The organism is Cryobacterium sp. W22_MBD10_FK3 (assembly GCF_052113745.1).
GTDB lineage: Bacteria > Actinomycetota > Actinomycetes > Actinomycetales > Microbacteriaceae > Cryobacterium.
The window spans coordinates 56079-112336 of the sequence record NZ_JBGQOH010000008.1 but is presented as its reverse complement, the minus strand read 5'-3'; the positions used below and the strand labels follow the sequence as shown (position 1 = coordinate 112336).

Annotated in this window: 54 protein-coding genes, 1 tRNA gene, 1 other RNA gene and 1 pseudogene (2 of these 57 cut by a window edge); 26 read left to right on the top strand and 31 right to left on the bottom strand. The window is 68.9% G+C overall.

Features of this window, described 5'->3' with window-relative positions; genetic code table 11:
- Together ACEN2M_RS10385 and ACEN2M_RS10380 are read right to left on the bottom strand one after the other, a co-directional pair.
- A protein-coding gene (locus tag ACEN2M_RS10385; RefSeq protein ID WP_441648041.1) for a zinc-dependent alcohol dehydrogenase family protein crosses the window boundary here: on the bottom strand, positions 1-474 show its 5' portion. 582 nt of this gene lie to the left of the window's left edge; only the first 474 of its 1056 coding nucleotides appear in the window; it begins with the start codon at positions 472-474; the stop codon falls past the left edge of the window.
- A gap of 269 nt (positions 475-743) precedes the next feature.
- Positions 744-1418, bottom strand: coding sequence for a DUF998 domain-containing protein (locus ACEN2M_RS10380; protein ID WP_441648040.1), 675 nt, complete (start codon positions 1416-1418; stop codon positions 744-746).
- A 46-nt stretch (positions 1419-1464) separates the two neighbouring features.
- Between ACEN2M_RS10380 and ACEN2M_RS10375 the strand changes: the two genes are divergently transcribed.
- Positions 1465-2514: an alpha/beta fold hydrolase gene (locus ACEN2M_RS10375; protein ID WP_441648039.1), complete on the top strand. Its 1050-nt coding sequence runs from the start codon at positions 1465-1467 to the stop codon at positions 2512-2514.
- A gap of 212 nt (positions 2515-2726) precedes the next feature.
- Here the strand turns inward: ACEN2M_RS10375 and ilvC are convergent, their stop codons facing one another.
- The 5 genes from ilvC to ACEN2M_RS10350 form a co-directional block, all read right to left on the bottom strand.
- Positions 2727-3755, bottom strand: coding sequence for a ketol-acid reductoisomerase (ilvC, locus tag ACEN2M_RS10370; protein ID WP_130178984.1), 1029 nt, complete (start codon positions 3753-3755; stop codon positions 2727-2729).
- Between the two features lie 34 nt (positions 3756-3789).
- Positions 3790-4299 carry an acetolactate synthase small subunit gene (ilvN, locus tag ACEN2M_RS10365; RefSeq protein WP_441648038.1) on the bottom strand — a complete coding sequence of 170 codons (510 nt, stop codon included), beginning with the start codon at positions 4297-4299 and terminating at the stop codon, positions 3790-3792.
- A 2-nt stretch (positions 4300-4301) separates the two neighbouring features.
- Positions 4302-6152 carry an acetolactate synthase large subunit gene (locus ACEN2M_RS10360; RefSeq protein WP_441648037.1) on the bottom strand — a complete coding sequence of 617 codons (1851 nt, stop codon included), beginning with the start codon at positions 6150-6152 and terminating at the stop codon, positions 4302-4304.
- 37 nt (positions 6153-6189) lie between these two features.
- On the bottom strand, positions 6190-7884 hold the full coding sequence (ilvD, locus tag ACEN2M_RS10355; protein ID WP_441648036.1) for a dihydroxy-acid dehydratase: 1695 nt from the start codon (positions 7882-7884) through the stop codon (positions 6190-6192).
- A gap of 88 nt (positions 7885-7972) precedes the next feature.
- The gene (locus tag ACEN2M_RS10350; RefSeq protein ID WP_441648035.1) at positions 7973-10168 is read right to left on the bottom strand and encodes a bifunctional alpha,alpha-trehalose-phosphate synthase (UDP-forming)/trehalose-phosphatase; all 2196 of its coding nucleotides are present in this window, start codon (positions 10166-10168) and stop codon (positions 7973-7975) included.
- Positions 10169-10363: 195 nt separating this feature from the next.
- On the opposite strand from ACEN2M_RS10350, the gene ACEN2M_RS10345 reads away from it, so the two are divergent.
- The 4 genes and pseudogenes from ACEN2M_RS10345 to ACEN2M_RS10330 form a co-directional block, all read left to right on the top strand.
- On the top strand, positions 10364-11191 hold the full coding sequence (locus ACEN2M_RS10345; protein ID WP_441648034.1) for a sugar phosphate isomerase/epimerase family protein: 828 nt from the start codon (positions 10364-10366) through the stop codon (positions 11189-11191).
- A gap of 46 nt (positions 11192-11237) precedes the next feature.
- The gene (locus ACEN2M_RS10340) at positions 11238-11447 is read left to right on the top strand and encodes a hypothetical protein (RefSeq protein WP_441648033.1); all 210 of its coding nucleotides are present in this window, start codon (positions 11238-11240) and stop codon (positions 11445-11447) included.
- Between the two features lie 117 nt (positions 11448-11564).
- Positions 11565-12029 (top strand): hypothetical protein, encoded by a 465-nt coding sequence (locus ACEN2M_RS10335; RefSeq protein ID WP_441648032.1) that lies wholly within the window; start codon positions 11565-11567, stop codon positions 12027-12029.
- Positions 12030-12101: 72 nt separating this feature from the next.
- Positions 12102-13871, top strand: a pseudogene (locus ACEN2M_RS10330) (glycoside hydrolase family 15 protein); the annotation flags it as partial.
- A 15-nt stretch (positions 13872-13886) separates the two neighbouring features.
- Here the strand turns inward: ACEN2M_RS10330 and ACEN2M_RS10325 are convergent.
- A complete protein-coding gene (locus tag ACEN2M_RS10325) occupies positions 13887-14156 on the bottom strand; it encodes a GlsB/YeaQ/YmgE family stress response membrane protein (protein ID WP_441648031.1) in 270 nt (89 codons plus the stop codon).
- A gap of 234 nt (positions 14157-14390) precedes the next feature.
- Here ACEN2M_RS10325 and ACEN2M_RS10320 point away from each other — a divergent pair, with 234 nt between their 5' ends.
- From ACEN2M_RS10320 to ACEN2M_RS10300, 5 genes are all read left to right on the top strand, one after another.
- Entirely contained in the window at positions 14391-15071 is a 681-nt protein-coding gene (locus tag ACEN2M_RS10320; RefSeq protein WP_441648030.1) for a biotin transporter BioY, read from the top strand.
- Complete coding sequence (locus ACEN2M_RS10315; protein WP_441648029.1) at positions 15068-15760, top strand: energy-coupling factor ABC transporter ATP-binding protein; 693 nt, start codon at positions 15068-15070, stop codon at positions 15758-15760. Before ACEN2M_RS10320 ends, ACEN2M_RS10315 begins: the two co-directional genes overlap by 4 nt.
- Positions 15761-15770: 10 nt before the next feature.
- Positions 15771-16379 carry an energy-coupling factor transporter transmembrane component T family protein gene (locus tag ACEN2M_RS10310; RefSeq protein ID WP_441648028.1) on the top strand — a complete coding sequence of 203 codons (609 nt, stop codon included), beginning with the start codon at positions 15771-15773 and terminating at the stop codon, positions 16377-16379.
- Position 16380: 1 nt separating this feature from the next.
- Entirely contained in the window at positions 16381-17163 is a 783-nt protein-coding gene (locus ACEN2M_RS10305) for an alpha/beta hydrolase (RefSeq protein ID WP_441648027.1), read from the top strand.
- A 128-nt stretch (positions 17164-17291) separates the two neighbouring features.
- Positions 17292-17741, top strand: a complete 450-nt coding sequence (locus ACEN2M_RS10300) for a flavodoxin family protein (protein ID WP_441648026.1) — start codon at positions 17292-17294, stop codon at positions 17739-17741.
- A 93-nt stretch (positions 17742-17834) separates the two neighbouring features.
- On the opposite strand, the gene ACEN2M_RS10295 is transcribed toward ACEN2M_RS10300, so the two are convergent.
- The 4 genes from ACEN2M_RS10295 to ACEN2M_RS10280 form a co-directional block, all read right to left on the bottom strand.
- A complete protein-coding gene (locus ACEN2M_RS10295; protein WP_441648025.1) occupies positions 17835-18728 on the bottom strand; it encodes a glycine betaine ABC transporter substrate-binding protein in 894 nt (297 codons plus the stop codon).
- A gap of 77 nt (positions 18729-18805) precedes the next feature.
- Positions 18806-19792, bottom strand: a complete 987-nt coding sequence (locus ACEN2M_RS10290; protein ID WP_441648024.1) for an ABC transporter permease — start codon at positions 19790-19792, stop codon at positions 18806-18808.
- Positions 19789-21072 carry a quaternary amine ABC transporter ATP-binding protein gene (locus ACEN2M_RS10285; protein WP_441648086.1) on the bottom strand — a complete coding sequence of 428 codons (1284 nt, stop codon included), beginning with the start codon at positions 21070-21072 and terminating at the stop codon, positions 19789-19791. Before ACEN2M_RS10285 ends, ACEN2M_RS10290 begins: the two co-directional genes overlap by 4 nt.
- 444 nt (positions 21073-21516) lie before the next feature.
- Positions 21517-22251, bottom strand: a complete 735-nt coding sequence (locus ACEN2M_RS10280; protein WP_441648023.1) for a class I SAM-dependent methyltransferase — start codon at positions 22249-22251, stop codon at positions 21517-21519.
- Between the two features lie 112 nt (positions 22252-22363).
- On the opposite strand from ACEN2M_RS10280, the gene ACEN2M_RS10275 reads away from it, so the two are divergent.
- From ACEN2M_RS10275 to ACEN2M_RS10260, 4 genes are all read left to right on the top strand, one after another.
- A complete protein-coding gene (locus ACEN2M_RS10275) occupies positions 22364-23227 on the top strand; it encodes an IclR family transcriptional regulator (protein ID WP_441648022.1) in 864 nt (287 codons plus the stop codon).
- Between the two features lie 90 nt (positions 23228-23317).
- Positions 23318-24025: a YceI family protein gene (locus ACEN2M_RS10270; RefSeq protein WP_441648021.1), complete on the top strand. Its 708-nt coding sequence runs from the start codon at positions 23318-23320 to the stop codon at positions 24023-24025.
- A gap of 50 nt (positions 24026-24075) precedes the next feature.
- On the top strand, positions 24076-24582 hold the full coding sequence (locus ACEN2M_RS10265) for a sigma-70 family RNA polymerase sigma factor (protein ID WP_441648020.1): 507 nt from the start codon (positions 24076-24078) through the stop codon (positions 24580-24582).
- A complete protein-coding gene (locus ACEN2M_RS10260; protein ID WP_441648019.1) occupies positions 24579-25352 on the top strand; it encodes an anti-sigma factor family protein in 774 nt (257 codons plus the stop codon). Before ACEN2M_RS10265 ends, ACEN2M_RS10260 begins: the two co-directional genes overlap by 4 nt.
- Positions 25353-25378: 26 nt before the next feature.
- Here ACEN2M_RS10260 and ACEN2M_RS10255 read toward each other — a convergent pair whose 3' ends face one another.
- Complete coding sequence (locus ACEN2M_RS10255; RefSeq protein WP_441648018.1) at positions 25379-26302, bottom strand: LysR family transcriptional regulator ArgP; 924 nt, start codon at positions 26300-26302, stop codon at positions 25379-25381.
- Between the two features lie 68 nt (positions 26303-26370).
- Here ACEN2M_RS10255 and ACEN2M_RS10250 point away from each other — a divergent pair, with 68 nt between their 5' ends.
- Positions 26371-27000, top strand: a complete 630-nt coding sequence (locus ACEN2M_RS10250) for a LysE/ArgO family amino acid transporter (RefSeq protein WP_441648017.1) — start codon at positions 26371-26373, stop codon at positions 26998-27000.
- Positions 27001-27155: 155 nt separating this feature from the next.
- A complete protein-coding gene (locus tag ACEN2M_RS10245; protein ID WP_441648016.1) occupies positions 27156-27818 on the top strand; it encodes a DUF7002 family protein in 663 nt (220 codons plus the stop codon).
- A 95-nt stretch (positions 27819-27913) separates the two neighbouring features.
- Here the strand turns inward: ACEN2M_RS10245 and ACEN2M_RS10240 are convergent, their stop codons facing one another.
- From ACEN2M_RS10240 to ACEN2M_RS10185, 12 genes are all read right to left on the bottom strand, one after another.
- Positions 27914-29110, bottom strand: coding sequence for a glycoside hydrolase family 1 protein (locus tag ACEN2M_RS10240; protein ID WP_441648015.1), 1197 nt, complete (start codon positions 29108-29110; stop codon positions 27914-27916).
- A 61-nt stretch (positions 29111-29171) separates the two neighbouring features.
- Positions 29172-30020, bottom strand: a complete 849-nt coding sequence (locus ACEN2M_RS10235) for an alpha/beta fold hydrolase (protein ID WP_441648014.1) — start codon at positions 30018-30020, stop codon at positions 29172-29174.
- Positions 30017-31747 carry an ABC transporter ATP-binding protein gene (locus ACEN2M_RS10230; RefSeq protein WP_441648013.1) on the bottom strand — a complete coding sequence of 577 codons (1731 nt, stop codon included), beginning with the start codon at positions 31745-31747 and terminating at the stop codon, positions 30017-30019. The genes ACEN2M_RS10235 and ACEN2M_RS10230 overlap by 4 nt, the downstream gene beginning before the upstream one ends.
- Positions 31744-32676, bottom strand: coding sequence for an ABC transporter permease (locus ACEN2M_RS10225; RefSeq protein ID WP_441648012.1), 933 nt, complete (start codon positions 32674-32676; stop codon positions 31744-31746). The genes ACEN2M_RS10230 and ACEN2M_RS10225 overlap by 4 nt, the downstream gene beginning before the upstream one ends.
- On the bottom strand, positions 32673-33752 hold the full coding sequence (locus tag ACEN2M_RS10220) for an ABC transporter permease (RefSeq protein WP_441648011.1): 1080 nt from the start codon (positions 33750-33752) through the stop codon (positions 32673-32675). The genes ACEN2M_RS10225 and ACEN2M_RS10220 overlap by 4 nt, the downstream gene beginning before the upstream one ends.
- Positions 33745-35358, bottom strand: coding sequence for an ABC transporter substrate-binding protein (locus ACEN2M_RS10215; protein ID WP_441648085.1), 1614 nt, complete (start codon positions 35356-35358; stop codon positions 33745-33747). The genes ACEN2M_RS10220 and ACEN2M_RS10215 overlap by 8 nt, the downstream gene beginning before the upstream one ends.
- Positions 35359-35595: 237 nt before the next feature.
- Positions 35596-36681, bottom strand: coding sequence for a LacI family DNA-binding transcriptional regulator (locus ACEN2M_RS10210; protein WP_441648010.1), 1086 nt, complete (start codon positions 36679-36681; stop codon positions 35596-35598).
- Between the two features lie 158 nt (positions 36682-36839).
- Positions 36840-38264: a DUF2252 domain-containing protein gene (locus ACEN2M_RS10205; protein ID WP_441648009.1), complete on the bottom strand. Its 1425-nt coding sequence runs from the start codon at positions 38262-38264 to the stop codon at positions 36840-36842.
- A gap of 99 nt (positions 38265-38363) precedes the next feature.
- Positions 38364-39095 (bottom strand): M23 family metallopeptidase, encoded by a 732-nt coding sequence (locus ACEN2M_RS10200; RefSeq protein WP_441648008.1) that lies wholly within the window; start codon positions 39093-39095, stop codon positions 38364-38366.
- A gap of 65 nt (positions 39096-39160) precedes the next feature.
- On the bottom strand, positions 39161-39679 hold the full coding sequence (gene msrA / locus ACEN2M_RS10195) for a peptide-methionine (S)-S-oxide reductase MsrA (protein ID WP_441648007.1): 519 nt from the start codon (positions 39677-39679) through the stop codon (positions 39161-39163).
- Between the two features lie 149 nt (positions 39680-39828).
- Positions 39829-40251 carry a hypothetical protein gene (locus ACEN2M_RS10190; RefSeq protein ID WP_441648006.1) on the bottom strand — a complete coding sequence of 141 codons (423 nt, stop codon included), beginning with the start codon at positions 40249-40251 and terminating at the stop codon, positions 39829-39831.
- Positions 40252-40344: 93 nt separating this feature from the next.
- A tRNA-Lys gene (locus ACEN2M_RS10185) sits at positions 40345-40420 on the bottom strand.
- A 129-nt stretch (positions 40421-40549) separates the two neighbouring features.
- Here ACEN2M_RS10185 and ACEN2M_RS10180 point away from each other — a divergent pair.
- On the top strand, positions 40550-41365 hold the full coding sequence (locus tag ACEN2M_RS10180) for an inositol monophosphatase family protein (RefSeq protein ID WP_441648005.1): 816 nt from the start codon (positions 40550-40552) through the stop codon (positions 41363-41365).
- A gap of 9 nt (positions 41366-41374) precedes the next feature.
- Here the strand turns inward: ACEN2M_RS10180 and ACEN2M_RS10175 are convergent, their stop codons facing one another.
- Positions 41375-42658 (bottom strand): GAF domain-containing protein, encoded by a 1284-nt coding sequence (locus ACEN2M_RS10175; RefSeq protein ID WP_441648004.1) that lies wholly within the window; start codon positions 42656-42658, stop codon positions 41375-41377.
- Positions 42659-42761: 103 nt separating this feature from the next.
- On the opposite strand from ACEN2M_RS10175, the gene ACEN2M_RS10170 reads away from it, so the two are divergent.
- The 7 genes from ACEN2M_RS10170 (at position 42762) to ACEN2M_RS10140 (ending at position 49591) form a co-directional block, all read left to right on the top strand.
- Positions 42762-43982, top strand: a complete 1221-nt coding sequence (locus tag ACEN2M_RS10170; protein ID WP_441648003.1) for a glycosyltransferase — start codon at positions 42762-42764, stop codon at positions 43980-43982.
- A complete protein-coding gene (locus ACEN2M_RS10165; RefSeq protein ID WP_441648002.1) occupies positions 43979-44731 on the top strand; it encodes a PIG-L family deacetylase in 753 nt (250 codons plus the stop codon). The genes ACEN2M_RS10170 and ACEN2M_RS10165 overlap by 4 nt, the downstream gene beginning before the upstream one ends.
- The gene (locus tag ACEN2M_RS10160) at positions 44731-45573 is read left to right on the top strand and encodes a siderophore-interacting protein (protein WP_441648001.1); all 843 of its coding nucleotides are present in this window, start codon (positions 44731-44733) and stop codon (positions 45571-45573) included. The genes ACEN2M_RS10165 and ACEN2M_RS10160 overlap by 1 nt, the downstream gene beginning before the upstream one ends.
- A gap of 61 nt (positions 45574-45634) precedes the next feature.
- Positions 45635-46597, top strand: coding sequence for an ABC transporter substrate-binding protein (locus ACEN2M_RS10155; protein WP_441648000.1), 963 nt, complete (start codon positions 45635-45637; stop codon positions 46595-46597).
- A 2-nt stretch (positions 46598-46599) separates the two neighbouring features.
- Positions 46600-47631: a FecCD family ABC transporter permease gene (locus ACEN2M_RS10150; protein WP_441647999.1), complete on the top strand. Its 1032-nt coding sequence runs from the start codon at positions 46600-46602 to the stop codon at positions 47629-47631.
- Between the two features lie 11 nt (positions 47632-47642).
- Positions 47643-48749 carry a FecCD family ABC transporter permease gene (locus ACEN2M_RS10145; RefSeq protein ID WP_441647998.1) on the top strand — a complete coding sequence of 369 codons (1107 nt, stop codon included), beginning with the start codon at positions 47643-47645 and terminating at the stop codon, positions 48747-48749.
- On the top strand, positions 48746-49591 hold the full coding sequence (locus ACEN2M_RS10140) for an ABC transporter ATP-binding protein (RefSeq protein ID WP_441647997.1): 846 nt from the start codon (positions 48746-48748) through the stop codon (positions 49589-49591). The genes ACEN2M_RS10145 and ACEN2M_RS10140 overlap by 4 nt, the downstream gene beginning before the upstream one ends.
- A gap of 23 nt (positions 49592-49614) precedes the next feature.
- On the opposite strand, the gene ACEN2M_RS10135 is transcribed toward ACEN2M_RS10140, so the two are convergent.
- Complete coding sequence (locus tag ACEN2M_RS10135; protein ID WP_441647996.1) at positions 49615-50763, bottom strand: carboxylate-amine ligase; 1149 nt, start codon at positions 50761-50763, stop codon at positions 49615-49617.
- A gap of 197 nt (positions 50764-50960) precedes the next feature.
- On the opposite strand from ACEN2M_RS10135, the gene ACEN2M_RS10130 reads away from it, so the two are divergent.
- The gene (locus ACEN2M_RS10130; RefSeq protein ID WP_441647995.1) at positions 50961-51797 is read left to right on the top strand and encodes a class II glutamine amidotransferase; all 837 of its coding nucleotides are present in this window, start codon (positions 50961-50963) and stop codon (positions 51795-51797) included.
- Positions 51798-51886: 89 nt separating this feature from the next.
- Here the strand turns inward: ACEN2M_RS10130 and ssrA are convergent.
- Positions 51887-52272: a transfer-messenger RNA gene (gene ssrA / locus ACEN2M_RS10125) on the bottom strand.
- A 263-nt stretch (positions 52273-52535) separates the two neighbouring features.
- Between ssrA and ACEN2M_RS10120 the strand changes: the two genes are divergently transcribed.
- Entirely contained in the window at positions 52536-54419 is a 1884-nt protein-coding gene (locus tag ACEN2M_RS10120; RefSeq protein WP_441647994.1) for a DUF222 domain-containing protein, read from the top strand.
- Between the two features lie 89 nt (positions 54420-54508).
- Here ACEN2M_RS10120 and smpB read toward each other — a convergent pair whose 3' ends face one another.
- The 3 genes from smpB to ftsE all read right to left on the bottom strand — a co-directional run.
- Positions 54509-54985, bottom strand: a complete 477-nt coding sequence (gene smpB, locus ACEN2M_RS10115; RefSeq protein WP_066599783.1) for an SsrA-binding protein SmpB — start codon at positions 54983-54985, stop codon at positions 54509-54511.
- A gap of 100 nt (positions 54986-55085) precedes the next feature.
- The gene (gene ftsX / locus ACEN2M_RS10110) at positions 55086-56000 is read right to left on the bottom strand and encodes a permease-like cell division protein FtsX (protein ID WP_441647993.1); all 915 of its coding nucleotides are present in this window, start codon (positions 55998-56000) and stop codon (positions 55086-55088) included.
- A protein-coding gene (ftsE, locus tag ACEN2M_RS10105; RefSeq protein ID WP_441647992.1) for a cell division ATP-binding protein FtsE crosses the window boundary here: on the bottom strand, positions 55997-56258 show its 3' portion. Its footprint extends 956 nt past the window's final position; the window shows 262 of its 1218 coding nt (coding positions 957-1218); its start codon lies off the right edge, out of view; the stop codon is at positions 55997-55999. The genes ftsX and ftsE overlap by 4 nt, the downstream gene beginning before the upstream one ends.

Here is a 56258-nt window from a genome sequence, read left to right as displayed (position 1 = left end):
GGGCAGGATGTCCGAGAGCATCACGGCCTCACCGTTTGTGACCGATTCGGGCAGCGGGTAGAGCGAGTTGTCCGCGTAGGGAACTCGCACCAACTCAGCCTGGGTGCCGTCGATGAGGTGGCCGAAAACCCAGCCGATTCCCGAGCGGCCCTCGTCGCCGAGGCAGTGCGAGTAGAGCCCGGTCTTGCAGTTCGCGCAGTGCCCGCACGACTTGATGCAGGAGATCAGCACCCGCTGACCGACGCTGATCGACTCCACCGACTCCCCCACCGCCACGACGGTGCCGACGCCCTCGTGGCCCAGGATGCGCCCGGGAGTGACGGCGGGCACGTCGCCCTTGAGAATATGCAGGTCGGTGCCGCAGATGGTGGTGGTGTCGATCTGCACGATCGCATCGGTCGACCGCAGGATCTGTGGATCCGGCACGTCGGTCCAGGTCTTCACGCCCGGGCCGCCATAGACAAGTGCTTTCACGATGACGCTCCTTTGCATCGGTGTTGCGCACGCTGCCGGCCATAGTACGCGCGCGCCCGAATTTCTCGACCGACCCCGCTCCCCGATCATGACTGGCCCACTTTTGCTAGTCGGAGGCGCCTGGGGACTAGCAGAACCGGGCCAGTCCTGACCGGGACGGCCGGGTGCGGGCTGTGCGGGATGGATGCGGGGCGGGATGCGGGGTGCGGGGGAATGCGGGATGCGGGGCGGGATGCGGGGTGCGGGGGAAGGCGGGATGCGGGGGTGGGTCAGCGGCGGCGGATGACCGCGCAGACCGCGATCACCCAGCCGAGCACACCCGCCAGGCAGAGACGCTCGGCCAGGCCGATCACGCCGGGCAGCAGAGTGGCCGCCACGGCCAGCCAGAGGAGGCCGACGAGGCCCACGCCGGTGAGGATGGCAGCGGCCGGATACGCCGCCCGCAGCCGGTCGCTTCGGCGCAACCAGACCGTGAGGCAGGCGAAGGCGATCAGCGCAGCGATGAAGCCGACGGCCGCGACGAGCAGATGAGCGCTACCGAGCGCCGTCGTCGGCGCAAGGCCAGGCGCATCCGGGCCCGGGATGTCGGTGGGCAGAAACGCCAGCGCCGCCGAGCAGGCGCCGGCGAGCAGCATCACGGCCAGACCCGACTGCCGCAGCCGGGTCCTCGGCCCGAACGCGGCCAGCGCGGCGACGGCGCACACCGTGATCACTCCCCTGGCCAGGAAGTTCAGGTTCATGATCCAGCCGTATGGTCCCACCGCGAGGTTGCTCTCGGCCTCGGAGACCACGCTGTAGTGCGGCGGCAACACCTGCAGCACGATGTCGACCAGCACGTAGAGCACCGCGCCCACGAGTGCCACGGTCGCCAGCAGGCGGTGCCCCGGCCCACCGCCCGACCGGGAGGTCGCCCGGGTCTCTCCCCCGGCGTTCATAGAGTTCATCTGCGGCAGCCTATCGGGCGGGCGGGACCGCTCATAGAATTCAGCCATGGCTCGCGACGAGTCCCCCGGCAACCCCTTCGCGATTCCCGGCGCACCGGCTCCAACCGTGGGCTGGCACCACGTGAACGGATGCCGGCTGTACGCCGAGGTGCGCGGCGCCGGCCCGCCGCTGCTGATCATCGGCGCGGCCAGCGACGACGCCGAGATGTTCCGGCCGATCGCTGAGCGGCTCGCGGGGTTCACCTTCGCCGCCGGGTCCGCCGAATCCGTCGGCGTCTCAGGTTTCACGGTGGTTACCCTGGATCCCCGCGGCACCGGGCGGAGCAGCCGGGAGGGCTGGCCATGCGATTCACGCGCGCACGCCGACGACGCGGCCGGGTTGCTGAATGACCTCGGGCTCGCTCCCGCCGCGATTTTCGGCGCCAGCGCCGGCGGGATCGTGGCGGTACGGCTCGCCCTGCGGCATCCGGAGCTCGTGCGCCAGGTTCTCGTCTATGAGCCGGGCTTCTTCCGCGCCACTGATGCCGGTACCGCGCTGCTGACCCGCGCCACCGGCGCCGTGCGAGACCATCTGCGGAACCACCCGGACGACTGGACCGGCGCTCTGGCCGCGGTGGCCCGCGTGGCAGCTCGGGACCGCGACGTCGACCCGGACACCTCCGACGATGACGGAGGCCCGGGGCCGCTTGATGCCCCGCGCGGTCTCGAGTGGTACGCCGAACGCGGGGCGGCCCTGGCCGAGAACTTCATTCGGGATGACCTGCCGCGCACTCGCGAGAGCGTCGACTCGGTCGCACTGCGGGCATCCGGCACCGACATTCGGTTCGCGTTCGGCACCGGCTCAGCGCCGGTGTTCCGGGAGATCGCCGAGACGCTCACCCACGCCCGCCAACGTGCCGGCGCCTCCGCCACCGGCACCGTCGCGCCGGGCACGGCCGCGCCGGACACGGCCGCGCCTGGCCGTCCAGACTCCCCCGGCGCAGGCCCCGACCAGCCGGACGCGATCGTCGGAGCCGCCCATCTCCCTTATCTCACCCCGGTGCCGATCGCGGGATATATCCGCGCCCGCTGTCTGCCCAGGGCACCGGTCGGCTAGCTCGCGACTTGCCGCACAAGCCCCCTTGCGGCGCGCCGATGGGGTACTTACCGGCATGTCGACGCACCGTCCCTCCGCGACTCGCCGCAAAACCCCCTTGGGGCGCGCCGATGGGGCATTCTGCCGCACATCGATGCGTGGGTCCGGGCGCAGACGCACGCCGAAGGGGCCGGTCGAGTGACCGGCCCCTTCGGGTAAACAGAAGCTGCGAGCTAGCGGGCGGCTTCGCCGTCGACGTAGTCGTCGTCGTTCGAGGCGTTCCACGCGAAGAGCTTGCGCAGCTCGCGGCCGGTGGCCTCGATCGGGTGCTCTTCGCCCTTCTTGCGCAGGGCGAGGAACTCGGGTGCTCCGGCGTCCTGGTCGTTGATGAAACGCTCGGCGAATGCACCGTTCTGGATGTCGGCGAGAACGGCCTTCATGTTCTCCTTGACGCTCGGGTCGATGACGCGCGGGCCGGAGACGTAGTCGCCGTACTCGGCGGTGTCGGAGACGCTCCAGCGCTGCTTGGCGATGCCGCCCTCCCACATCAGGTCGACGATGAGCTTGAGCTCGTGCAGAACCTCGAAGTAGGCGACCTGCGGCTGGTAGCCGGCCTCGGTGAGAACCTCGAAGCCGTACTGGATCAGCTGCGACGCGCCACCGCAGAGAACGGCCTGCTCGCCGAACAGGTCGGTCTCGGTCTCTTCGGTGAAGGTGGTCTTGATGCCGGCGGCACGCAGGCCACCGATCGCCTTGGCGTAGCTGAGGGTCAGCGGCCAGGCGTTGCCCGAGGCATCCTTCTCGACGGCGACGATGACGGGAACGCCACGGCCGGCCTCGAATTCGCGGCGCACGGTGTGACCCGGGCCCTTGGGGGCGACCATGACCACGTCGACGCCCGCGGGCGCTTCGATGTAGCCGAAGCGGATGTTGAAGCCGTGGCCGAAGACCAGGGCCTTGCCCTCAGCGAGGTTCGGGAGGATGTCGTCCTTGTAGAGGTGACGCTGCACCTGGTCGGGAGCGAGGACCACGATCACGTCGGCCCAGGCGGATGCCTCGGCGGCGCTCTTGACGGTGAAGCCGACCTCTTCGGCCTTGGCGCGGGACTTCGAGCCCTCCTTGAGTCCGATGACGACCTCGACGCCGGAGTCGCGCAGGTTCTGCGCGTGGGCGTGGCCCTGCGAGCCATAGCCGATGACGGCGACCTTCTTGCCCTGGATCAGGGACAGGTCGGCGTCTTTGTCGTAGAAGATTTCAGACAATGTGGTGTTCTCCTTGGTTGTTGGACTGCAGAAATTAGTTTTTGAAGACGCGTTCGGTGATCGACTTGGATCCCCGACCGATGGCGAGAAGGCCCGACTGGGCGATTTCCTTGATGCCGTAGGGCTCGAGCACCCGCAGGAACGCCGAGACCTTGCCGGAGTCACCGGTCACCTCGATGACGACGGCATCCGTCGCCACGTCGACGACGCGAGCCCGGAACAGGGTGACGGCTTCGAGCACCTGGGAGCGGGTGGTGTTGTCCGCCCGCACCTTGACGAGCAGGTGTTCGCGCTGCACCGACTGGCTCGGGTCGAGCTCGACGATCTTGATGACGTTGATCAGCTTGTTGAGCTGCTTGGTCACCTGTTCCAGCGGGGCGTCTTCGACGTCGACCAGGATGGTGATGCGCGACAGGCCGGGGATCTCACTGTGGCCGACGGCGAGGCTCTCGATGTTGAACCCGCGCCGGGCGAACAGGCCGGCGACGCGGGTCAGGAGGCCCGGTTTGTCCTCAACGAGGAGGCTCAGAACGTGGGTGCTCATGGCTACTCCTCTTCCCAGGTGGGGGCGTGGTCCTTGGCGTACTGCACAAAACTGTTGCTGACACCCTGCGGCACCATCGGCCACACCATGGCGTCGCGGCTCACGATGAAGTCGATCACCACGGGCCTGTCGTTGGTGGCCAACGCGAGCTTGATCGCGTCGTCGACCTGGTCGGCGCTGGTGACCCGGATGCCCAGGGCGCCGTACGCGTCGGCCATCTTCACGAAGTCGGGCACCATCGCGGTGCCGTGGCCGGTGTTCAGGTCGGTGAAGGAGTGCCGGCCGTCGTAGAAGAGGGACTGCCACTGGCGCACCATGCCCAGCGACGAGTTGTTGATGATCGCCACCTTGATCGGGATGTTGTTGATCGTGCAGGTGGCGAGCTCCTGGTTGGTCATCTGGAAGCAGCCGTCGCCGTCGATGGACCAGACGACCCGGTCGGGTTCGGCGACCTTGGCGCCCATGGCAGCGGGCACCGAGTACCCCATGGTGCCGGCTCCGCCGGAGTTCAGCCAGGAGTTGGGCCGTTCGTACTTGATGAACTGCGCGGCCCACATCTGGTGCTGCCCCACGCCGGCGGCGTAGACGCCCTCGGGTCCGGTGAGCTCGCCGATGCGCTTGATCACGTACTGCGGGGCGAGCAGACCGTCGGCCGGTTCGCTGTAGCCCAGCGGGAACTTCTCGCGGAGGCCGTTGAGGTAGGTCCACCACTGGGTGATGTCGGGCGTCGTGGTGGCGATCGCTTCGCGGTACGCCACCGTGAGGTCGGCGATCACGTCTTTGGCGTCGCCCACGATGGGCACGTCGGCGGCGCGGATCTTGCCGATCTCGGCGGGGTCCACGTCCACGTGCACGATGGTCGCGTTCGGCGCGAACTCGCTCGCCTTGCCGGTGACCCGGTCGTCGAAGCGGGCGCCGAGCGCGATGATCAGGTCGGATTCCTGCAGCGCCAGCACGGCCGCGACGGTGCCGTGCATGCCGGGCATACCCAGGTGCTGCTGGTGCGAGTCGGGGAACGCGCCGCGGGCCATCAGGGTGGTGACGATGGGCACGCCGGTGAGTTCGGCGAGCTCGAGCAGCTCGGGTGAGGCCTGGGCGCGGATGACGCCGCCGCCCACGTAGAAGACGGGCTTTTCGGCGCCGGCCAGAAGCGCGGCCGCGGCCTGCACCTGCTTGCCGTGCGCCTTGGTGATCGGCCGGTAGCCGGGCAGGTCGAGCTTGGGCGGCCAGATGAATGGGGCGCTGAGCTGTTGGGCGTCCTTGGTGATGTCCACCAGCACCGGTCCGGGGCGTCCGGTGTTGCAGATCAGGAACGCGGAGGCGATGGCGGCGGGGATGTCTTCGGGCCGCTTCACCAGGAAGGAGTGCTTGGTGATCGGCATGGTGATGCCGACGATGTCGGCCTCCTGGAAGGCATCCGTGCCCATCAGGGTGGAGAATACCTGGCCGGTGATCGCCAGCAGCGGCACCGAGTCCATGTAGGCGTCGGCGATCGCCGTGACCAGGTTGGTCGCGCCGGGGCCCGAGGTGGCGATGGCCACCCCGACCCGGTTGCTCGAGGACGCGTAGCCCTCGGCGGCGTGGCCGGCGCCCTGTTCGTGGCGAACGAGGATGTGGCGGATGTCGTCCTGGTTCATCAGCTCGTCGTAGAGCGGGATGACCGCGCCGCCGGGCAGCCCGAAGACGTCGGTGACGCCGAGCAGCTTGAGGGTGCGGAGGATCGCGCCGGAGCCGGTGAGGATTTCCGGGGTGCCGGAGTCGGACCCGGCCGCCGAAGCGGACGCGGTGCCGGCAACGGGCACGGACGGCGTTGGAATGGACGGAGATGGCACGGGCGAGGGTTCCGTGGTCATGAGAGCAAATCCCTAAGTCGGTGACGGATGGTGACGATTATCCCGTGGTCGCACCCATGGCCGCGGATCGCACGAGCTTGGAGTACTTGGCGAGGACGCCACGGGTGTAACGGGGAGGAAGTGGAGCCCAGCCTTCTCGGCGGGCGGCCAGCTCAGCTGGGTCGACCAGTAGGTCAAGCGTGCGAGCTGCGATATCGACCCGTATCAGATCACCATCGCGCACGAAGGCGATGGGACCTGCGTCCACCGCTTCGGGTGCTATATGGCCGATACACAGTCCGGTTGTGCCGCCTGAGAATCGACCATCAGTCAATAGTAGTACATCGGCTCCGAGGCCGGCGCCCTTGATGGCCGCGGTGATCGAGAGCATCTCGCGCATGCCCGGGCCGCCCTTGGGGCCTTCGTAGCGGATGACGACGACGTCGCCCTTGAGAATCTCCCCGGCGGTGAGGGCGTCCATGGCCGCGCGTTCACGCTCGAACACCCGGGCGGGGCCCTCGAAGATGTCGCTGTCGAAGCCGGCGGTCTTCACGACGGCGCCCTCGGGGGCGATCGAGCCCTTGAGGATGGTGATGCCGCCGGAGGCGTGGATCGGGTTGTCCAGCGTGCGCAGCACCTTGCCGTCGAGTTCCGGCGGGTCGATCTCGGCGAGGTTCTCGGCAACGGTCTTGCCGGTCACGGTGAGCGCGTCACCGTGGATGAGGCCGGCCTCGAGCAGCGCGCGCATCACGGCGGGAACGCCGCCGTGGCGGTCGACGTCGTTCATGACGTACTTGCCGAACGGCTTGAGGTCGCCGATGTGCGGAACCTTGTCGCCGATGCGGTTGAAGTCGTCGAGGGTGAGCTCGACCTCGGCCTCCTGGGCGATGGCGAGCAGGTGCAGCACCACGTTGGTGGATCCGCCGAAGGCCATGGCGACGGCGATGGCGTTCTCGAAGGCCTTCTTGGTGAGGATGTCGCGGGCAGTGATTCCCAGGCGCAGCAGGTTGACGACGGCCTCGCCTGAGCGGTGCGCGTAGTAGTCGCGGCGACGGTCGGCGGAGGCGGGCGAGGCGGAGCCGGGCAGGCTCATGCCCAGGGCCTCGGCGACGCTGGCCATGGTGTTTGCGGTGTACATGCCACCGCAGGCACCTTCGCCGGGGGCGAAGGCGCACTCGATGCGCTTGGCGTCTTCGACGCTCATGCGGCCGGCCTTGACGGCGCCGACGGCTTCGAACGAGTCGATGATGGTGATGTCTTTTTCGGTGCCGTCGGAGAGCTTCACCCAGCCGGGCGCGATCGACCCGGCGTAGAGGAAGACACTGGCGAGGTCCAGGCGGGCGGCGGCCATGAGCATCCCGGGCAGCGACTTGTCGCAGCCGGCGAGCAGCACCGAGCCGTCGAGGCGTTCGGCCTGCATGACGACCTCGACGGAGTCGGCGATGACCTCACGCGAGACCAGGGAGAAGTGCATGCCCTCGTGGCCCATCGAGATGCCGTCGGAGACCGAGATGGTGCCGAACTGCAGCGGGTAGCCGCCACCGGAGTGCACGCCCTCCTTGGATGCCTGCGCGAGGCGGTCCAGCGAGAGGTTGCACGGGGTGATCTCGTTCCACGAGCTCGCGATACCGATCTGGGGCTTGTCCCAGTCGGCGTCGCCCATTCCGACCGCGCGGAGCATGCCGCGGGAGGTGGTGGCCTCGATGCCATCCGTGACGTCGCGGCTGCGTGGCTTGATATCGATCTCAGACATGCTCCGAGTCTAGAACGTCGCGGACGGCACGCCGGTCATGAGATCCGGTGGCACGTCCGCGACGCGCAGGACTCGGGTCGAAGACCGCTTACGGCTGCCCGGCGCCGCGGAAGTCGGCCAGGAGCGCCAGCACCTGGGTGACCTCCTTGGGGCCGCGCACCCTGTAGCCGGCCAGGGTCGCGCCCGGACCGATCTTCAGGCCCAGGTCGCCTTCGCCCAGCACGGTGAAGGCGTCTTCGTCGGTGACGTCGTCGCCGGCGTAGAGCACCCTGTCGGCGCCGGTGTGCACCCGCAGGCGCTCCAGGGCGTCGCCCTTGGTGCTGGAGCGCACCGAGAATTCGAGCACGTTCTTGCCCTCCCGCACGGTGAGAGCGGGCAGCAGCTCGGCCAGCTGGTCGCGGGCCTCGCGCTGCACGGCCTGGCCGTCCTGCGCGGTTGCCAGGCGGGTGTGCAGGGCCAGACCGGCCGGCTTCTGCTCGATCCAGGTGCCGAACACCGGCCCGGAGATGCGCTCGAGCACCCGGGTGAGGGTGTCCAGCTGTTCCAGTTCCGCAGGCACCAGGCCCAGTTCGATGCCGTTGTCGTCGAGCTGCACCTCGATGCCGTGCGACCCGGTGAGCAGAACCTCGGTCTGCGGCTCGGCCACGTGCTTGAGGCTCACCAGGGCCCGACCCGACACGAACGCGACGCGCACACCGGGCAGGTCGAGCAGGCGCTGAACCACGTCGTGGGTGCCGTCCACGGCCCGGGCGTCCTCCGGCTCGTCGACGTGCGGCGCCAGGGTGCCGTCGAAGTCGAGGGCAACCAGGATGGTCTCGGCCGAGCTGATGTCCTTGAGCGCAGCGACGAGGTTCTCCGGCACGCCGCTGGGCACGGCGGCCCCACCGGTGAGGGTCTGCAGGAACGAGGCGGACCAGGTGGCCACGTCGTTGTCGAAGACCTTGCGGCGGAGGGCCCGCATCCGCCTCGTGCGTTCGCGCTTGGGCATGGTGATGGCCTTCATGATCGAGGCCTTCATGCCGTCGATGTCATGGGGGTTGATCAGCACGGCCTGCTTGAGCTCGTCGGCGGCGCCGGCGAATTCGCTGAGCACGAGCACGCCGTCGCCGTCGTAGCGCACGGCCACGTATTCCTTGGCCACGAGGTTCATGCCGTCGCGGAGCGCCGTGACGAGCATCACGTCTGCGGCCAGGTAGAGCGCCACCATCTCTTCACGCGGGTACCCGTGGTGGTGGTAGCTGATGGCGGTGTGGCTGATGGTGGAGTAATCGCCGTTCACGCGGCCGACGGCGAGTTCGATCTCGTCGCGCAGCTGCATGTACGTGGCGACACGTTCGCGGGACGGGCTGGCGACCTGCACGAGCGTGACGTCCTCGACGCTGAGCGTGCCGTCGGCGAGCAACTCGCCGAACGCCTTGATCCGGTGGCCGATGCCCTTGGTGTAGTCCAGGCGGTCCACGCCGAGCATGATCGTCTTGGGGTTGCCGAGGTCCTCGCGGATCTGGCGGGCCCGTTCCTGGATCTCCGGCCGCTTGGCCATTTCCTCGTAGGATTCGGCGTCGATCGAGATCGGGAAGTGCTTGGCGATGACCCGGCGGTGCTGGCCGTTCTGGCTGGGCACGTCCACCGCGACACCGCGAGTGGAGTAACCGAACAGGCGGCGCACGGCGCGGGAGAAGTTGCCGGCGTCGGCCAGCCGCTGGAACCCGATCAGGTCGGCGCCGAGCAGGCCGTCGAGGATCTGCTTGCGCCAGGGCAGCTGCGCGAAGATGCCGTACGGCGGGAACGGGATGTGGTTGAAGAAGCCGATCACCAGGTCGGGCCTGGCGTCGCGGAGCATCCGCGGCACCAGCTGCAGCTGGTAGTCGTGCACCCAGACCGTGGCGCCCGGTGCTGCTGCCGCGGCTGCCGCGGTCGCGAAACGCCGGTTGACCTGCACATAGGCCTCCCACCATTCGCGGTGGTAGCTGGGCGAGGCGATCACATCGTGGTACAGCGGCCACAGGGTGTCATTGGAGAAGCCCTCGTAGTAAAGCTCGAGGTCGTCGGTGCTGAGCCGCACCGGAACGATGGAAATGCCGTCGTTCTCGAACGGTTCGAATTCGCGGTCGGCCACTCCGGGCCAGCCCACCCAGGCGCCGTCTGAGGCGCGCATCATCGGCTCGAGCGCGGTGACCAGGCCACCGGGCGAGGTGCGCCAGCTTTCGGTGCCGTCCTCGGCGAGTTCGTAGTCCACGGGAAGCCGGTTGGAGACCACGACCAGGTCGAAGTGACCGGGCGCCACGGAGTCGGGACCTGGCTCCGGTGCGGTGGCGGCGCTGGTCGCGCCCGCACTCGTGCCGGTTGCGGCGGTGTCGGTCTCGGCGGTGTCGGCGGCGGTAGTGTCGGCTGCGGTTTCGATGACTCATCCATTCCGGCACCCGCCTCTGCGGGCACCTGGCTGTACCTCGAGGTTACCAGCGAAGACTATGCTGACGCCGTGATTCGCATCGGCATGAGCTCCACCTGCGCCTATCCGCTGCCGCTGGAGGACTCCTTCCAGTTGGCGAAAGAAGCCGGCTACGACGGCGTCGAGATCATGGTCACCCGCGACGAGAACACCCAGGATGCGGCGGCGCTGACGGCCCTCTCCGAGCGGTACGACCTGCCGATCCTCTCGATCCACGCGCCGGTGCTGCTGCTCACCCATTTCGTCTGGGGCCGTGACCCCCGGGTGAAGCTGGACAAGTCCGCGGACCTCGCCGGGCAGGTCGGCGCATCCACTGTCGTCGTGCACCCGCCGTTTCGCTGGCAGGCCGGCTATGCCGAAGATTTTCTGCGGATAGTGCGGGACCTCGGGGCTCACTCCGGGTTGCAGATCGCGGTGGAGAACATGTTCCCGTGGAAGATCGGCGGCCGCGGCGTGAAGGCGTACTCCCCAGGCTGGGATCCCACCGTGATGGACTGCCCCGCGGTGACCCTCGATTTCTCGCACTGCGCCCTGAGCGGCCACGACAGCCTGAGCATGGCCACGGCCCTGGGCGAGCGGCTGCGGCACGTGCACCTCTGCGACGGGTCGGGCTCGCTCGACGAGGGCCGGGTCTTCGACGAACACCTGCTGCCCGGCCAGGGTTCCGAGCCTGTGGCAGAGGTGCTGCAGCTCCTCGCAGCATCCGCCTGGACGGGCTCGATCGTGGCCGAGGTGAACACCCGAACCGCCCGCTCGGAGTCGGAGCGCCTCGCGATGCTCACGGCCACCCTCACCTTCGCCAGGGAACACACCCGCGGCAGGGGGCGGGCCCTGACCGATCAGGAATCGTCCAGCTAGCCGCATCCGTCGAGGACCGGTAGCGTAGAAAACAGGAGGCCCACACATGCGAAAGTTCTTGTTCAGTACCGCCATGATCAGCGTCGTCGTCGGCGGTTGGCACATTCTGCAAGCCACCAGGAGTGGCCCTCGGGACTGGCGCCTCGTGCTCACCTGGATCGGCTGGGGACTCAGTGTCGCCGTGGCAGTCGGCAACGTCGTGAAGGACGCCGATGAGAAATCGGTGCCCAGCGTCGCGGCGAAAAAGGTCAAATAGCGGGCATCCTCCCGCCACTACCTGTTCTGCGGCGTGTCCCCCCTGAATTCGGGGCATTCACGGGGGAAACTGGACTTCTCGCGTTGTTAGCGCGTCGTTAGAAGGAAGGGGCTCACGATGTTCGGTCGTCGGCGTCGCATTGCACCCGTCATCCAGGCACCGGTTGTCCCGGCACCGGCGGAACTCAGCCGCGATCAGGTCTTCGAGCACCTGCATGCCGCACTGGCCGATCTCGTCGGTGCGGACGGCGCCTGGACCCTGGTTCCCCGCCAGGCTGACGACACCGATGTGATCTTCCACGGGCTCAAGGCCCACCAAATCGCCGACGCGCTCACCGAACTCCTGGCCGCTGAAACCATCCGCTTGCGCACCGACACCCCCGCGGCGCCGACCAACGTCGCCGAGCCCCGCACCGACACTCCCGTCGACGGCATCACCGCCGTCACCACCGGCGCCCTCCTCGTCTCCTCGGGCGCCGAGCCGACAGCGCTGCCGTGGAACCCGGCTCCCATCTCGGTATGGGCCGAACCGCAGTCCGCTCCGCGCGCCGGCGCTGCCAAGGTCAGCCGCCTCGTCGCCTAGCCTGCCCCGCTGCCGCTGCCGCGAAAGCCGCTGCTAAACCGGCTGCGTGAGCCGGTGTGTGAAGATGTCTGGATGGCTCTGCACATCGAGGACTACGCCCTGATCAGCGACTGTCATTCGGCTGCCCTGGTGGGCCGCGATGGCAGCATCGATTGGTTGTGCCTGCCGCGTTACGACTCCGCGTCCATGTTCGGTGCCCTTCTGGGCACCGAAGACCACGGCCGCTGGTTGCTCGCACCCGCCGACCCCGCCGCGACCTGCACCCGCTCGTACGTGGGCGAGAGCTTTGTGCTCTCGACGGTCTGGACCACGACGACCGGCACCGTGGAGGTGACCGATTTCATGCCGCACGGCGACGATCGTGCCGACGTGGTGCGCACGGTGCGTGGCCTCACCGGACATGTGGACATGATCCAGGACCTGCGGTTGCGCTTCGGTTACGCCACGACAGTGCCCTGGGTGCGCCAGCTGCGCCACGAGCACTCCCCCGGTCTCATCGCCGTCGCCGGCCCCGACGCCGTGGTCGTGCGCGGGCCGGCCCTGCACGCCGCGGACCACCGGCACGAGGCCCGCTTCACGGTCACCGCCACCGAATCCCTCACCGTGCAGTTGACCTGGTACCCCTCGCACCTGGCCCTCCCGCCGGCACTGGACGTTCCCCGGGTCTACAGCGACACGCTGGCCTGGTGGGCGGCCTGGGCGGACAGTTGCACCCACGACAGCCCCTTCCGGGCCGCGGTGGTGCGGTCGCTGCTGGTGTTGCGGGCCCTCACCCACGAGACCACAGGCGGGATCGTGGCCGCCGCCACGACATCGCTTCCCGAACGCTCCGGCGGCACCCGCAACTGGGACTACAGGTATGTGTGGTTGCGCGACGCTTCGCTCACCCTCGAGGTGCTGCTCTCGCACGGTTACGAAACCGAGGCGGAGGATTGGCGGGGCTGGCTGTTGCGGGCGATCGCCGGCGACCCGAACGACCTGCAGATCATGTACGGCTTGGCCGGCGAGCGTTACCTGCCCGAGCGTGAGCTGACCAGTCTGCCCGGCCATCACGGTTCGGCGCCCGTCCGGGTGGGCAACGGCGCCGTCAGCCAGTTCCAGTCCGACGCCGTCGGCGAGGTGATGATGGCGCTGCACGAGGCCCGCGGCGCTGGCGTGGAGGAGACCGAGTTCTCCTGGCCCCTGCAGCTGTCGTTGATGACCTACCTCGAGGCAAACTGGCACCGGCCCGACCAGGGAATCTGGGAGGTGCGTGGCCCCGCCCGGGAGTTCACCCACTCCAGGGTGATGGTCTGGGCCGCCTTCGACCGGGCGGTGCGCGGCGTGACCGAGTACGGTCTGCCCGGACCCGTCGACCGTTGGCGGCGCATCCGCGATGAGGTGCGAAGCGACATCGAGGAGCGCGGCTTCAACGTGGCCCGTGGCTGCTACACCCAGTATTTCGGCAGCGAAGAGGTCGACGCGTCACTGCTGCTGCTGTCCCAGGTGGGTTTCCACGAGGCAACGGATGCCCGCATGCTCGGCACCGTGCGCGCCATCGAGACCGATCTGCTGCGTGGCGGCCTCGTTCTGCGCTACACAGCACACCCGGCCCTGGACGGCCTCGACGACGGCGAGCACCCCTTCCTGGCATGCTCGTTCTGGCTCGTGGAACAGTACGCGGCGTCCGGTCGCGTCGACGATGCCCTCACGCTGATGCAGAGGCTGGTCGGCCTGGCCAACGACGTCGGACTACTCTCCGAGGAGTACGACGTGACTGGGGGCCATCACGCCGGAAACACGCCCCAGGCCCTCACCCACCTGGCCCTGGTGCGCGCGGCCGACGCCATTGTGGCGGCGACCGACCGACGCGCCGGCTCAGGTGGAGCTACTTCGATTGCGCGTGACCGCGCCGTAGATCAGCAGCACCACGACCGAGCCGAGGATAGCGATCACCCAGGTGCGCAGGTCGAAGAACCCGCCCATGTCGACCCCGAAGATCAGCCCCGCCACCCACCCGCCCAGGAGCGCACCGACCACACCGAGCAACAGAGTCACCAACCAGCCACCACCCTGGGTGCCGGGAACGATCAGCTTGGCCAGGGCGCCGGCCAGCAGGCCAAGTAGCAGAAAACCCAAGAATCCCATGATGAACTGCCTTTCGTTGCCCCGGCATCGGTTCAGTCCCCGGCCGGCTGCGTCGATCATAATTCCGCACCGCTTCGAGGGATAGGCGTGCCGGGCGGCGTTGCCGGGCGGCAGCGCCGAGCAGCAGCCGGGCAGCAGCCGGGCAGCGCTCCGGGTGCGTGCACCAGCGTTCCGCCGGATTCTTTGTAGGTATTCCACTGCGGGGCCCCGGCGGCGAATCCTAGATTGAAAACCATGACAGCTCGTTCCAGCGCCTCCAGTGCCAGCGCCCCCACGTCCAGCGCCTCCCGATCCAGCACCTCCCGGTTCAGTGCGGCCCGCCTCAGCGTGCGCGACCTCGCTCAGATCGCCATCTTCGCCGCCCTCATCGCCGCTCTCGGGTTTCCCGGTGCGATCTCCCTCGGCGGCAGCACGGTGCCGATCACCTTCCAGACCCTCGGCGTGATGCTGGCCGGCGCGATTCTCGGCGCCCGCAAGGGCTTCCTGGCCGTACTGCTGATGCTGGTGCTCGCGGCTGCCGGTTTGCCCCTGCTCTCCGGGGGTCGCGGTGGCCTGGTCTGGTTTACCACCTCGCCCGCCGCCGGGTATCCCTATGGCTGGCTGCTGGGCGTCGTGGTGATCGGCGCCCTCACCGCCTGGTTGCTGCCCCGGTACCCGTTCTGGCCTGCCCTCGGCGCGACAGTGCTCGGCGGGATCCTTGCCGTGTACCTGATCGGGGTGCCGGTCACGGCCATCAACCTCGGTTTGCCGCTCTGGGCGGCCGCCGTGGACAGCGCGAAGTTCCTGCCCGGCGACCTGGTGAAGGTCGTGGTGACGGTGCTGGTCGCCAAGCAGGTGCACAGGGCGTACCCGGGCCTGATCGCGCCGCGCCGCACGGCGCCCGTTGTCGTGCCCCTCGCCGACGCCCGGGCGTGAGCGTGAGCGGCGCCGGCATCCGCTTCGACGGGGTCTCGCACGGCTTCGACGACCGGCCCGTGCTGACCGGCATCGACCTGCACCTCACCGAGCGGCGCATCGGCATCGTCGGCGCCAACGGCAGCGGCAAGTCGACGCTGGCGCGCATGATCAACGGCCTGGTCACACCCCGCACCGGCACCGTCACCGTGAACGGCCTGGATGTGCGCCGCCAGGCCAAGCTGGTGCGGCGTGAGGTGGGGTTCATCTTCACCAATCCCGACAATCAGATCGTGATGCCCACCGTGCAGGAAGACGTGGCCTTCACCCTTCGGCGGCGGGGCCTGGACGCCGCCGAGATCGCCGCCCGTACCGCGGAGGCGCTGCACAGGTTCGGCCTCACCACACTGGCCGACCGCCCGGCGCACCGGCTGTCCGGTGGCCAGAAGCAGTTGCTCGCCCTGGCGGCGGTGCTGGTGGCCGAACCCAGCATTGTGGTGGCCGACGAACCGACCACCCTGCTGGATGCCCGCAACACCCGCCTGATCACCGGACTGCTGGTGTCGCTGTCCCAGCAGGTGATCGTGGTCACCCACGACCTCGACGTGCTGGACGGTTTCGACAGGGTCATCGTCATCGACGAGGGCCGGGTCGTGGCCGACGACGTGCCGGCGGTGGCGCTCGCGGCCTACCTGAGCCTGTTGGCATGATCGGGCCGTCATGATCGGGCTCTACCGGCCGGGCACGTCGCTGCTGCACCGCGCGCCGGCCCTGCTCAAGCTGGGTCTGCTGGCGGTCGCGATGATCCTGGTCGGGGTCGTCGCCGACCCCCTGCTGCTCGCGGGCGAGCTGATCGCCGTGGTCGCCCTCTACGCCCTGGCCGGCATTCCGCCCACCGCGGCCTGGCCGCAGATCGGTCCGATCCTATGGATCCTGGTCTTCGCCGTTCCGGTGCAGGTGCTCGTCGCCGGCGGGTCGGCGGCGGGCTGGACCACGGCCGGCCTGATGGCCGGCCGGCTGCTCGTGGCGGTGGCCCTGGCCGCGCTCTTCACTCTCACCACCACGGTCACCGCGGTCCTCGAGGCGTTCCAGATTCTGCTGCGCCCCTTTCACCGGTGGGTGGACGCCGACAGGGTGGGCCTGCTCGTTGCCCTGACCATCCGGTGCATCCCGCTGGTGGCGGAGATCGTGCAGGAGGTGCTCGACGCCCGGCGCGCCAGAGGCGTGCAGCGCTCCGTTGTCGCCCTCGCCGTTCCGGTCGTCGTACGCTCGTTGTACGCCGCCGATGCGATCGGAGAGGCCCTCGCCGCGCGCGGATTGGATGACTGACATGCCCAGCACGGAGACCACCACCCGCCGGGCATCCAGGCTGCGCCGCAGGATCAGGGTCGCCGGCTGGAGCTCGCTGGTGGCCCTGCTCCTGGGTGTCGTGGCCTTCCTGATCTGGACCCAGCTGGTCATGCCGGCCGATCGCGAGGCGGCGCAGGTCGTGTTCGATGATCCAGCCCTCAGAGTGACCGACACCGACTCCTCGGTCGTGATCGCCCCCAGCGGACCGGCCTCCGGCGTCGGCCTGGTCTTCATCCCCGGCGCCAAGGTCGACCCGTACGCCTATCTCGCCACCCTGGCCGGCACCGTGGAGCAGACCGGACTGACCGTGATCATCACCAAGCCCGTGCTCAACCTCGCGTTTTTTGACCTGCGCCCCCTCGACACCTTCACCGCGGCGGCGCCCGAAGTGACCGACTGGCTCGTCGGCGGCCACTCCCTCGGCGGCGTGCGCGCGTGCATGTTCGCTCAGGACCGCGCCAACGAGGTGGCCGGCCTGGTGCTGTTCGGGAGCTACTGCGCCTCCGCCATCGACGACGCCCGGTTGCCCGTGCTCAGCATCAGCGGCAGCCAAGACGGCCTGAGCACCCCGGCCAAGATCGAGGACACCGCCGCCCTGCTGCCGGCAGACACAACCTTCGTGCAGATCGACGGGGCCAACCATGCCTCGTTTGGCGCCTATGGAGACCAACCCGGCGACGGCGTGGCCACTCTGACCCCCGCCCAATCGGAGCAGGCCATCACGGACGCGCTCGGGGAGTTCGCCCTGCAGGTCTCGCCGTAGCGGTCGCCGCCGGCAATCCGGAGGGCACCGGCGCCTCGCGGCTCTTGCCGGTCCCTTCGGCGAGGGCCAGTATGGCCGGAGTCGGCCAGCGCTGTCCCGACCGTGGCCGCCCTGATCGAGGAGGCCTCATGCGCGCCCGCGTCGTCTACGACACCAACTACGGCAACACCCGCATCATCGCGGAGGTGATCGCCACCGAATTGGGCGGCGGAACCTCCACGATCAGTGTCACCGACCTCACCGAGTCGAGTCTGGCCGGCATCGATGTGCTCGTGGTGGGCAGCCCGATCATCGGCTGGCGGCCGACCGAGCGGATGCAGGCCTTCCTGGGCGGCCTGACGCCCGGCTCCCTCGACGGGGTGCGGGCTGCCGCGTTCGATACCCGCATCAAGCTCTTCATCCACGGGGATGCCGCCGGCAAGATCTCCCACGCCCTTGAGGCCGCGGGTGCCACCATCGTCGCGAAGCCGCATGGTTTTGTCGTCGTGGGCACCGAGGGGCCGCTGGCTGCGGGTGAAACCGGGAAGGCCGGCGCATGGGCGGCGTACATCGGCTCCAGGCTGCGCGCCAGCGCCTGACCGACCGGGCCGCCCCGACCGGGCCCCCCGACCGACCCGGCGCACAAAAACGGCCCGTGCGAAGGCACGGGCCGTTTTCACTGAGGCAGAGGATTACTCGGTGAGCGAGTCCACGTACTCCTGGTTGTCTTCGATCCACTTGGCGACGATGGGGCCGTAGTCCGTGCCCTCATAGTCGACGAGCATGGCGGTTTCCAGCGAGTACAGGTGATCGAGGTCCATCTTGAATCCGGACATCCACTCGGTGACCTGCGGGAAGTCGGTCGCGAAGTCCTTCTTGCCGTAGGCGTGCAGGGACTCGGCGTCGCCGAGTGTGCCCTCGGGGTCTTCGAGGTTCTTCAGGTCGAAGGACCCGTATGCCCAGTGCGGCTCCCAGAGCGTGACGGCGATGTTCTCGCCGGCCTTGGTGGCCGCCGTGAGCTCGGCGAGCATGGCTGCAGTCGACGAGGTCTTGAAGTCCATTCCTTCCAGACCGTAGGCCGGGATGGAGTTGTTCTCGACGGCGGCCGTGAGTCCGGCGCCTGGCTCGATGCCCACCAGGGTGTTGTTGAACTTGTCGGCGTTGTCGGCAAGCTCGGTGAGGCTGTCGATCGGCGCGTCGGCGTTCACGGCAACCGTGAGCTTGGCTTCGTCGTTCCACGCACCGAGGTCGGTGATGTCGTCACCGTACTCCTCGACGTACTCGGCGTGCGTGTTCGGCAGCCAGACATCAAGGTTCATGTCGTAGTCGCCCTCGGCGAGGCCGACGTAGACCGGCGCGACATCCGCGTACTCCAGGGTGACGTTGTAGCCCTTGTCATCGAGGATGGCCTTCCACAGCTCGGAAGCCGCGATGCCCTCGTCCCAACCGTTGAAGACGGCGATGGTGAGGTCCTTGTTGTCGGAGTTGCCGCCGCCGACGGTTTCGGCTTCGGCTGCTGCGCAACCGCTGAAGGCGAGGAGCCCGACGGCTCCGAGTGCGATGACGCTGAGTGAACGGTTCTTCATGTGATCCTTTCGTGCCACCCAAGTGGGGCGGCAGGGGTGCAGGGTCGTGCAGGGTGGTGGAGCCGGGTGCGCTCGCGCTAGGAGGGCTGGAGCACACCGGGCCGCGTGGAGGCCTCGATGTCGGGCTCGGTCGACAATGCGTCGGCCGGTGTCTGTGCCGCGGGGGTGGTGCCGTGCTTGCGCGCCGTCAGCAGCCGACCGAGCGGTGTCTTTCCGCCTCCGAGTGCCGCCGTGAAGCGGTCGAGGAACATGGCCAGGATCACGACGGCCACACCGGCTTCGAAGCCGAGCGCCACGTCGATGCGGTTCAGGCTCGCGACGACGTCGCCACCCAGACCGCCGGCCCCGACCATGCCCGCGATGACGACCATGGAGAGGGAAAGCATGATGACCTGGTTGATGCCCGCCATGATGGTGGGCATCGCCAGCGGCAGCTGGATCTGGCGCAGGATGCGACCCGGCGACGCGCCGAAGGCCTGACCGGCCTCAACCACTTCCTTGTCGACGCTGCGGATACCGAGGTCGGTGAGCCGCACGCCGGGAGCCATCGCGAAGATGATCGTGGCGACGATTCCGGGCACAACGCCGATCCGGAACAGCAGCAGGGCCGGAATCAGGTAGACGAAGGCCGGCATGGTCTGCATGAAGTCGAGGATGGGCTTGATGATGGTGCTGGCCAGCTGGGATCGTGCCGAGAGGATGCCCAGCGGGACGCTGAACAGGATCGCCAGGATGCTGGCGACGAGCACCAGAGCCAGCGAGTCCATCGCGTTCTCCCACTGGTTGACGCCCACGATCAGGCCGAGACCGATGACGGTGCCCACCGCGAATTTCCACCCGCGGACCATGAGAGCCAGAGCGCCGAACACGATGATGATGAGCCAGAACGGCGGGGCGCTCAGCACGAGATCGACGACATCGTAGGCACCGCCGAAGATGGCGCGGATGAAGTCGAAGACGAAGCCGAACCACTCGGTGACGAAGTCGACGAACCCCTCGGCCCAGTCTCCGAGCGGTAGACGGAATTCGCTGACGTCGGTCCCAATCAGGGCTGTACGGATCACGGCTGTACTCCTTCCGACGCGGTTTCGCGCAGGGTCTCGGTGATGATGCTCATCGAAATCGTCGACGGCGGTTCCATCACCGGCAACTCCCCCGTCGTGGTGCTGACGTTGCCGAGCGCGGCAAGCAGCGTCACCCGGGGGATGACGCCGAGCAGGCGATTGCGCTCGTCGACGACGGCGATGGGCAGGTCGCTCTCCACGGCCAGCTCGACCAGATCGACCAGTGCGGTGTCGGCGGACACGGCCGTGGCCTTCTGGATGATGGGGCGGAGGTCGGTGTGACCCGATTTCACCTGTTTGAGCACGTCGCGGTCGCGGACGACCCCGACGAAGCTGCGGCCGCGCTCGAGAACGAAGGTGGCCGAGGTCTGCAGGTCGCGCATGGTGCGAAGGGCGGCACGCGGGCCGGCGGACGCGGCGACGACCGAGCGGGCCGGCTCCATGACGCTGCCGGCGGTGAGTACCCTGGCCCGGTCGACATCCTGCACGAACTGGGCTACGTAGTCGTTGGCCGGGTCGGTGAGGATCTCTTCCGGTGTGCCGATCTGCACGATGCGACCGTCACGCATGACGGCGATGCGGTCGCCGAGGAACATGGCCTCGTTGAGGTCGTGGGTGATGAAGATGATGGTCTTACCGAGTTCAGCCTGCAGCTCGATCAGCTGTTCCTGCATCTCGCGGCGGATCAGCGGGTCGAGGGCGCTGAACGCCTCGTCCATCAGGAGCACGTCGGTGTCTGCGGCCAGGGCGCGGCCGAGACCGACCCGCTGCTGCATGCCCCCGGACAGCTCTGAGGGCAGGTTCTCTGCCCAGCCGTCCAGGCCCACCAGGCGGATGATGGTGCGCGCCTTGGCGAGGCGTTCCTCACGGGGCATACCCTGCACTTCGAGGCCGTAGGCGACGTTGTCGATCACGGTGCGGTGCGGCAGCAGGGCGAAGTGCTGGAAAACCATGGAGACGCTCTGGCGGCGTACCTCGCGAAGTTTCTTCGCAGGAACACCCGTGATGGTGGTCCCCCCGACGGTGACGGTTCCCGAGGTGGCTTCGAGCAGTCCATTGAGCATGCGAATGAGCGTGGACTTTCCCGAGCCGGACAGGCCCATGACCACGAAGATCTCACCGCGCTTCACCTCGAAGGAGGCGTCGATGACGGCGGCCGTTCCCAGGTGCGCGAGCTTGTCCCGGCTGGCGCCGCCCTGGAGCTTTTTGACGATGTCGTGGGGTTTGCGGCCGAAGGCCTTGTACAGCCGGTCGGCCTTGACGGCGATTCCCGGTTCCACTGCTGGTGTTGTTGCTGCTGCTGCTGTTGCCTGCTCCGCCTCACTGGCGGATTCTTCTGCCTTGACGGCGGTGATTTCGGTCACGGATTCTCCCGGAGCACGCCGAATGGACCGCCTGAGCGGTCGACTACACGGGGCTCGCTGTGTCGGACGGGTAGGCCGAGACCGGCCTCGACACCGATGACCGGTGTGGGCTGGAGCGACCATGGGATCGCGTCCGTCTGGGCCTCACCGTACGTACGCCGCGCCCACGTCTGGCTGGGGGCTGCGCGTGCGCGTCCTGGTGAAGGGTCGTAAGACCAGCAGTGAGCCTAGCACGTGATGGTGCGCGGCCAGCCCCGAAAAGGAGGGAAGCCTCCTGTTCGGGGCGGAGAAAGTCCCGGCCAGGGTCGGTAATCGGAGGCATCGAGCGTGCAGTATGACTCTTCTGCGGGCGGGGCCAGGTCAGCGCACGCGGCGCGCCCGCACCACGACATCCTCGGTGTGGTGTGCGCCGGCTCCCGCGGCCACGTGCCGGGGCCGGGTTTCGTCGACCTCGATCAGCCAGGCGTCGCCCAGCAGGGCCCGCACATTCGCCGGGCTCACGTACAGGTCGGCGTCGAAGCCGTGCCGGGTGGCCTCCTCGGCCGTCGGCGCGGGGTGGTGCACGATGAGCAGCACTCCCCCGGGTGCGACGGCGTCGAGCAGCGCGTGCTCGGCGACGTTGTCGGGCGTGCGGAGCAGGGCGGGGTATTGCGCCGAGACGAGGTCGAATGTCGCCGGCGGCAGCGCGGCCTCTACCAGTGCGGCGTGCAGCCAGCGCACCGGCTTCACACCGTGACCGGCCGCTCCCCCAGCGGTCTCTGGCTCACTGGCCAGGGCCAGCTCGGCTCGTGCGGCGCGGTCGAGGGCGACCCTGGACACATCCAGGGCGGTGACATCCCAGCCTTGGGCGGCGAGCCACAGGGCGTCGGCGCCCTCCCCGCAGCCCACGTCGAGGGCTCGCCCCGGCACGAGCGCGCGGGCCTCGCTGACCAGTGCGGCGTTGGGCTGCCCGCTCCACAGGGTCTCCAGGCCGGCGTACCGCTGATCCCAGAACTCGCCGATCGGGTCGTGCGCGTCGGCACCCGGCTCGTGAGCCGCCGGCTCGGGGGCGTCTGGCTCGGTGCTGTCCGAGGTGTTGTCGCTGTTCAGGGGCATGAGTGCATCATCCGGCTCCGGCGCCCTGCGAACAAACCCGCTTGCCGAACCGGCACGGGCGCTCGGAACGATCCCCGGGTGCATAGGCAGGCCGAACCGATAACCTCGTCGCATGACGTCTGGAGCGAGCGGCACCGACAACGGCACGACCGGCGGCATCCGCTGGCCGGTCGACTCGGCTCCCGCCCGGGCCGATGTGCCTGCCGCGCGCCACACCCTGCAGATCCTCACCCACCTGGCCGCCCAGCGCGGGCCCGTGCCGGCGTCGAGCGTCGCGCAGGCCCTGGGGCTGCCCAGGTCCACGGTCTACAGGCTGCTCGGGGTGTTGCAGGATCTCGGTTTTGTGCTGCATTTTCCCGAGGCTCGCCGCTACGGCATCGGCCTGGCCGCCTTCGAGCTGAGCAGCGGCTTCGCTCGGCAGGAGCCCCTGGCCCGGCTGGGCCGGCCGATCCTGGCCGCCCTCGTCGACAAGGTCGGCGAGAGCGCGCACCTGGCCGTGCTGCACGGCCGCGACGTGATCTACCTTGTGGAGGAGCGTGCACCCCGGCGACCCACCCTGGTGACGGATGTCGGGGTGCGCCTGCCCAGTCACCTCACGGCCAGCGGCCGGGCACTGCTGGCGACCCTGCCGCCGGCCCAGCTCCGGGCGCTGTTCCCCGACCGGTCCGCGTTCGTGCAGCGCGCTGCCGCCGAAAGCGACGGGGCGGTGACGGGCAGCGTGAGCAGCTATCGCGAGTTGAGCGGGCTCCTGGCCGAGGTGCGCGAGCAGGGGTACGCGGCGGAAGACGGCGATGTCACCTCGGGTATGGCCTCAGTGGCCGTGGCCGTGCGCGATCACAGCGGCTGGCCGGCGGCCGGAATCGCCCTGACCTTCGCCAGGTCGACCATGCCGCCGGGGCGCTGGCCAGAGCTCGCCGCGGCCGTCGAGCAGGCCGCCGCCGAGCTGGGCCGCCGGATCAGCGGACGAACCGGCTAAGTTTTTCTTTCGACGAGTCTGAACCTTTTGATCCACCGTCTCGTTGTTCAGGGTGGATGACCATCCACACCGACAGCGAACGAGGGTGACATGCAGAAGAAGACGAAGATCGGGCTATGGATTGCGGGCGGAGTGATCGTCATCGGCGGCGCGGCCCTGGCGTTCGGCCCGGCGGTGTACGCCGACTACGCCAACAGCAACGCCGACGCGGCCCCCACCATCGCGGCAAGCGCCCCCAGCAGCACCGATGCGGCGCCGGCGACCGAGGTGAACGCCGACGACCTCACCGGCACCTGGAACATCGGGGCGGACTCCTTCGCGGGCTACCGCGTCGACGAGGTCCTGCAGGGCAACGACGTGACCGTGACCGGACGCACGAGCGATGTCACCGGTGAGCTGACGGTCGACGCGCTCTCGCTGACCGCGGCCACGATCACGGTGGACGTGGCGAGCATCGCCACCGACGAGTCCGCCAGGGACGCCTACTTCCGCGACACCGCCATGGAGGTCGGCGACTTCCCGACCGCGACCTTCACCCTCACCGGTCCGGTGACCCTGGAGGCCCCGGTGGCCGGGGTCGCCCAGACCCTGAGCGCCACCGGCGACCTCACGATGCACGGCGTCACCCAGCCGGTCACGGTGTCGTTGCAGGCGGCGCTCACCGAGACCGGCGGGCAGGTCGTCGGCAGCATCCCGGTCACGTTCAGCGACTACGGCGTCGACGCACCCGACCTCGGCTTCGTGTCGGTCGAAGATGCCGGTTCCGTGGAGTTTTCGCTCAACCTGGCGCAGGGTTAGACCGACAGCATGAGACGCACCGTGGGCATCGAGTGGACCTGGAGGTGACCGTGGCAGAACCGCACGCGGAGCTCCTGCGGGCGCTGCACGATGCCCACGGGCCTGCCCTGTTCAGGTACGTGGTGCGTCTGACCGGGGACTACGGATTCGCGCAGGACGTGGTGCAGGAAACCCTGCTGCGCGCCTGGAAGCGACCGGCCCTGCTGGAGCGTGATGACGACGCCGCCCGCGCCTGGCTGTTCACCGTGGCCCGCAACCTCGTCATCGACGACAGGCGCAGCGCCCGCTACGCCCGCGAGATCTCCACCGACGCCCTGCCCGAGACGACGGCGACGGATGCCACCGAGGCCGTTCTCGATCGCTGGTTGCTGACGGATGCCCTCACCGCGCTCTCGCCCGAACACCGCACCGTGCTGGTGAGCGCCTACTACCTCGGCCAGTCCATCGCCCAGATCGCCCAGCGGGAACAGGTGCCGGAGGGCACCGTCAAGTCCCGTCTGCACTATGCCCTGCGAGCAATGCGGCTCGCCCTACAGGAAAGGGGGGTCACCGAATGACTCCCGCCACTGATCGGTACCGCGAGTGGGATGCGGCCTACGTGCTCGGCGCGCTCAGCGCCGAGGACCGGCACGCCTTCGAACGGCACCTGGCCACCTGTTCCGCCTGCGCCGGCGCCGTCGCCGAGCTCGCCGGGCTGCCCGGAATCCTGGCCGGCCTGCCTGCGGCCGAGGCCGTGGCCATTACCGAGGCCGGTGATGCCGGCGCCGCCGACGACCACCTGCGCGCCGCCCTGCATCAGCCCGGTCTCGTGCAGCGGCTGGCCGGCGCCGCCGTCACCCGCACCCGGCGCAACCGGGTTCGCCTGGCACTGGCCGGCGCCGCCGCCGCCGCGGTCATCGCCCTGGGTGGGGGCTTCCTCGGCGCGGCCCTGACCACCGGGCCCGCGGTCGAAGCGGGACCGGCCGCCCCACCGGCATCCGCCCCGCCCGCATCCAACGGAACCACGTCAACGCTGGTGGTGGCCATGGAGCCCGTGCAGGAGGACGCCCTCACCGCGGCGCTCACCATCACCGACACCGACTGGGGAACCCGGTTCGACTGGTCGTGTGTGTACCTGAACCAGCTCTGGAAAGACAACGGTCCCCAGGACTACGACATGGTGATGACCGACCTGGCCGGCACCTCCACGGTGCTCGCGACCTGGACGGCCACGAGCCCGAGCACCGAGAACCTGGCCGCGTCGACCGATGTGACCCGTGACCAGATTCGGAGCGTCGAGATCCGGGCGAGCCGGAGCGGCACGCCGCTGGCCCACACCGACCTCTGAGGGCCTTCCCTTGTCGCTGCCGACGGTTAGGCGGTGAGCGGACGCAACGTGCGCAGGGCCTGGTCGCGCACCGCTGCCGACACGGCGTCCAGCAGCGGAGACGAGAGATTCCAACGCTGCCAGTACAGCGGCACGTCCACCGGATGCGCCGCCGCCAGTTCCACCAGAGTGCCGGCGTCGATCTCGGCCAGGCACTGTTGCTCGGGCAGTACTCCCCAGCCCAGCCCCAGCAAGACCGCCCGGGCGAAGTCGTGCGAGGTGGGGATCAGGTGTCGCGGTGCGGCACCCGGCCGGCCCGCGTTGGCGCGCAGAAAGGCATCCTGCAGGTCGTCGTTGCGGTCGAAGGTGACGACGGGCGCCTCCGACAGCGCCGCGGCCAGTGTCTTCGACGGTGTCGCCGCACCGTGCGGCAGCCATCGAGCCACGAAGTCCGGTGTGGCGACGGCCCGGTACCGCATCACGCCCAGCGGCTCGGTCACGCAGCCCTGAATGGACTCGCGGGTGGAGGTGACCGCGGCCATGACCGCGCCGGAGCGCAGCAGTGAGATGGTGTGTTCCTGGTCTTCGCGGTGCAGATCGAAGGTGACCCGGAGGTCCGCGGCCACCGGCGCGAGGGCGCCCAGAAACCAGGTCGCGAGGCTGTCGGCGTTCACGGCGAGAGAGATCAGCGTGGGCCGGTCGGCGGCCCCGCCCGCCAGGAGCGCTCGCTCGGTGTCGGCCGCCAGGAGGTCGACCTGACGGGCGTAACGCAGCACGACCGCTCCGGCGTCGGTGAGCCGCACCGGCGTGGTGCGCTGCACGAGCACCCGTCCGGAGGTCTGCTCCATGGCCTTGACCCGTTGCGAGACGGCGGACGCCGTGATGTGCAACCGGCGGGCCGCCTTCTCGAAGGTGCCGTCTTCGATCAGGGCTCGGAGGGTTTCCAGTTGGTCGAGGGTGAAGCGCTGCATTAGCACAGCTTACGCATCATGAGAAAGCGTAGCTAGACTGCATGCGCTCGGGTCTCTACCGTGGACTCATGACCCCCGCGACAACACTCCTGCCCGCCCTGCTCGGCCTGGTGACGGGGCTCTCCCTGATCATCGCGATCGGCGCCCAGAACGCGTTCGTGCTGCGGCTGGGCATCGAGGGCCGCACCCGGGTGATCCTGCCGGTGGTTGCCATCTGCGCCCTGTCCGATGCGGCGCTGATCCTGGCCGGGGTGCTGGGCATGGGCGCCCTGGTGAACGCGGCGCCGGTGGCCATGATCGTCGTACGGATGGTGGGAGCGGCCTTCCTGATCGGGTACGGGCTGTGGGCGGCGCGGCGCGCCATTCGCCCGGGTGCCCTCCTGGTGACGGGCACCCCGGCCGCCACGGGGCTGGGCGTTGCGGTGGGCACGGCACTGGCCCTCACCTGGCTGAACCCGCACGTGTACCTGGACACCGTGCTGCTGCTGGGCACCGTTGCCGCGCAGCAGGATGCCGCCGGGCGCTGGTGGTGGGTCGGCGGCGCGATGGCGGGGAGCCTGTTGTGGTTCGCCGGACTCGGATTCGGGGCTCGCCTGCTGCGCCCGGTCTTCGCCCGACCACAGGCCTGGCGAATCCTGGATGGCATCATCGCCGTGGTCATGTTCGTGCTCGGGGCGCGGTTGGCCTTCGGGCTGTAGTCCTTGGGCACGGGTCCCGGCGACGGCGGGCCAGAACGAGCTCTCCGCCAGATGCCGCAAAGAACCCCTTCAGCGCGACTCAAGGGCGACTCTGCCGGTCGCCGGGCTGGCGGGAGGCACGCGATCGGCCGGCGCAGCCGGAGTACGCTTGGCCCGTGCTCTCCAAGGACCTGATCCGCCTCTATCCCGAGCTGTACCACGTGGCAGCGGATGGGGCGTGGCCGTCGATCGAACGGCACGGGCTGCTCAGCACGTCAGCTCTCGTCACCCGCTGGGGGGTGCGGCAGGGGGCCCCGCAGGCCGCGATCCTCACCCGTCGCCGCGGCGAATCGCTGGAGCTGGAGCATCCGCAGTACGGTACCGCCGTCATCCGGCACCAGAAGGCGATGCACGAGTCGTCGCTGGCCGCCGCACTCACCGACATGTCGCCCAGCGAGTGGTACGCGTTGCTGAACGACCGGGTGTTCTTCTTTCTGCAGAAGTCCCGGCTGAACGAGTTGCTCGCGGCGCGCTCGTACCGGGACGACGCCCACACCGTGATCACGGTGGACACCCGCAGTCTGGTGACGGCGCACGAGGACGACATCGAGCTCACCCGGGTGAACACCGGCTTCGCGCAGCGGTTCAGCGCTGAGCCGCGCGGGCGAGAGAGCTTCTCGTCCATCGAGGAGTTCGCGCATCCGACCCGGGCGCACGCCTCGACCAAGGTGGTCGATGTGGCCGAGCTGGCGGTGTACCGCGGGGTGCGCGACATCACCGAGCACGTGAAGCGCGTCGAGCGGATGCGGGACGGCACGGTGCTCGAGCGCTTCGTCTAGCCCGCGCCGGGGTTTCGCCGCTAACTGTTGCCCGTTCGGACAATTGCACCCGGCGCACCAGGTGCAAGTGTCCGCAGCGGCAACAGTTGCGAAGGTCAGGCGGCGGGGGCGACCGACGGTTCCAGGCCGTTGCGGCGGGCCACCTCGCCGAGCCAGCTCGCGCTGGGCTTGGGGGTGCGGGCGAAGGTCTGCTTGTCCCAGGCGATGAGGCCGAAGGTGGGCGTGAAGCCGGAGGCCCACTCGTAGTTGTCGAGCGCCGACCAGTGCAGGTAGCCGAGCAGGTCGATGCCGTCTTCGATGCAGGAGTGCAGGCCCTCGAGGGCGCCCTGGGTGTAGGCGATCCGGCGGCTGTCGTCTGCGGTGGCGATGCCGTTCTCGGTGACCATCACGGGCACGTGGTCGGTGAGCTCCCACGCGGCGCGCACGCCGATGCCGGCGGCCGGCGGGAAGAACTCCCAGCCGGTGAGGGTGGTTTCCACGTTCTCGGCGACGGGGCGGGGGCCCTCCGGTCCGATGAAGGTGCGGGTGTACGCCTGCACGCCCACGAAGTCGTCACCCTTCACGTTCTCGAGGTACCAGTCCTCGCGGGGGTGGCCGTACTCGACGAGCTTCTCGGCGGCGCCCTCCTCGTCCACGGCCACGAAGGCCTGGGTGGCGATGGTCCAGCCTGACTTGAGACCGCTCACCTGCGAGAGAACCTCGCGGGAGCGCTGGTGCGACAGCAGCAGGGCATCCGCCACCTGCAAGTCGGGATTGGCCAGGCCGTGCGCCACCAGGTTGGCGGCGTCTTCACCGCCGGCCAGCATCGCGGCGATGTTGGGTTCGTTGACGGTGCACACGTAGTTGACACCCTCGGCCACGACGGGCAGGGCCAGCTCGGTGTAGCGGGCGAACAGGTCGGCGGCATCCGGTGCCCGCCAGAAGCCGTCGTTCTCGAACCAGCGCGGCACCGTGAAGTGCATCAGCGTCACGATCGGCTCGATGCCGAACTCGTGGCAGGTGTCGACCATGCGGCGGTAGTGGTCAACGGCCGAACGCGAGGTGAAGCCGCGCTCGGGCTCGATGCGCGCCCACTCGATGCTGAACCGGTAGCTGTCCAGGCCCAGGTCGGCGAGCAGCTTGATGTCTTCGCGGTAGCGGTGGAAGCTGTCGGCCGCGTCACCGGACGGTTCGACCATGGTGGTGTTTGTGGCGTGTTCTTTGGGCCACCAGTTGCTGTTGACGTTGTTGCCCTCGATCTGGTGGGCGGCGGTGGCGGCACCCCACAGGAAGCCTTGGGGGAAAGTGAGCATGGAAGGATCTCCTCGGGTAGCGGTGGTGCGGTGTTCGGCAGTACGGAGTAAGGACGAAGGGTCAGCTGGTGGATGCCCAGAAGTCGTCGAGCATCGCGGCCGTGAAGCCGGGGTTGTCGAGGTTGGGCAGGTGGCCGGCCTGCGGGATGACGCGGTACCTGGCGCCGAGTTGCTCGGCCATCAGCCGCTGCGAGGGGATCGGCCAGGCGTCGTCGGTGTCGCCGTGCGCGACAAGGGCGGGCACCCCGGTGGCGCGCACGGCGTCGGTGGAGTCCGGGGTGGACTGCAGGATGCGCACGCAGCCGAGGTAGTTGTCGACCGAGGAGGCGATCAGGCGGTCGCGCACGAATTCGTCATCGCCGCTGAGGCTGCTGCCCTCCGGGTGATCGAGCGCCCAGATTGCCAGGGTTCCGTGCTCGGCCACCAGAGCGGCGTCGGCCTCGTGTGAGCCGGCCCGGCCGGCGGGGCCGGAGCAGAGCATGGTGAGGTCGGTGAACAGGGCGGACCCACCGGGCTGGGACAGGCTGCGGAGTAGCGCGGCCCTGGCGACGAGGCCGCCCAGGCTGTGGCCGACCAGGTGCACAGGCCCGCCCGCGCCGATCTCGTGCGCGACGGCGACGGCATCCGCGGCGAAGTCGTCGAGCCGGTAGTTCTCCACGCCCGCCGGGGCGGCGGAGTCGGCCTGGCCGCGCTGGCTGTAGCTCACGGCCTCCCAGCCGTGCGCCGCGATCAGCGGCAGCAGCAGCCGGAAGTCCTCCTTGGACCCGGTGAAACCGGGCACCAGCAGGGCGATGCCGCGGCGCTCGCCGGCGGGCCGCACCCGGAACGCCGTGAGCGGCCCGGCCGCGGTGTCGACGCTGAAATGCTCGAGCTCCGGGGCCAGGGGCAGGGCGCCGAACGGCGCGGTCACGCGACGACCTTGCGCGGGTTGGGAATCGCGTCGAGCAGGCGGATCGTGTAGTCGTCCTGCGGGTGGCGCAGCACGTCGGCGGTGTTGCCACGCTCCACCACCGCTCCCCCGTTGAGCACCATGATGTTGTCGGTGACCACGCGGGCCGAGAGCAGGTCGTGGGTGATGTAGAGCAGGCTCACCCCCCACTGTTCGCGCAGGTCTTCGAGCAGGGCGAGCACCCCGGCGCGCAGCGACACGTCGAGCATCGACACCGGCTCGTCGGCGATGATCACCTGCGGGTCGCTGGCCAGGGCTCTGGCGATGACCACGCGCTGGCGCTGCCCGCCGGAAAGCTGGTGCGGCAGCTTGGCCGCGAACTCCTCCACCGGGTTCAGACCCACGATGTCCAGCAGTTCCAGCACCCGGCGGCGGGCGTCGGTGCCGTGCAGCCCGGTGAAGTTGATCACCGGCCGGGTGAGCGCGTATTCCACCGTGTGCAGCGGGTTGAGCGCGGAGTACGGGTCCTGGAAGACCATCTGCACGTCCCGGTGCAATCGGCGGAAGTGCCGGCGGTTCAGCTTTCCGACGTCGAGGTCGCCGAAGCGGATGCTGCCGCTGGTGGGCTTCTCCACCGCCGTGATGAGCTTGGCGATGGTGGACTTGCCCGAACCGGACGCCCCGACCAGGGCCAGCGCTGCGCCGGGTTCGAGGGTGAACGACACGTTGTCCACGGCGCGCACCGGCGCCTCACCGCGGCGCGGGGCCGGGTAGACCTTGGACACGTTGTCGACGATCATGGTGTGCTGGTCGGTGCGCCGGGTGCGCGGCGACACCGTGGGCGTGTGGGTGGCGCCGTCGGCACGGGCGGCTCCCTCCGCCCGGCGCTGCTGCCGGTCGGCGAAACCGGGCAGTTCCACCACCTCGGCGCGCGGGTCGGCGTAGTGCGAGAGCAGCATCCGGGTGTAGTCGGCCTGCGGGTTGTGCAGGATCTGCTGCGCCGGGGCATCCTCGACGATGCGGCCCTCGTGCATCACCATCACCCGCTGGGCGGATTCGAGCACGATGCCCAGGTCGTGGCTGATCAGGATGGCGGTGAAGTTCTCGCTCTTCTGCAGCTCGATGATGGTGTTCATCACGGCGTGCTGCACCAGGACGTCGAGTGCGGTGGTCGGCTCGTCGAAGACCATCAGCTCGGGTTCGAGCGAGAGGGCCAGAGCGATCGACACCCGCTGGCGCATGCCGCCGGAGAGTTCGCCGGGGAACCTGTCGAGCACCTGCGGGGTCAGTTCGACCTTGCCGATCAGTTCGGTGGCGCGGGCGGTCCAGCGGCTTCTCTCGACGTGACCGTGGGCACGGAAGATGTCGACGAAGTGGTTGCGGATGCTGCGCACCGGGTTGAGCGCGTTCATGCCGGACTGCAGCACCATGGCGATGCCACCGTGACGCTGCTCGCGCAGCTGTTCGGCGTCGAGGCTGGCGATGTCCTTGCCGCCGAAGAGGATGCGGCCCTTCTCGATGTGCGCCGGCGGCTTCGACAAGCCGGTGAGCGCGAAGCCGAGGGTGGACTTGCCCGAGCCGGACTCCCCCACCAGGCCGACGAACTCGCCGTGGGCCAGCCGGAAGGAGACGTTCTGCACGGCCTTGGTGGCACCGGCGCCGTAGCCGTAGTGCACCGAGAGGTCGTGCACCTCGAGCAGGGTCGGGTTGGCGGCGGGCGGGGTCTGGCTGAACGGTGCGGGGGTCATCGCTTGGTTCCTTCCCGGAGGCGCGGATTGCTGATGCCGTCGACGCCGAAGTTGATGAGGGTGAGCGAGGTGGCCAGCAGCGCGATGCAGAGGCCGGGGGCGAACAGGAGTGCCCACTGCCCGGTGAGCAGGGCGTTGGAGTTCTGTGCCCAGAAGAGCATCGTTCCCCAGCTCACCACGGTGGAGTCGCCGAGGCCGAGGAACTCCAGGCCGGCTTCGGCGAGGATCGCCGCGGTGGCGGCGCCGAAGAAGTTGCCCACGATGAGCGAGGTCATGTTGGGCAGGATCTCGCGGAACACGATGCGGAACGGGCGTTCGCCGCTGAACACGGCGGCCGTGACGAAGTCGCGGGAGCGCAGCGACTGGGTCTGGCTGCGCAGCACCCGGGCGCCCCACGCCCAGCCGGTGATCACGACGACGACGATGATCATGCCGATGCCGCCGCCGGAGAGGTACGCGGCGATCACGATCATCAGCGGCAGGCCGGGGATGACCAGGAACAGGTTGACGACAAAGTTGATCACGTCGGCGCCGAACCCGCGCACATATCCCCAGCTGAGCCCGATCAGCACAGCGATGATGGTGGAGAGGAGACCTGCGACCAGGCCGACGAAGATGCTGACCTGAGCGCCGTAGAGCAGCTGGCTGAGCACGTCTTCGCCGGCGGCGGTGGTGCCCAGCCAGTGCGCGGCGCTGCCGTCGGCGCTCCGCTCGAAGCCGGTCTCCCTGGCGCCGTACGGGGCGATCAGGGGTGCGAAGATCGCCAGCAGCACGAAGACGGCGAGCATGACCAGGCCGATGCGGGCCTTGCCGTTGCTCCACACCGTGGAGGCGACGCGGACGACGACCTTCCAGGGTGAGGGTGCCGCACCGACCTCGGAGCGGGGGGCGCGAATGATCGCGGTTGTGGGAGGCAGTGAGGTAGTCATCGTCGGGTCCTCGGGTCCAGCACGCCGTACAAAATGTCGACGAGGAAGTTGGCGATGAGCACGCTCACGGTGATCATCAGGAAGAGTGCCTGCATCAACGGGTAGTCCTGGTTGGTGACGGCGTTGAAGAGCAGGTAGCCGATGCCGGGGTAGCCGAACACCTGCTCCACCAGGATTGAGCCGCCCACCACACCGCCGAGGGCCAGGCCGAACGAGGTGAGGTTGGGCAGGATGGCGTTGCGCGCGGCGTAGCGGAGGGCGATGGTGCGGGGCTTGAGCCCGTTCGCCTCGGCGAAGGTCACGTAGTCGTCGCCGAGGGTGGAGATCATGGTGTTGCGCATGCCCAGGATCCAGCCGCCGAGCGAGGTGATCAGGATCGTGAGCGCCGGCAGCACCCCGTGGTAGAGCGCGTCGCCGAAGAACTCGAACGAGAGGTTCGGCTCCGCCGTGGGCCCGTAGGCACCCGAGGTCGGGAACAGCCGCAGCACGTAGCCGGCGAAGAAGAGCAGCAGCAGCGCGGTCCAGAAGTACGGGAAGGCGCTCATGAACGAGCCCACCAGGGTGGGCACGCTGTCGAGCCAGGTGCCGCGCTTCCAGGCCGCGAGCACCCCGAGCAGGGTGCCGAGGATGAACGCGACGACGGTGACCAGGCCCACCAGCACGAGGGTGTACGGCAGCGCGGCCGAGACCAGCTCCCCCACGCTCTGCGGATAGAAGGTGTACGAGACGCCGAAGTCCAGCGTCACCACCTGGTGCAGGTAGGCGACGTACTGCTCGACGATGTTGCCGGTGGGCACGCCGAGCTGGGCCTCGATGGCGGCCTTGGTGGCCTCGGTGACGGGGCCGTTCTGGGCGAGCTTGGCCAGCGCGGCATCCGCCGGCGTGCCGGGCATCAGCCTCGGCAGCAGGAAGTTGACCGTGACGGCCGCCCACAGGGTGAGCGCGAACAGGCCGAGCTTGCGGGCGACGAAGACCAGGGAGGTGACGAACGGGTTCGGCGCGTGCGCCGCATCCGTGGGGCTCAGAGCCGGGGTGAGGCTGTCGGCGCCGCGTGGCGCGGCGGTGGTGCTAGTCATCGTTGACCTTCTTCAGGTTCGTGAGAATGAGCAGTGGGGTGGATTCGTAGGTCTTCGGCGAGGAGTACGGGTCCGCGGCGCTGGGCCACCCGGTGAACTTCGCGTCACTGAACAGGCCCCAGGCGCCGCCGTAGTAGAGGCTGATCGACGGAATCTGCTCGTAGACGACCTCCTGCAGCTGGTTGGCGAGGTTTGCCTGCACGGCGGGGTCGAGGGCCACCTTGTACTCGGCGAGGATCTCGTCGACCGCGGGGTCGCTGAAGCGTTCGAAGTTGTTGCTGGCTTCCTCGCCAACCGGCTTGACCCACTCGCTGGAGAGCAGGTTGTTGAAGTCCCGGAAGGTGTTGCCGGTGCCGCCGGTGGCGCCCATGGCGAGGTCGTACTCGCCGTTCCGGAGCGCCAGCGTGTAGGCGGCGGGCTGCGGGGACTCGACCTTGACGTCGACGCCGATGGCGCCCCACTGCTTCTGCACCTCCTGCACACCCTTGAGCCAGTCGTTGTAGCCGGCCGCGGTGGTGATGGTGAGGCTGAGCTGGGCACCGGATGCGTCGACGAGCTTGCCACCCTGCTGGGTGTAACCCGCGGCGGCGAAGTACTCGAGCGCCTTGGCGGTGTCCTGGGTGATCAGGCCGGAGTCCGGGATGTCGGGGTTGAGCACGTCGGCCTGGTTGGGCAGCAGGATGTTGGTCTGCCCGGCCACGTCCATGTAGCCCTCTGCGGCCGCGTCGCCCACCAGGGTGCGGTCCAGCGCGGTGGACAGGCCCTGGCGAACGTTGACGTCGTTGAACGGCGCCTTGGTGAGGTTGGGGAACAGGGCGATGGTGCCGCCCGGCGGGAACCAGTAGGTGTTCTGGTTGCCGGCATCCACCCAGGCGCCCTCGACGTCGCTGATGAACGAGTATGCCCAGTCGTAGCCCTTGGTGGCCACGTCGAGCTGGGTGTTCGTGGCCGGCAGGATCAGGTGCTCGGCGGCGACGGTGTCGGCCTGCCAGTAGTCCTGGTTCTTGTCGACGGTGTACTGCTGCGGCGCGAAGTTGCCCAGCGTGTACGGGCCGGTGCCGACAGGGTCGGGGTTCCGCCAGGTGGTGGGGTCCTCCACGTCGGCCCAGATGTGCTCCGGCACGATCAGGGTGGTCGAGGCGATCAGCTGCGCGGCCGGCACGTCTGGCGCGGTGAGGTGCACGGTCACGGTGTCCGCACCGACCTCGAAGGTGTCGATGTAGCTCCAGATGCCCTGCAGGTCGAGCGTGGGGTTGTCCTTGAGCAGCTGGAAGGTGAAGCCCACGTCTGCCGCGGTGAAGTCTTCGCCGTCTGACCACGTGACACCGTCGCGGATGTCGAACACGATGGTGGACGGATCCGGCTGGGTGTAGCCGGTGGAGAGCCAGGGGTGCTCTTCGGCGTTGAGGTTGTCGAGCACGATGAGCGGCTCGTACATGTAGAACGCCGCGACCCGCTTGTTGATCATGAAGGGGTTGAAGTTCTTCTCGAACAGCGGTGAGCCGGTGTCGGCCGCGACGAGCATGGTGTCGTCGGGGATGGACGGATCGGGCGCGCTCTGGATCTGGATGCTGCAGGCAGCGAGCGTAGAAGCGGCGACGGCCATGGCCACGGCGGCCAGGGTGCGGCGGGCACCTGAACGGCGGGCACCTGAACGGCGGAGCGGCCCGGATCGGGGCCGAGATCGAGTGGGTTGCATCATTACTACCGGGTTTCCTCAGTCATCGTTGAGCTGATCGCGCCGGGGATGGACTGCGTGGCGCGTGATCTGACCTTGAGTGTATGCGCATACATTGCGGGATTGCAAGCGGGGGTTTCCCGGCGGGCGGCGCCCGGTGCCCGCTCAGACGCGGGGGCAACTCTCCCGCAGCACGACCTCGACGGGCAGGGTGAACGCCTGCGGCTCGAGCGTCGGGTCGTCGAGCCTGGCCGTGATGGCGTGCACCGCGGCGCGCCCCAGCTCCACCATCGGCTGGTGCACTGTGGTGAGCCGTGGCCGGGAGTGCCGGCCTGCAGTGATGCCGTCAAAGCCCGTGACCAGCACATCCTCCGGCACGCGGATGCCGCGCTGCTCCAGCACGTCGAGCACGCCGAGCGCGGTCTCGTCGTTGGAGCAGAGGATGGCCCGGGGTCGCCGCTGGACCAGGATGCGCGCGGCGGTGGCGCGCCCGCCGTCGCGGGTGAAGTCGCTGCGGAGGATGCGCACTCTGCTCTCGGCGACCCCGGAGTCGGCGAGAGCATCGCGAAAACCGGCGAGCCGCTCCGCGTCGTCCGGGGAGTCGGTGGGGCCGGCGATGTACACCACGTCGTGCACGCCGTGGTCCTGCAGCACGTAGTTGGCCAGGGTGCGCATGCCGGGTCCGTTGCTCGCGCTCACGTGGTCGAAGTCGTCGGCGCGTTGGGCGCCGGCCAGGACCACCACGGGAATCCGCCTGGCGACGTAGGCGAGCAGTTCGTCGGGCACTGTGCGGGCGAGCACGGCGAGGCCGTCGACCCGACCTGCGATGTCGGTGACCAGGGCTTCACGGCTGGAGCCGCGCCCGGCGGCCACCATCAGGGCGAAACCGCGTCGCCAGGCCTCGATCTCGGCGCCGCGGAGCACCTCGTCGAAATACAGGTTCTCGGTGTCGGAGGAGGTGTCGGAGTCGTCGTCGACGATCGGCACCGTCTCGCCGCGCGCCGAGTCGACGGGCTGGTCCGGCACGGTTTCGTCGTGGCCGGGGAAGAACAGGCCGATCACATTGGTGCGCCGGGCGGCCAGGCCCCTGGCCGCGGCACTGGGCACGTAGCCGAGTTCGGTCACAGCGGCCAGCACCCGCTCCCTGGTGTGTTCCCGCACCGCATCCGGCGAGCGCAGCACCCTCGAAACGGTGGCGATCGAGACTCCCGAGCGTTCGGCGACGTCGTAGACCGTGGGTGCCTTGGCCACGTCGTCTCCTTGCCCTCGGTGCCGCTCGGTCCTGCCGCGTGCCGCGCGGGGTGTTCTGCCATCGTACGGCGGCTACTGTTCCCGTTCCGGACAATTGCACCCGGCACACCGGGACCATTTGTCCGGAGCGGGAACAGTTGCGGCGGGATCGGCGCGGCTCAGACGCCGCCGCGGGCGACCAGGCGGCCGGTGCGCACGGCCTCGAGGAAGGCCTGATAGTCGGTGTCGTTCTGGTCGGCGTACCGGTTGGCGAAGTCGGTGATGGCGCGGTCGAACTTGTCGCTGGCGCCGAGGTACGCCGCGATCGCGATCGGGTCGCCCGAGCGGGCGTGCGCGCGGGCCAGGGTCCAGCCGCAGGCGTGCGCGTAGAAGGTCATCCCCATCGGCACCATCGCCTCCACGACCGCGGACCCCTTCATGTCGCGCAGCTGCCGCCAGTACAGGTACCGGTCGGCCTGCACCCCCTTGGTCCAGCCCAGGAAGATGTCGCTGGCGGCCTGCATCATCCGCTGCCCCTGCACCACCCGCTCGCCGGGCTGCTCGTAGACGCTGGGGGGCAGGTGGTCTTCGAGCACGGATGCGGTGGCCTCCTTCACCTGCAGGAACAAAGGGTCCTGCTCGTCCCGCCCCTGCAGCAGGGCAATGAACGCCCGGTTGCCGACGCTGCCGACGCCGACCACCTTGTGGGCCACATCCACCACCTCGAAACGTTCGAGCAGCTGACGTCGGTCGTCCTGCAGGTTTCGACGGTAGGACTGCAGCTGTTCCCGCACCGCAGCCTCGGTTTCGTCGGCGGACAGGCCGAAGGTCTCGCCGAGCTCCCGTACCGGAATGACGATCGGCGGTTGGCTGATGATGCGGTAGTGACCGTCGACGAATTCGGCGAGCTTGGCCAGCGCCTGCAGGCTGTCCTTGGTGCGCGCTTTCGCGGCGGTCCTCAGAGCGTTTTTCGCAAGCGCCTTCGACGTCTTCTTGGCCACCTTGCCCTTCTGGGTGGCCCTGGCCACGTCGATGGCCGCCACCAGCTCCTCCTCCGACATCCGGGCATACCAGATCTCCATCGTGCCCATACCGGAGAACTGGATCATTGCCTCCCGGTAGGAGCGCACAGCCTCCAGGGTCACCTGTCGGATATCCGCGGAGGAGAAGCCGTTGTTGCGGGCCGCGATGGTGAAGCTCGCCGTCATCCGCAGCACGTCGTACTCGAACGGGCCCGGCAGCGTCTCGTCGAAGTCGTTGAGATCGAAGAGAAGGAGGCGTTCGGGGGACGCGAAGACCCCGAAGTTGGACAAGTGGGCGTCACCGCAGAGCTGCACGGTGAGACCGGCACGCGGGGTGTCCTTCAGGTCGGTCGCCATGATCTTGGCCGCGCCCCGGTAAAAGGTGAACGGCGAGGCCATCATGCGCCCGTGCCGCACCGGCACCAGGTCGGGCACCCTGGTGCGGTTCTGCTCCTCGAGCAGGGCGACGGGGTCGGGCCGGTCCTCGGCCGGCGTCCAGCCGCGGTGGCTGTTCAGCGGGGTCTGGGCCCTCGCGGCCTTGCCGCGGGCGGCACGCTCGGCCACGCTCGAATGCTCGGTCATGAGGCAGCCCTTCGTTGGACGACGCTGAATGCACCCACGATTGACCCGGGCGGTGAGGCTGTCAATGGCTCGGGCGTTTTGCCTGCCGCCACCCGGCCGTTACCGTGACGTGGCACCCACCTGAGGGTCAACCGGCTCGACGACGACGCCCTCGCCCGGAATTCCGCTCTCGTAGAGTTCGGCGCCCCGCCGGCCAGGCGGCCACACCCGATAGTTCCGAAAGCGCACCGGCAGACCCGCAGCCAGGGCGAGGTCCAGATTGTCCATCACCTGCAGGTGCACGTGCGGTTGGGTCGAGTTTCCGGAGTTGCCGCATTCTGCCAGCGGGTGACCCGCCTGCACGAACTCCCCCACCCGAACTCGCAGGGACCCGTTCCGTAGGTGCACAAGAGCGACAAATCCGGCACCGTCGGCCAACCGGATGACGACGTGATTGCCCGCGATGGCGCCCACGCCCAGCGCCAGCCGCTGCGCCTGGCCCAGGGTGTACGCGACCAGGCTCAGTTGGGAGCGCCGGGCCACGTGGTCGGGCTCACCGTCGTGTACTTGCACGACGGTGCCACCGGCCGGCGCCAGGATCGGCCGGCCGAAGGCGAAGAATCGCTCCGGCGGCTCGGTGCCGAAGAACGTGCCCCAGCTGCGGGTGCCGGCGGTGCGGCCGCGCTCGTCGACGCCGACGAAGTCGATGGCATAGCGTTCGCCCAGCAGGTCGGTCCCGTGACTCGGGATGCGCCGGGCCGGACTGTTCCTGGCGATCCAGCGGCCCGTGAACGGCAGGGCGAGCAGGGCGGGGCCCTGCGGGGATTCCCGCGACGGCTGCGCGTGGCTCATCGCCCCACACTAAACCGGCCCGGTCGTCCTGAGAACGACCGGGCCGGAGCGGGCGTGGTGGCTGGTTAGCTCGCGGCCTGTTCGCGCCGCGGCAGCACCCAGCCCGGCCGCACGAAGTGGCAGGTGTAGCCGTTGGGGTAGTTCTGCAGGTAGTCCTGGTGTTCGGGCTCGGCCAACCAGAAGTCGCCGACCGGCTCCACCTCGGTCACGACGGGGCCGGGCCAGATACCGGATGCGTCGACATCCGCGATGGTGTCGCGGGCGACCCGTTCCTGCTCGGCATCCGCGTAGAAGATCGCCGAACGGTAGCTGCGGCCGCGGTCGTTGCCCTGGCGGTCCTTGGTGGACGGGTCATGGATCTGGAAGAAGAACTCCAGCAGCTCACGGAAGCTGGTGCGCTCGGGGTCGAAGGTGATCTCGATCGCCTCGGCGTGGTCGCCGTGGTTGCGGTAGGTGGCATTCGGGGTGTCGCCACCGGTGTAGCCCACCCGGGTGGAGATGACGCCATCGCGCTTCCGCACGAGTTCCTCGACGCCCCAGAAACAGCCGCCTGCCAGTGTCGCCTTCTCGATCGTTGTGCTCATCGTGTGCTCTCCTCGTTTGTAGACCGGCTGCCGTGGACTCCGTGGCCCCTTGACAGTTCGCTGGTGACAACGCCGGGGTGGGGCACACTGTTCCGCCACCCCCACCACACACAGCGGGCTCACAGTTTATCGGGCGGACTCCGTGTCGATCAGTTGCCGGCGTCCATCTCGAAATCATCTGCACTGATCGTCATGGACTCTTCGATCTCGTCGGCAATGAGCATGAGCTCGCTGAGATGACTCTCCGGGTCGGTGGGATCCTGGAACATCTCCCACGAGACGGTGTTCAGTCGTTCATACATCTCGGTTTCCACACCCTCGGGCAGCCCGGCGTAGTACAAATGGTCGAGGAGCGCCTCAGTAGTGCCGTTCAATTCAACCGCGAGCCGCGGGGTGTCCGCATCGAGAGTGCGCGCATACGCGAGTGCGTCAATGAGCGTGGCGATCTCTGTGTAATCAGCCGCCGACGCAGCTGCAGCCGCAGGTGCAAGAGGCGCCGCGCCCCCCGGCGAGCTCGCACATCCGCTCAGAAGCAGCACACCGATGACAAGACATCCCCCGAGTCGATTCATGTTCGAACTCTAGCGGCCTGCCGCCGTGGGTAGTTCACCCGGGCATGAAAAAACCCCCTCTCATTCAGTGACTGCCTGATGAGAGGGGGTTGTTGGTGCACCCCCCCGGACTTGAACCGGGAACCCGCTGATTAAGAGTCAGCTGCTCTGCCAATTGAGCTAGAGGTGCGTATTTTGTGCATATTTTTCACGGCGGAGGCTTCCCTGCCGACATGAGACATTACCACTAGATTCGCGCCGGGCGCCAATCGAGGCTGACGTTCCGGCGCGTCGCGATGCAGTCACTAACCTGAGGAGCGTGACCGAGACCATACAACCCACCCTCGCCGATGACCTTGCCCTCGCCCTCGAACTGGCCGACGCCGCCGACACGATCTCGATGGCCCGGTTCGAGGCCCTCGACCTCGTGGTCACCACCAAGCCCGACCGCACCCCGGTGACGGATGCCGACCAGGCCGTCGAGCGCGCCATCCGCACCCTGCTGGCCGAGCGGCGCCCCGTCGACGGAATCCTCGGCGAGGAGTTCGGCACCGCGGGATCGACGACGCGGCAATGGATCATCGACCCCATCGACGGCACCGCCGGATTCCTGCGCGGCATCAGCATCTGGGGCACCCTGATCGCCCTCGCCATCGACGGCGTCCCGGTCCTGGGCGTGGTCAGCTCCCCCGCCCTGGGCAAGCGCTGGTGGGCCGCGACCGGCGGCGGCGCCTGGTCGAGCGATGCCCGTTTCCCCGCTGCCCCGCCCACGCGCCTGCACGTCTCCGGAGTCAGCACTCTCGCCGACGCGTCGCTCAGCTACGGCAGCATCCAGCAGTGGGATGCGGCGGGCCGGCTCGACGCGCTCGTCTCGCTCACCCGCCAGGTCTGGCGCACCCGGGCCTACGGCGACATGTGGTCGTACATGCTCCTCGCCGAGGGGCACCTCGACATCGCCGGGGAGTTCGACCTGCAGCCCTACGACATGGCCGCCCTGGTGCCCATCGTGCAGGAGGCCGGCGGCGTCTTCACCTCGGCCGACGGTGCGGCGGGCCCGTGGCACGGCAGCGCGCTGGCCACCAACGGGCACCTGCACCAGCCGGTGCTGGACGCGATCGCCCCGGTCTCTCGCTGAGCCGACCCGCTACGGAGTCGGGCTGCCTGGGCCTGACTCGGTGCGGGACACGGCCCGATCGTCGGTGCCGGCCCCGGCCGACTGCCAGAGTTCGTTCTGCAGCAGCAATGCCAGCTCGCGCAGCAGCACGACGTCGACGCCCTCCTCGGTTCGGGGGTTCTGGTCGTACACGCACAGCGCCCCGATGCGTTCTCCGGAGGGCGACTCGATGGGGAACCCGGCGTAGAAGCGCAACCGCGGAGCGGAGACCACCAGCGGGTTGTCCTTGAAGCGCTCGTCGAGCAGCGCGTCAGGGATCACCAGCGCGGCAGGTTCCAGCACCGTGATCGTGCAGAACGAGCTGCTGCGGGGAATCTCGGCGACCCCGAGGCCCACCGTGGACTTGTGCCACTGCCGGTCACCGTCGAGCACAGTGAAGGCCGCGGCGCTGGTACCCAGCGACGAACTGGCCAGCGCCACGATCCGGTCGAAGCGCGCTTCGGGCTCGGTGTCGAGCAGGTTCAGCGCCATCAGTGCCCGGTGCCGCGCGTCCTCGATCTCGTCGGGGGTGCGACTCTGCACCTCGGGTTCCGGCACACCGTCGCTGCGAGGCTGGGGTTCCAGCGAGGTCGCCATCCGGTCGGCCAGCGCATCCGCCCAGACCTCGTAGTCGCTCGCCGACCGAAACCGGCCGGAGGTGGAGACCGGCGTGGTGGGCAGGCGCACATAGGTGAGCCGGTCCACGCCCGCGCACACGTCCGCACTCGCGGCATTGAGCTCCAGGGCCTGGGACCCGGCCATCAGGCCGCACGGGTTGCTGAAGACCGGCAGGGACGCCAACGGCACGATGCCGGCGAGGAAGACCTCGGTGCCGATGGAACTGGACCGCTGAACCTGTTCGACCAGCCGGATCAAGTCCGCGCGCCAGGCGGCGGTCGACGTGAGCCGACCCGCGTCACCGATGCCGAGGGTGAGCACCACGGCGTCGTAGCGCCAGAGGTTGGCAAAGTCGATGTGATCGGGGGCTGAACGCGCCGTCATGCTCGAGCGCGCGACCACGTCGACGTCCGCGCCCCGGCCCGTGCGGGCCGTCAGCGCCCGCGCCAGCGCACCGGGCAGGGCGAGAGTGTGGCTGAGCACACCCCAGCCGACGGCCGGGCCGCCGCCCACGATGAGGATGCGGTCACTGTCGATGCCCGGCGAGTGGGCTTGGGGGGCATCCGTTGGCGACGGGATTCCCACGAAGGTGCGGTCGAGTCCGGCCAGCCACACGCGCATCACGGGGACCATCGTCCAGCGCAGGATTTCGCGCACGTGACCCTCCAACGTGGTGCTGTAGGAACCAGACCGTCACATGCGTACATTGCATACAACTGGCTCTCATCATACGCATCCGCCGGTGTCATAAGATTCTGTAGTGTCCCCTGTTACAGATCCCCTGCGTATTGCCCTCGTTTCCCTGCACACCTCCCCCGGTGCCGAGCCCGGTTCCGGGGACGCCGGTGGCATGAACGTGGTGGTGCGGCACCAGGCCGAAGCCATGGCCGCACTGGGGCACCAGGTGGAGATCCTCACCCGGCGGTCCTCGCCGGAGATGCCTGCCGCCCGACGCCTGGCCGCCGGGGTCACGCTGCGCTACCTCGACGCCGGCCCGCTCCGATCGGTGCCCAAGGGCGACCACGAGGGGTTCATCGACGAGTTCCGCGCGCAGGCCGGCACCCTCGGCCCGTGGGACGTCATCCACTCGCACCACTGGTTCTCCGGCATGGCGATGCTGCCCCTGGCTCGCGAACTCGGCGTGCCACACGTGCAGAGCTTCCACTCCATCGCGGCCGACGAGGCCACCCCGCTGTCGGCCGGCGAACGGCCGGAGTCGGTCGGACGGATGGCCGGCGAAGCCTGGCTGGCCCGGGAATCCGACGCCATCGTCGCGGTCAGCGCCGCCGAAGCCGAGACGGTGATCGATCGCCTCGGCGGGTCCGCGGACCGGGTCACCGTGGTGCTGCCCGGTGTGGACGGCACTCTCTTCCACCCGCTCCGCGCCCCCGCAGCCACAAGGAGTAGCACCGAGCATGGCTACGCGGTGGTCGCCGGCCGGCTGCAACCGCTCAAGGGGCTGGATCTCGCCATCGAAGCACTGGCGGCGGTACCGTCGCACCTCCGGCCGGATCTGGTGATCGCGGGCGACGCCTCCGCCGACTTCACCGGCTACATCGACGAACTCGGCCGGCTCGCCGACCGACACGGCATCGGCGACCGGGTGCGCTTTGTCGGCCCGCGCTCGCGGGTCGACCTCGCCGAACTGTTTCGCGGCGCGCGCGTCGTGTTGGTGCCCTCGCACTCCGAGACCTTCGGGCTGGTGGCCCTGGAGGCCGCGGCCAGCGGCGTGCCCGTGGTTGCCCAGGGCACCGGCGGGCTGCGCGAGGCCGTGCTCGCCGACGACACCGGCCTGGTGATCGAATCGAGGGACCCCCTCGTCTGGGCGGCCGCACTCACCGAGGTGCTCTCTCACCCCGACCTGGCCAGCCGCCTCGCGGCCGCCGCCCGGGCACGGGCGGAATACCTGGACTGGCCCCGCTCCGCCGCCGCCCTGCTCGACGTCTACTGTGCCCTGCTGCCGGTACCGGTCTGCGCGTGAGCCTTCTCGACGGCCAGCGGTCGGTGTTGTTCGTGCACGCGCACCCCGACGACGAGACCATCTCCACCGGCGCGCTGATCGCCGAGTTCGTGGCGCGCGGCAGCAGGGTCTTCCTGCTCACCTGCTCCCGCGGCGAGCGCGGTGAGGTCGTGGCCGGGCCGCTCACGGCCCTGGCCGGCACCGTGGAGCTCGCGCGGGAGCGGGAGCGCGAACTGGACCGCGCCACCGGCATCCTGGGCATCACCGAGAAATTCTGGCTGGGCGAGCCGCCCGCACGCGCCGCCGGTCTGGAGATCCGCCGGTACCGCGACTCCGGCATGGTGTGGATTCGCCCCGGCCTGGCCGGCCCGGCGGACGACGCCGCCGAGGACGCCCTCTCGGTGGCGCCGCTGGCCGAGGTCACCGCAGACATCGCGGCCCTGATCCTGCGGCTGCGGCCATCGCTCGTGGTCAGCTACGACGACGGCGGCGGCTACGGCCATCCCGACCACGTGCGGGCCCACGATGCGGCCCGCGCCGCCAGCTCGGCCACCGGCACCGCCTTCGCCGAGGTGCTCGAGACGCCCGCAGAGGGCGGCGAATGGTTCGACCTACCCGAGCACTTCGACCTGGTGACGGATGCGCTGCGAGCGCACGCGAGCCAGCTCACGGTGCACGGCAGGGAGATCGTACACTCCGGTGGCCAGCGGGAGCCCATCGGCACCTCGGCCGGGCTGCGCGTGCAGCCGCGCCGCGTCACCCCCGGCTGATGCCGGCGCCCTTCCACGCGTCCGCCAACGCCCTCTTCCACACCGAGGTGCGCCAGGTGAGCCGGCTCTCCCCCGGCTTTGTGCGCATCACGCTGGCCGGGGCCCAGCTGAACAGGTTCGCCGCCCACGGCCTGGACCAGCGCATCAAGATTCTGGTGCCATCCGGCCCGTACCCGGCCGTGTTCGGCGACGAGCTGCTGCACGAGTCGGAATGGCGACGGCACTGGCGGGACCTTTCGGCCTCCGACCGGCCGGCGCTCCGCAGCTACACGACCAGCGCGGTGCGCCCCGATCAGCGTGAGGTCGACGTCGACTTCTACGTTCATGCCCGGCCAGGCCCGGCCAGTTCCTGGGCGGAGGCCGCCTCGGTGGGGCAGCGCCTGCTCATCTCCGGGCCGAGCAGCAGGCTGAGCGAGAACCGGCACGGCATCCAGTGGTCGCCGGGCACCGCCACCCGGGTGCTGCTGGCCGGCGACGAAACCGCGTTCCCCGCCATCCGCGGAATCGTCTCGGCGATGCGCCCGATGATCCGGGCCACGATCATCCTGGAAACCGGTGACCCGCTGGATGCGGCCTGGCTCGCCCGGGAGGTGCGGGGCCACACTGTGACAGTGCACCGGCGCGGCGCGGCCGACGGCGGCGGCTCGGCGCTCCGGCGGGCCGTGGCGGCCTGGACCCGCGGTGCGGGGAGCGGCGCGGCCGTGCTGGGCGAAGACTTCTACGCCTGGCTGGCCACGGAAAGCCGCCAGGTGAGTGCGCTGCGCGGCCTGCTGCTCGGTGCCGGGATCGCACCTGCCCAGGTGCATGCGCAGGGATACTGGAACGACCGACCGCGAACTTAGGACAGGCTAAGCTAACCATCGCGAAACTCTTCGCCCTCTCCCCCGTCGAAAGGTCGTCTTCGTGCGCCTGTTCCCCTCACGTCATCGGTCACGCGGTTTCCTCGCCGGGCTGGCCCTGCCCCTCGTGGCGGTGTTCGCCGTCACCGGCTGCACCGCGGCGCCGTCGTCCTCCGCGGGCACCTCCAGTGCTGTGTCGACGGCGGATGCCGGTACTCACCTCGTGGAGCACGCTCGCGGCGAGACCGAGGTTCCGAACGACGTGCAGCGGGTCGTGGTGCTGGAGCCGGTGCAGCTGGACACCACCGTGGCCCTCGGTGTCATCCCGGTGGGCGCGGCAGTGCTGAACGAGGCGGCGGGGGTGCCGGCCTACCTCGGTGACGCCGCGGCCGGGATCGCAACGGTGGGCACGGTGCCCGAACCGTCGATCGAGAAGATCGCGGCTCTGAAGCCCGACCTCATCCTCGGCACGGAGTCGCGCCACTCCGCCCTCTACGACCAGCTCTCGTCCATCGCGCCGACGGTGTTCATGGCCACCCAGACCGACCCCTGGACCGACAATGTGGCCCTGGTGGCCCGCGCGCTCGGCGACGAGGCCGGCGCGGACCAACTGCTCGCGGCCTACGACGACCGCTGCGCCGAGATCGCCGACAGCTATGACACGGCGGGCATGACGGCCCAGTTCGTGCGGCCTCGGGATGGCATCCTCACCCTGTACGGACCCACCTCGTTCGCGGGCAGCACCCTCGAGTGCGCCGGCCTCACCATCCCCGAGCGGGACTGGGAAGAGTCGATCTCGGTGGACATCTCCCCCGAGCGGGTGCTCGAGGCCCAGGCCGACCTGGTCCTCGTCTCGGCGACCGATGTGACCGACGACACCCTGGTACCCGACTCGATCCGCACCAATGCGGCGTCCTTCCCCGGGCTCACCGTCGTGGACCAGTCATTCTGGATCACCGGTGTCGGACCGCTGGGCGGGATGACGGTGCTCGACGACATCGAGAAGATCCTGGCCGGTTCGAAGTAGTCATGGGGGCCATCGTGGTGCCCAGGGTGCGGGCCGGCCGGGGTTCCGGCCGGGCGGCCTGGTTCGGTGCTGCGGTCGTCGCGCTCCTCCTGGCCGTCACCCTCTCGGTGGTCGTCGGCGCCAACCCGATGGCCCCCGGCACGGTGCTGGACACCCTGTTCGGTGGCGGCAGCGCCGAGTCACGGTTCGTCGTCTGGGATCAACGGATGCCGCGCACGGCGGCGGGCGTGGCGGTGGGCGCTGCTCTCGGCGTCGCCGGCGCTCTCATGCAAGCCTTCACCCGCAACCCGCTCGCCGACCCCGGCATTCTGGGTGTCAATGCGGGAGCCGCGTTCTTCGTGGCCGTCGGGATCACCTTTTTCGGGGTGACCAGCCCGCTCGGCTACGTCTGGCTCGCCTGCGCCGGGGCGCTCCTGCTCACCGGCGCGGTCTACGCCATCGGTTCGGCCGGCGGCCAGGCGGCGGGTCCGGTGCGCCTGACCGTGACCGGGGTGGCGATCGGCGCCGTCTTCGGCGGGCTCACCACCGGGCTAGCCCTCACCCACCCCGACGCCTTCGACCGGATGCGTGGCTGGAGCGCCGGCAGCCTGCTGGAACGCGGCTTCGACGTGGTGCTGCCGGTGCTGCCGCTGGTGCTGGTGGGCCTGGCCCTGGCGCTCTGGGCGGCGCCCGGCCTCAACTCGATAGCGCTCGGACCCGACGTGGCCCGGTCCCAGGGCGTCAATGTGCGGCGCATCCAGATTGTCGTTCTCGCGGCCGTGACTCTCCTGGCCGGCAGCGCCACCGCGGTGGCCGGGCCGCTCGTCTTCGTCGGCCTCGTCGTGCCCCACGTGGTGCGGTGGACGCTCGGCACCGACCAACGCCGAATCGTGCTCGGCTCGATGGTGTTGGGGCCCGTGCTCGTGCTGCTCTCCGACGTGCTCGGCCGAGTCGCCGTGCTGCCGAGCGAGATGCCGGTCGGCGTCGTCACCGCCTTCGTGGGAGCCCCGGTGCTGATCCTCCTGGTGCGCCGTCGATCGGCGACGGCGCTGTGACCGATCGCGCCGTGACCGATCGCGCCGCGACCGATCGTGCCGCGACCGATCGTGCTGTGGCCGCCGGAACCGGGCGACCGCTCGACGTCGGCCGGCGGCGCGTCGTGGTGGGCATCCGGGGCCTCACCGTGGTCATCGGGCTGCGTTCGGCCCTGGTCGGGGCCGCCTTCTTCGTGGCCACGCTCGGCTTCGTGCTTCTCGCCCTCACCCTGGGCGACTTCCCGTTGACGCCGGCCGAGGTCGTGGGCGTCGTCACCGGCCAGGTCCACGGCCTGTCGGGCACAGTGGTGCTGGAGTGGCGGTTGCCGCGCGCACTGGCGGCGGTGCTGTTCGGCGCCGCCCTGGCCGTGGCCGGCGGCATCTTCCAGACCGTCGCCCGCAACCCGTTGGCGAGCCCGGACATCATCGGCCTGGCGAACGGCTCCTTCACCGGCATGCTCGTCGCCCTCCTCGCTCTCGGCGGCAGCTGGCCACTGCTCACCGCCGGTTCGCTGATCGGCGGACTGCTCGCGGCCGTGCTGATCTATCTGCTCGCCTACCGGGGCGGGCTGCACGGATTCCGCTTCATCGTGGTGGGCATCGGCATTTCGGCCATGCTCGCCTCGGTCAACACCTGGATGCTGTTGCGGGCGGAACTGGAAACCGCGCTGTTCGCGTCGGCCTGGGGCGCCGGCACCCTGAACAGCGTCACCGCCGCGACGGCGGTTCCGGCCGGCCTCTGTGTCGTGCTGCTGCTCGCGCTGCTCCCCCTGGTCACCCCTGGCATCCGGCAGCTCGACCTGGGCGACGACGTCGCATCCGCCACCGGGGTCGCCGTGGGGCGCGCCAGGCTCGCCGCCATCACCCTCGCCGTGTGCCTGGTGAGCGTGGTGACCGCTGTCGCCGGTCCGATCGCCTTCGTGGCGCTCGCGGCACCCCAGATCACCCGCCGTCTCACCAGATCGCCCGGCATCCCCCTGGTCACGACCGGGGTCGTCGGCGGGGCGCTGCTGCTCGGCTCCGACCTGATCGCCCAGCATGTCATCCCACTGACCGTGCCTGTGGGGGTGGTGACCGTGGTCCTCGGCGGCAGCTACCTCGTCTGGCTCCTCATCCACGAATCCAGGAGGAGAGCATGAGCTCACCAACCGGCCCGGCCCTCGACTCGACGCTCGGTTCACCTCTACAGGCCGGCGGCCTCGGCGTGCGGTACGACCGCCGCAGCGTCATCGACGATCTGGACGTTGTGGTGCCGGCCGGGTCGTTCACCGTGATCATCGGCCCCAATGCCTGCGGCAAATCCACCCTGCTGCGCGCGCTGGCCGGCCTGCTGCCCGCGGCGTCGGGCGCCGTGCTGCTCGACGGCCGGGACATCACGTCGTACTCGGCCAGGGACACGGCACGCCGCCTTGGCCTGTTGCCGCAGGGCGCCGTCTCGCCAGAGGGGATCACCGTGGCCGAGCTGGTCGCGCGCGGCCGCTACGCCCACCAACGCCTGCTCCGCCAGTGGTCCGCGGCCGACGAGGCGGCCGTCACGGATGCGCTTCGGGTCACCAACGTCGCCGACCTGGCGACCCGGCCGGTGGACGAGCTCTCCGGCGGGCAGCGGCAGCGGGTGTGGATCGCCATGGTCCTGGCCCAGCAGACGCCGCTGATCCTGCTCGACGAGCCCACCACCTATCTCGACATCGCACACCAGATCGAGGTGCTCAATCTGCTGCACGACCTCAACGGCCACGGGCGAACCATCGTCGCCGTGCTCCACGATCTCAACCAGGCCGCCCGGTACGCGTCGAACATCATCGCCATGCATGACGGGCGGATCGTCGCCACCGGGCCACCCCGCACGACCATCACCACCGATCTGGTCGCTGAGGTGTTCGGGCTGGCCAACGTCGTCATCAGCGACCCGCTCACGGGCACCCCTCTTGTGGTGCCCACCGACACCCGGCGGCCGCATCCTGTCGCCAGCGGCGGCTGAGCGCCCGGGGCCGAACGAGCGGCTCAGCCGATGATCGAGCCCGCTGCCACCGTCTCCCTCTCCTCGTCACGCCGCGGACTCAGCGCGGCGGAGAGCAACCGGCGCAGCTCGGGCAGCCCGCCCCGGCGGAAGGCCGCACGCTGCCGTGCCGCACCGGTGCCGTCGACCGCCAGCCGCGCCGCCGCCTCCGTCGCCAACTCGACGTCGCCTGAACCCACCAGCTCGGGCTCGAGCATCCGCATGAATCGGCCGAGGCAGTCCTGCGCCGGCGCCAGGCCACCGAACAGCGGATCGAAGACCTGCTGACTCATCCCGTGATGGGCGGAATGCAGAAGGGCGGCCGAGAGCAGTTCGGACGGCATCTCGGCGGACGCGTTCGCCGCGGCGCTCCGCGGCCTGGGCACCCCGAGGGCGTGCGCCACGAACGCCCGGCACAGGGCCGTGATGAACAAGGTGGTCTGCGCGTCGAGCTGCGCGTCGGCCACCCGGAACTCAATGGTGGGCAGGTGCTCAGACAGGCGCACGTCCCACATGATCACGCCAAGGTCGACCGTGCCGCCGATGCCCAGCAGCCTTCTGATCCGCCGGTCGTAGTCCGCGGCGTCGATGAACGCCGGCGGGCAGCCCGAGGTCGTCCACCGGCGCAACAGCACAGTGCGCCAGCTGTCATGCCCGGTGTCCTGCCCCCGCCACAGCGGCGAGTTCGAGGCGATGGCCGTGAAGAGCGGCAACCAGGGTCGCACCGCGTTCAGCACGATCACCCCGGCCTCCCGGCTCGGGATGCCCACGTGCACGTGCAAGCCGCTCACCTGGTGGTCCGCGATCACGGCGTCCATCGTGCGAACGATGCGTTGGTAGCGCTCGGTGTCGGTGATCGAGGGGAACGCCGTCGTGTCGGGCGGGGTGCCGATGCTCGCCACGATCACGCCGAGTGCGGCAGCCTGCTCCGCCACCGCGCGCCGGAATCCGGTCACCGCCCTCTGGGCGTCGGCCATCTCCTCGAACACCGCCGAGGCGTGCTCGATCTGCGAGGCCAGGAATTCACGGTGCGTGACCTCGCGCCATTCGGGCATCGCGGCCAGGCGCTCGAACGCGCGGGCTCCGGCATCCACGGGCAACAGGGTGACCGGATCAAGAAATTGGAACTCCTCTTCGATGCCAAACGTAGCCACGCTGACCTCTTCTGTCGCCGTCGGATCACGACAGTGTGAACCGTCTGCGACGAGTGTGGCCTGCCCCCGCAAGGCGGTCAAGGGTGCGCCGCAGGGGGCGGCGTCGGTGGGCTGAGAAGTCCGGGCCACCCGCGCCGGACGGGTGCACAATGGTCGCGTGCGCGCCGCCCTGGCCGTGCCGGATGGGAGATGGACGGATGTGCAGATGGCTGGCGTACCTCGGGGAATCGCTACGTCCCTCGACGATCGTGCTCGACGCCAAGCACTCGATCGTCGCGCAATCACTGAACTCCCCGCTCGGGGCCGAGACCGTGAACGGCGATGGATTCGGCTTCGGCTGGTATCCCACCGACGCCCCGCACGGTACCGAGCCGGCGCTCTTCCACAGCATCGAACCGGCTTGGAACGACGCGAACCTGAGCGAACTCACCCGGGCGATCACCAGCCCGCTGTTCTTCACCCACGTTCGCGCGGCAACCGCTCCGCCGATCCAGCAGACGAACTGCCATCCGTATCGCTACGAGAACTGGATGTTCATGCACAACGGCGCCATCTCGCGGTGGCGCGAGCTCAGGCGCGACCTGACCATGGCGATCGACCCGTCGCTGTACCCGAACGTGCTCGGCACAACGGACTCCGAGGTGCTTTTCCACCTCGCGCTGACCTACGGTCTCCGCGATGACCCGATCCACGCCATCGGGCGCGCCATCCGCACCGTCGAGTCCATCGGCCAGGACCACGGCGTGCAGTTTCCCTGGCAGGGCACCGTCGCCGTCTCGGACGGCGCCACCCTGTGGGCTTTCCGCTACTCGACCCAGGGACGCACGCGGTCGCTGTTCCACTCGGCGGACATCCGCACACTGCGCCAGATGTACCCCGATCAGGACCGGCTGGCCACCTTCGGCGACAATGCCAAGGTCGTGGTCTCGGAACCGCTCAACGACCTGCCCGGCGCCTTCGTGGAAGTGCCGGAGTCGTCCGCACTCATCCTGGATATGAACGGGTACCGGCATCAGCCCTTCCTGGCCGGCTGAGCGCATCCGCATACACGAAACGCCACCTCGAGGGTGGCGTTTTGTGTTCGCAAACGTGTTGGTGGTCAACAGCGTGTGGCAACAACCAATGGTGGAGATGCGGGGAATTGAACCCCGGTCCATTGCTGTGGTCATGTTTCTTCTACGGGTGTATCCAGTGAAGGCGTTCTACTCGGCTCCGGAACTTGCCACTGGCAGCTGATCCGACGAGCCCAGCCCTCGTTTAAGTCCCCCTATACCCCGAGGCTCAGGATAGGAGCAATCTCTCTAAATGACGTCAGGGTCCGGGTAGAGAGCATTCCCGGTCTGACGGTCTCAATGTGGTTCTACTTAGGCCGCGAGGGCGAAAGCGGAACGCGAGACAGTGCGGTTTGAATTGGCACTTATTGTTTTGCAGAGATCGTTTACGAGATAACCCTGCATCCTCGACCCGCTTCTCACAGTTACGCAGGCAATGTCGAAACCGATCATCCCCATGTTCACGTCGTGTCGATGCGTATCGACGAAGACGCGGTTGTTGTCACACGCTGTTGAATTACCAATCCCGTTTCCAGGACCGCAGTGGCGAACATCTCAGCTCACCACTACGGCCTTTCAGGATACAACACTTTGGGCTCGTCGCCTAAGCCGGGCAACATTGAATAGAACCCACCCCGGGTGCTGATAAATATTCGAATTCGCCTGTGGAAAACTTGACCTATTCTCACACATTTGTTCTATTCGTGAGAGAATGGGGGTATGGACGACGAGCTGGCTCCAGGCTCCACCGCACCGACGGGAACTCGTCCCGCCGGTCCGAATCTCCATGACTGGAACACCGCCCTGGCCGCGCCGGAGCCGCAGGTCGTCGATGAGCTGACCGCTTCCCCGTCGGATGCCGCCAGTCTCGGCGGCACCACCGACACCCAGGGCTCGACGCCCAGTGGCCCCGCGGTGGGTAAGCCGCGGCCGCCGTGGCGGGAGCCGTCGGAGTTGCCGGCGGTGCAGCGGGCGCATACCGGGCCGTTCGGCGAGAAGCTGAAGGTGCTCGATGACGCGGCGGCCATGGTGCAGGCGGTGATGGCGTCCATTGATGTGAATGGGCTCAGCGACGCCGAGGTGGTCGCGTTGACGCAGATGGTGGAGCGGGCGGGCCGGCCGGTGGATGCGGCCCGGGTGAGTACCGCGACGGTGGTCGGGTATCGGTCTAGGCGGATGCTGGGCCGGGAGTCGATGGCCTGGCGGATGGGCGCTCCGCATCAGAACGTGTTGCTGACCCGGTTGACGCTGGCGTCGGTGCCGGAGATGAAACGTCGGATGGCGTTGGGTGAGAAGGTGGCGCCCCGGGTGGCGGGCGGTGCCGTGTTCGAGCCGGTGTTCCCGGTGGTCGCCGCGGCGTTGCGCTCCGGGGAGCTGGGCATCGACGCGGCGGAGACCATCGTCGCCGGCCTGACCGACTACACGGCAACCGGGCGCCTCGACGCCGACCCCGCCCACGTTCAGAAAGCCGAACGCGACCTCGTGGAACAGGCCACCGGGTCCGTCTACGGCCGCACACCCGGCCCCGGCGAGACCGACACCGGGTCGGACGACGACGGAGACGCAGACACTGCCGGCGATCGCGACGGCGACACCGACGGCGACACCGACGCCGACACCGGCACTGATGCCGATGCTGACGCCGATGGTGATCGCGAGGCCGTCACCGAGTTCACCGGGCCGATCGGCCGCCTGGGCGAATCTCGCGGGTTCACCTATCCGGCGGATGAGATCCGCAAACTGGCGGTGCGTTGGCAGGCCGTGCTGAACCCGGACGGACTCGCCCCGAACGCGCCCACCGTCGAAGCGAAATCCACGTTCTCGTTCGGCCCCTGCAAAGACGGCCTGCACCCCCTGCGCGGCGGAGTAACGCCGGAGCTGAAAGGGGTGATGCAGAACCTGTTCAACACGTTCCAGTCCGCCCGGTCCGCGCCCTCGTTCCCGTCCGTGGACGAGCAGCAGCGCATCGAAGCCGGCGAGCTGGTGCCCGGCGAGCTGATCGACGAACGCACCGGCGGCGAGAAGCGCGCCGACATTCTCCGCGGCATCCTGGTGCAGGTCGCCCAAGACCCCCGCACCCCGACGATGGGCGGCATGCCACCCACGGTGATGGTGCACGTGAACGCCACCGACCTGCTCAACCAGGCCGGGGTGGGCTGGATCGATGGGGTCGACGAACCGATCTCGATGACCACGATCACCCAGCTGATCGACAACGGTGGCATGCAGCCGCTGTTCTTCGGCACCAACGGTGCCGTCCTCGGTTTGGGGTCCAAGGAACGCTGCTTCACCCCCAAACAACGCAAAGCGATCACGGCCCGGGACGGCGGTTGCATCATCCCGGGCTGCGACTGCCCACCGCAATGGACCGAAGTGCACCACGTCACACCCTGGCACTCAGGCGGCGACACCCATGTGAACAACGGGGTGCTGCTGTGTTGGTATCACCACCACACCATCACCAGTGGCGGCGGGTGGAAGATCCGCATGGTCGCCGGCATGCCGCAGGTGAAAGCACCACACTGGGTTGACCCGACCGGCGCTTGGCGGCCACCGAACCAGCACCGGGCCCACGACCCCCGCACCCGAAGAACCGACGAGTAGCAGCGGGGTGCACGGATGACGCTCGGGTCAGGCTGGTGCGTGTTGCGTGGTCCCAGTGTTGCGTGGTCCCAGTGTTGCGTGGGCTTCCGCTAGTCGCCCAGGTTGCGGCGGGCGGAGATAGCCCGGTCGGACTCGCGCTTGTCCTGGCGTTCACGCAGGGTCTGACGCTTGTCGAATTCCTTCTTACCCTTGGCTACTGCGATCTCGACCTTGGCCTTGCCGTCACTGAAATAGATCTTCAGCGGAATGAGGGTGTAGCCACCCTCCTTGGTCTTATGGCTGATCTTGATAATCTCCTGCTTGTGCAGCAGCAGCTTGCGCTTACGGCGCGGCGGGTGGTTCGTCCAGGTACCGGCGGTGTACTCCGGAATATGCACGGCATCCAGCCACGCCTCGCCGGACTCGATGAATGCGTAGCCGTCGACGAGGGACGCCCGCCCGGCACGCAATGACTTCACCTCGGTGCCGCTGAGCACCATTCCGGCCTCGTACGTGTCCTCGATGAGGTAATCGTGGCGCGCCTTGCGATTGGTCGCGACGACCTTCTCGCCTTTTTCCCTGGGCACGGCATTCTCCTCGATCGGTTCGGTGATTCGGCCAGGCATCCGCCGGGCAGCCCATCAGTCTAGTGGTAGTCATCCCACAGCTGGCGCTGCCCGGATCGGATCAGACCTTCAGATAGCGGGTGATCGCGAAGTTGGCCGACGCGGCGGCCAGCGCAGCGCCGAGCACCAGCAGAATGGGCACCACGGTGAACGCATCGTCCAGGCCCACCAGGGCGAACCCGGTCAGGCTGGCGCCCAGATAGCCCTGCACGAAGTAGTGCACGATCGCCACGATCGCACCACCGGCCAACAGCGAACCGAGCAGGGCCGCGAACACACCCTCGAGGATGAACGGCGTTTGAATGAACCGGTTCGACGCCCCCACCAGCCGCATGATGCCCAGCTCCTTGCGTCTGGAGAACGCGGAAAGCCGGATGGTCGTGGCAATCAAGAGAGCCGCCGCCACGAGCATCAGCGACGCGATGCCGATGGCCGTGTAACTGGCCACGTTCAGCACCGAGAAGATCTGGTCGAGGTACTTGCGCTGATCGGCCACGTTCTCGACACCGGCGACACCGGACAGGCTCTCCACCAGAACGTCGGAGTCCTCAGGGTTGTTGAGGTTCACCCAGAAGGTCTGATTCAGCTGGTCGGCAGTCACATAGTCGGCGACCGGGTTGCCGGCGAACTGCGTCTTGAAGTTCTCGAACGCCTGCTCGTGCGTCTCGAAGTAGTACTTGTCCACGAAGGTCGCCAGGGTCGGGGACTCCAGCTGAGCTTCCACCGAGTCGATCTGCTCCTGGGTCGCCTCTCCTGCCGTGCAGGTCTCCCCCGGCGAGATGGCGGTGCACATGTAGATGCCCACCTGCGCACGGTCGTACCAGAAGTTCTTCATCTGGCCGATCTGCATCTGCATCAGGATCGCCGCGCCCACGAAGGTGAGCGAGATAAACGTGACCAGAACGACGGAAACGACCATTGAGGCGTTGCGGCGGAGGCCATTGGATGCTTCGGAAAGCACAAGTCCGAGTCTCATCGGGTGGGTCCTACGTTCTGCTCACTGGTGGGGTCGGCCTTTTCGCCCGGAGCCCGCAGGCCGAGCTTCTCGGCCAGCGTGAGCTGTTCTGGTTCGTCGTGCTGGGTGACCGGGAGCACCGGCCTGGTCATGGTGGACGTCGGCTGGTCGACCGGCGGCTCCGTGCTGGGCTCGACAGGTTCCGGCTGGTCCGGTTCGGACTGCTGGGCCACCACCGGCGCGGGCTGGCCGGGAGCCACCGGGGCCGGCGGGGCCAGC

Excerpts from the sequence above, each read along its gene's own strand:
- ACEN2M_RS10240 (WP_441648015.1), bottom strand. The coding sequence starts at position 29,110 with ATGCTCACTTTCCCCCAAGGCTTCCTGTGGGGTGCCGCCACCGCCGCC.
- ACEN2M_RS10360 (WP_441648037.1), bottom strand. The coding sequence starts at position 6,152 with ATGACCACGGAACCCTCGCCCGTGCCATCTCCGTCCATTCCAACGCCG.
- ftsX (WP_441647993.1), bottom strand. The coding sequence starts at position 56,000 with ATGAGACTCGGACTTGTGCTTTCCGAAGCATCCAATGGCCTCCGCCGC.
- ilvD (WP_441648036.1), bottom strand. The coding sequence starts at position 7,884 with ATGTCTGAGATCGATATCAAGCCACGCAGCCGCGACGTCACGGATGGC.
- ACEN2M_RS10150 (WP_441647999.1), top strand. The coding sequence starts at position 46,600 with ATGGGGGCCATCGTGGTGCCCAGGGTGCGGGCCGGCCGGGGTTCCGGC.
- ACEN2M_RS10130 (WP_441647995.1), top strand. The coding sequence starts at position 50,961 with ATGTGCAGATGGCTGGCGTACCTCGGGGAATCGCTACGTCCCTCGACG.
- ACEN2M_RS10300 (WP_441648026.1), top strand. The coding sequence starts at position 17,292 with ATGCGCGCCCGCGTCGTCTACGACACCAACTACGGCAACACCCGCATC.
- ACEN2M_RS10160 (WP_441648001.1), top strand. The coding sequence starts at position 44,731 with ATGCCGGCGCCCTTCCACGCGTCCGCCAACGCCCTCTTCCACACCGAG.
- ACEN2M_RS10275 (WP_441648022.1), top strand. The coding sequence starts at position 22,364 with ATGACGTCTGGAGCGAGCGGCACCGACAACGGCACGACCGGCGGCATC.
- ACEN2M_RS10120 (WP_441647994.1), top strand. The coding sequence starts at position 52,536 with ATGGACGACGAGCTGGCTCCAGGCTCCACCGCACCGACGGGAACTCGT.
- ACEN2M_RS10225 (WP_441648012.1), bottom strand. The coding sequence starts at position 32,676 with ATGACTACCTCACTGCCTCCCACAACCGCGATCATTCGCGCCCCCCGC.
- ACEN2M_RS10220 (WP_441648011.1), bottom strand. The coding sequence starts at position 33,752 with ATGACTAGCACCACCGCCGCGCCACGCGGCGCCGACAGCCTCACCCCG.
- ACEN2M_RS10325 (WP_441648031.1), bottom strand. The coding sequence starts at position 14,156 with ATGGGATTCTTGGGTTTTCTGCTACTTGGCCTGCTGGCCGGCGCCCTG.
- ACEN2M_RS10375 (WP_441648039.1), top strand. The coding sequence starts at position 1,465 with ATGGCTCGCGACGAGTCCCCCGGCAACCCCTTCGCGATTCCCGGCGCA.
- ACEN2M_RS10270 (WP_441648021.1), top strand. The coding sequence starts at position 23,318 with ATGCAGAAGAAGACGAAGATCGGGCTATGGATTGCGGGCGGAGTGATC.
- ACEN2M_RS10260 (WP_441648019.1), top strand. The coding sequence starts at position 24,579 with ATGACTCCCGCCACTGATCGGTACCGCGAGTGGGATGCGGCCTACGTG.
- ACEN2M_RS10295 (WP_441648025.1), bottom strand. The coding sequence starts at position 18,728 with ATGAAGAACCGTTCACTCAGCGTCATCGCACTCGGAGCCGTCGGGCTC.
- ACEN2M_RS10340 (WP_441648033.1), top strand. The coding sequence starts at position 11,238 with ATGCGAAAGTTCTTGTTCAGTACCGCCATGATCAGCGTCGTCGTCGGC.
- ACEN2M_RS10230 (WP_441648013.1), bottom strand. The coding sequence starts at position 31,747 with ATGACCCCCGCACCGTTCAGCCAGACCCCGCCCGCCGCCAACCCGACC.
- ACEN2M_RS10140 (WP_441647997.1), top strand. The coding sequence starts at position 48,746 with ATGAGCTCACCAACCGGCCCGGCCCTCGACTCGACGCTCGGTTCACCT.
- msrA (WP_441648007.1), bottom strand. The coding sequence starts at position 39,679 with ATGAGCACAACGATCGAGAAGGCGACACTGGCAGGCGGCTGTTTCTGG.
- ilvN (WP_441648038.1), bottom strand. The coding sequence starts at position 4,299 with ATGAGCACCCACGTTCTGAGCCTCCTCGTTGAGGACAAACCGGGCCTC.
- ACEN2M_RS10255 (WP_441648018.1), bottom strand. The coding sequence starts at position 26,302 with ATGCAGCGCTTCACCCTCGACCAACTGGAAACCCTCCGAGCCCTGATC.
- ACEN2M_RS10200 (WP_441648008.1), bottom strand. The coding sequence starts at position 39,095 with ATGAGCCACGCGCAGCCGTCGCGGGAATCCCCGCAGGGCCCCGCCCTG.
- ACEN2M_RS10320 (WP_441648030.1), top strand. The coding sequence starts at position 14,391 with ATGACAGCTCGTTCCAGCGCCTCCAGTGCCAGCGCCCCCACGTCCAGC.
- ACEN2M_RS10205 (WP_441648009.1), bottom strand. The coding sequence starts at position 38,264 with ATGACCGAGCATTCGAGCGTGGCCGAGCGTGCCGCCCGCGGCAAGGCC.
- ACEN2M_RS10305 (WP_441648027.1), top strand. The coding sequence starts at position 16,381 with ATGCCCAGCACGGAGACCACCACCCGCCGGGCATCCAGGCTGCGCCGC.
- ACEN2M_RS10215 (WP_441648085.1), bottom strand. The coding sequence starts at position 35,358 with ATGGCCGTCGCCGCTTCTACGCTCGCTGCCTGCAGCATCCAGATCCAG.
- ACEN2M_RS10310 (WP_441648028.1), top strand. The coding sequence starts at position 15,771 with ATGATCGGGCTCTACCGGCCGGGCACGTCGCTGCTGCACCGCGCGCCG.
- ACEN2M_RS10250 (WP_441648017.1), top strand. The coding sequence starts at position 26,371 with ATGACCCCCGCGACAACACTCCTGCCCGCCCTGCTCGGCCTGGTGACG.
- ACEN2M_RS10190 (WP_441648006.1), bottom strand. The coding sequence starts at position 40,251 with ATGAATCGACTCGGGGGATGTCTTGTCATCGGTGTGCTGCTTCTGAGC.
- ACEN2M_RS10380 (WP_441648040.1), bottom strand. The coding sequence starts at position 1,418 with ATGAACTCTATGAACGCCGGGGGAGAGACCCGGGCGACCTCCCGGTCG.
- ACEN2M_RS10335 (WP_441648032.1), top strand. The coding sequence starts at position 11,565 with ATGTTCGGTCGTCGGCGTCGCATTGCACCCGTCATCCAGGCACCGGTT.
- ACEN2M_RS10280 (WP_441648023.1), bottom strand. The coding sequence starts at position 22,251 with ATGCCCCTGAACAGCGACAACACCTCGGACAGCACCGAGCCAGACGCC.